Annotated in this window: 52 protein-coding genes (2 of these 52 only partly in view); 16 read left to right on the forward strand and 36 right to left on the reverse strand. The window is 72.7% G+C overall.

Annotation, left to right across the window (positions count from 1 at the left end; all coding sequences use genetic code 11):
• Nucleotides 1-461, forward strand: partial view of a carbohydrate ABC transporter permease gene (locus AB0K28_RS38870; protein ID WP_345404372.1) — the 3' portion only. The gene continues 358 nt to the left of window position 1, outside the view; only the last 461 of its 819 coding nucleotides appear in the window; its start codon lies beyond the left edge, outside the window; the stop codon is at nucleotides 459-461.
• 3 nt (nucleotides 462-464) lie between these two features.
• Here the strand turns inward: AB0K28_RS38870 and AB0K28_RS38875 are convergent, their stop codons facing one another.
• From AB0K28_RS38875 to AB0K28_RS38915, 9 genes are all read right to left on the reverse strand, one after another.
• Nucleotides 465-1,664, reverse strand: coding sequence for a cytochrome P450 (locus AB0K28_RS38875; protein ID WP_345404369.1), 1,200 nt, complete (start codon nucleotides 1,662-1,664; stop codon nucleotides 465-467).
• A gap of 146 nt (nucleotides 1,665-1,810) precedes the next feature.
• Nucleotides 1,811-2,899, reverse strand: a complete 1,089-nt coding sequence (locus tag AB0K28_RS38880) for a Gfo/Idh/MocA family oxidoreductase (protein WP_345404367.1) — start codon at nucleotides 2,897-2,899, stop codon at nucleotides 1,811-1,813.
• Complete coding sequence (locus AB0K28_RS38885) at nucleotides 2,884-3,606, reverse strand: ThuA domain-containing protein (RefSeq protein ID WP_364380096.1); 723 nt, start codon at nucleotides 3,604-3,606, stop codon at nucleotides 2,884-2,886. Before AB0K28_RS38885 ends, AB0K28_RS38880 begins: the two co-directional genes overlap by 16 nt.
• A gap of 162 nt (nucleotides 3,607-3,768) precedes the next feature.
• Nucleotides 3,769-4,098, reverse strand: coding sequence for a metalloregulator ArsR/SmtB family transcription factor (locus AB0K28_RS38890; protein WP_364380099.1), 330 nt, complete (start codon nucleotides 4,096-4,098; stop codon nucleotides 3,769-3,771).
• Nucleotides 4,095-5,009: a 2-dehydropantoate 2-reductase N-terminal domain-containing protein gene (locus tag AB0K28_RS38895; RefSeq protein ID WP_364380102.1), complete on the reverse strand. Its 915-nt coding sequence runs from the start codon at nucleotides 5,007-5,009 to the stop codon at nucleotides 4,095-4,097. The genes AB0K28_RS38890 and AB0K28_RS38895 overlap by 4 nt, the downstream gene beginning before the upstream one ends.
• A 38-nt stretch (nucleotides 5,010-5,047) precedes the next feature.
• Nucleotides 5,048-5,458: a hypothetical protein gene (locus tag AB0K28_RS38900; protein ID WP_364380105.1), complete on the reverse strand. Its 411-nt coding sequence runs from the start codon at nucleotides 5,456-5,458 to the stop codon at nucleotides 5,048-5,050.
• 4 nt (nucleotides 5,459-5,462) lie between these two features.
• Nucleotides 5,463-5,726 carry a hypothetical protein gene (locus AB0K28_RS38905; protein ID WP_364380108.1) on the reverse strand — a complete coding sequence of 88 codons (264 nt, stop codon included), beginning with the start codon at nucleotides 5,724-5,726 and terminating at the stop codon, nucleotides 5,463-5,465.
• A 13-nt stretch (nucleotides 5,727-5,739) separates the two neighbouring features.
• Nucleotides 5,740-6,246, reverse strand: coding sequence for a flavin reductase family protein (locus tag AB0K28_RS38910; RefSeq protein WP_364380111.1), 507 nt, complete (start codon nucleotides 6,244-6,246; stop codon nucleotides 5,740-5,742).
• Between the two features lie 358 nt (nucleotides 6,247-6,604).
• Entirely contained in the window at nucleotides 6,605-7,480 is an 876-nt protein-coding gene (locus AB0K28_RS38915) for an amidohydrolase family protein (protein WP_364380114.1), read from the reverse strand.
• 108 nt (nucleotides 7,481-7,588) lie between these two features.
• Between AB0K28_RS38915 and AB0K28_RS38920 the strand changes: the two genes are divergently transcribed.
• Nucleotides 7,589-8,458, forward strand: coding sequence for a PaaX family transcriptional regulator C-terminal domain-containing protein (locus tag AB0K28_RS38920; protein ID WP_364380117.1), 870 nt, complete (start codon nucleotides 7,589-7,591; stop codon nucleotides 8,456-8,458).
• A gap of 355 nt (nucleotides 8,459-8,813) precedes the next feature.
• On the opposite strand, the gene AB0K28_RS38925 is transcribed toward AB0K28_RS38920, so the two are convergent.
• Complete coding sequence (locus AB0K28_RS38925) at nucleotides 8,814-9,164, reverse strand: helix-turn-helix domain-containing protein (protein ID WP_364380120.1); 351 nt, start codon at nucleotides 9,162-9,164, stop codon at nucleotides 8,814-8,816.
• A gap of 42 nt (nucleotides 9,165-9,206) precedes the next feature.
• Here AB0K28_RS38925 and AB0K28_RS38930 point away from each other — a divergent pair, with 42 nt between their 5' ends.
• Nucleotides 9,207-10,094 (forward strand): NAD(P)-binding domain-containing protein, encoded by an 888-nt coding sequence (locus AB0K28_RS38930; RefSeq protein ID WP_364380123.1) that lies wholly within the window; start codon nucleotides 9,207-9,209, stop codon nucleotides 10,092-10,094.
• Nucleotides 10,095-10,215: 121 nt separating this feature from the next.
• Here the strand turns inward: AB0K28_RS38930 and AB0K28_RS38935 are convergent, their stop codons facing one another.
• The 22 genes from AB0K28_RS38935 to AB0K28_RS39040 form a co-directional block, all read right to left on the reverse strand.
• Nucleotides 10,216-11,550 (reverse strand): lanthionine synthetase LanC family protein, encoded by a 1,335-nt coding sequence (locus tag AB0K28_RS38935; RefSeq protein WP_364380126.1) that lies wholly within the window; start codon nucleotides 11,548-11,550, stop codon nucleotides 10,216-10,218.
• Nucleotides 11,551-11,664: 114 nt separating this feature from the next.
• Nucleotides 11,665-12,357 carry an ABC transporter ATP-binding protein gene (locus AB0K28_RS38940; RefSeq protein WP_345404334.1) on the reverse strand — a complete coding sequence of 231 codons (693 nt, stop codon included), beginning with the start codon at nucleotides 12,355-12,357 and terminating at the stop codon, nucleotides 11,665-11,667.
• On the reverse strand, nucleotides 12,333-13,157 hold the full coding sequence (locus AB0K28_RS38945) for an ABC transporter permease (RefSeq protein WP_364380129.1): 825 nt from the start codon (nucleotides 13,155-13,157) through the stop codon (nucleotides 12,333-12,335). The genes AB0K28_RS38940 and AB0K28_RS38945 overlap by 25 nt, the downstream gene beginning before the upstream one ends.
• Complete coding sequence (locus AB0K28_RS38950; RefSeq protein ID WP_364380132.1) at nucleotides 13,154-13,276, reverse strand: hypothetical protein; 123 nt, start codon at nucleotides 13,274-13,276, stop codon at nucleotides 13,154-13,156. Before AB0K28_RS38950 ends, AB0K28_RS38945 begins: the two co-directional genes overlap by 4 nt.
• Nucleotides 13,276-14,337: an ABC transporter substrate-binding protein gene (locus tag AB0K28_RS38955; protein ID WP_364380135.1), complete on the reverse strand. Its 1,062-nt coding sequence runs from the start codon at nucleotides 14,335-14,337 to the stop codon at nucleotides 13,276-13,278. Before AB0K28_RS38955 ends, AB0K28_RS38950 begins: the two co-directional genes overlap by 1 nt.
• 99 nt (nucleotides 14,338-14,436) lie before the next feature.
• The gene (locus AB0K28_RS38960; RefSeq protein ID WP_364380138.1) at nucleotides 14,437-14,985 is read right to left on the reverse strand and encodes a hypothetical protein; all 549 of its coding nucleotides are present in this window, start codon (nucleotides 14,983-14,985) and stop codon (nucleotides 14,437-14,439) included.
• Nucleotides 14,978-15,502 (reverse strand): hypothetical protein, encoded by a 525-nt coding sequence (locus AB0K28_RS38965; protein ID WP_364380141.1) that lies wholly within the window; start codon nucleotides 15,500-15,502, stop codon nucleotides 14,978-14,980. The genes AB0K28_RS38960 and AB0K28_RS38965 overlap by 8 nt, the downstream gene beginning before the upstream one ends.
• A gap of 73 nt (nucleotides 15,503-15,575) precedes the next feature.
• Nucleotides 15,576-26,153: a hypothetical protein gene (locus AB0K28_RS38970; protein WP_364380144.1), complete on the reverse strand. Its 10,578-nt coding sequence runs from the start codon at nucleotides 26,151-26,153 to the stop codon at nucleotides 15,576-15,578.
• Between the two features lie 10 nt (nucleotides 26,154-26,163).
• Nucleotides 26,164-26,508 carry a hypothetical protein gene (locus AB0K28_RS38975; RefSeq protein WP_345404301.1) on the reverse strand — a complete coding sequence of 115 codons (345 nt, stop codon included), beginning with the start codon at nucleotides 26,506-26,508 and terminating at the stop codon, nucleotides 26,164-26,166.
• Entirely contained in the window at nucleotides 26,505-26,909 is a 405-nt protein-coding gene (locus tag AB0K28_RS38980; RefSeq protein WP_364380147.1) for a YbaB/EbfC family nucleoid-associated protein, read from the reverse strand. The genes AB0K28_RS38975 and AB0K28_RS38980 overlap by 4 nt, the downstream gene beginning before the upstream one ends.
• 89 nt (nucleotides 26,910-26,998) lie before the next feature.
• Entirely contained in the window at nucleotides 26,999-27,406 is a 408-nt protein-coding gene (locus AB0K28_RS38985) for a hypothetical protein (protein WP_345404295.1), read from the reverse strand.
• Nucleotides 27,403-28,290 carry an SseB family protein gene (locus AB0K28_RS38990; protein ID WP_364380151.1) on the reverse strand — a complete coding sequence of 296 codons (888 nt, stop codon included), beginning with the start codon at nucleotides 28,288-28,290 and terminating at the stop codon, nucleotides 27,403-27,405. Before AB0K28_RS38990 ends, AB0K28_RS38985 begins: the two co-directional genes overlap by 4 nt.
• Nucleotides 28,291-28,355: 65 nt before the next feature.
• The gene (locus AB0K28_RS38995; protein WP_364380154.1) at nucleotides 28,356-29,354 is read right to left on the reverse strand and encodes a hypothetical protein; all 999 of its coding nucleotides are present in this window, start codon (nucleotides 29,352-29,354) and stop codon (nucleotides 28,356-28,358) included.
• A complete protein-coding gene (locus AB0K28_RS39000; RefSeq protein WP_364380157.1) occupies nucleotides 29,351-31,954 on the reverse strand; it encodes an SMC family ATPase in 2,604 nt (867 codons plus the stop codon). Before AB0K28_RS39000 ends, AB0K28_RS38995 begins: the two co-directional genes overlap by 4 nt.
• Nucleotides 31,954-33,105, reverse strand: coding sequence for an exonuclease SbcCD subunit D (locus AB0K28_RS39005; protein ID WP_364380160.1), 1,152 nt, complete (start codon nucleotides 33,103-33,105; stop codon nucleotides 31,954-31,956). The genes AB0K28_RS39000 and AB0K28_RS39005 overlap by 1 nt, the downstream gene beginning before the upstream one ends.
• Nucleotides 33,106-33,118: 13 nt before the next feature.
• Nucleotides 33,119-34,918, reverse strand: a complete 1,800-nt coding sequence (locus AB0K28_RS39010) for an ATP-binding protein (protein ID WP_364380282.1) — start codon at nucleotides 34,916-34,918, stop codon at nucleotides 33,119-33,121.
• Nucleotides 34,919-35,082: 164 nt separating this feature from the next.
• Complete coding sequence (locus tag AB0K28_RS39015) at nucleotides 35,083-35,772, reverse strand: PHP-associated domain-containing protein (protein WP_364380163.1); 690 nt, start codon at nucleotides 35,770-35,772, stop codon at nucleotides 35,083-35,085.
• Nucleotides 35,769-37,394, reverse strand: coding sequence for an MFS transporter (locus tag AB0K28_RS39020; protein WP_364380166.1), 1,626 nt, complete (start codon nucleotides 37,392-37,394; stop codon nucleotides 35,769-35,771). The genes AB0K28_RS39015 and AB0K28_RS39020 overlap by 4 nt, the downstream gene beginning before the upstream one ends.
• Entirely contained in the window at nucleotides 37,391-38,464 is a 1,074-nt protein-coding gene (locus tag AB0K28_RS39025; RefSeq protein WP_345404264.1) for a Zn-dependent alcohol dehydrogenase, read from the reverse strand. Before AB0K28_RS39025 ends, AB0K28_RS39020 begins: the two co-directional genes overlap by 4 nt.
• A 23-nt stretch (nucleotides 38,465-38,487) precedes the next feature.
• Nucleotides 38,488-39,909 carry an aldehyde dehydrogenase family protein gene (locus AB0K28_RS39030; protein WP_364380169.1) on the reverse strand — a complete coding sequence of 474 codons (1,422 nt, stop codon included), beginning with the start codon at nucleotides 39,907-39,909 and terminating at the stop codon, nucleotides 38,488-38,490.
• A gap of 83 nt (nucleotides 39,910-39,992) precedes the next feature.
• Complete coding sequence (locus AB0K28_RS39035; protein ID WP_364380172.1) at nucleotides 39,993-41,264, reverse strand: cytochrome P450; 1,272 nt, start codon at nucleotides 41,262-41,264, stop codon at nucleotides 39,993-39,995.
• A gap of 559 nt (nucleotides 41,265-41,823) precedes the next feature.
• Nucleotides 41,824-42,831 carry a hypothetical protein gene (locus AB0K28_RS39040; protein WP_364380175.1) on the reverse strand — a complete coding sequence of 336 codons (1,008 nt, stop codon included), beginning with the start codon at nucleotides 42,829-42,831 and terminating at the stop codon, nucleotides 41,824-41,826.
• 78 nt (nucleotides 42,832-42,909) lie between these two features.
• On the opposite strand from AB0K28_RS39040, the gene AB0K28_RS39045 reads away from it, so the two are divergent.
• Nucleotides 42,910-43,500 carry a TetR/AcrR family transcriptional regulator gene (locus AB0K28_RS39045; RefSeq protein WP_364380178.1) on the forward strand — a complete coding sequence of 197 codons (591 nt, stop codon included), beginning with the start codon at nucleotides 42,910-42,912 and terminating at the stop codon, nucleotides 43,498-43,500.
• Between the two features lie 275 nt (nucleotides 43,501-43,775).
• On the opposite strand, the gene AB0K28_RS39050 is transcribed toward AB0K28_RS39045, so the two are convergent.
• Nucleotides 43,776-44,750 carry an aldo/keto reductase gene (locus AB0K28_RS39050; protein WP_364380181.1) on the reverse strand — a complete coding sequence of 325 codons (975 nt, stop codon included), beginning with the start codon at nucleotides 44,748-44,750 and terminating at the stop codon, nucleotides 43,776-43,778.
• Between the two features lie 87 nt (nucleotides 44,751-44,837).
• On the opposite strand from AB0K28_RS39050, the gene AB0K28_RS39055 reads away from it, so the two are divergent.
• The gene (locus AB0K28_RS39055) at nucleotides 44,838-45,467 is read left to right on the forward strand and encodes a TetR/AcrR family transcriptional regulator (RefSeq protein WP_345404243.1); all 630 of its coding nucleotides are present in this window, start codon (nucleotides 44,838-44,840) and stop codon (nucleotides 45,465-45,467) included.
• Between the two features lie 72 nt (nucleotides 45,468-45,539).
• Nucleotides 45,540-45,914, forward strand: a complete 375-nt coding sequence (locus AB0K28_RS39060) for a hypothetical protein (RefSeq protein WP_345404240.1) — start codon at nucleotides 45,540-45,542, stop codon at nucleotides 45,912-45,914.
• Nucleotides 45,915-45,969: 55 nt separating this feature from the next.
• On the opposite strand, the gene AB0K28_RS39065 is transcribed toward AB0K28_RS39060, so the two are convergent.
• Entirely contained in the window at nucleotides 45,970-46,830 is an 861-nt protein-coding gene (locus AB0K28_RS39065; RefSeq protein WP_364380185.1) for an alpha/beta hydrolase, read from the reverse strand.
• Nucleotides 46,831-46,889: 59 nt separating this feature from the next.
• Complete coding sequence (locus AB0K28_RS39070; protein WP_364380188.1) at nucleotides 46,890-47,492, reverse strand: ABATE domain-containing protein; 603 nt, start codon at nucleotides 47,490-47,492, stop codon at nucleotides 46,890-46,892.
• Between the two features lie 65 nt (nucleotides 47,493-47,557).
• On the opposite strand from AB0K28_RS39070, the gene AB0K28_RS39075 reads away from it, so the two are divergent.
• The 9 genes from AB0K28_RS39075 to AB0K28_RS39115 all read left to right on the forward strand — a co-directional run bounded on the left by AB0K28_RS39075 (nucleotide 47,558) and on the right by AB0K28_RS39115 (nucleotide 54,416).
• Nucleotides 47,558-48,037, forward strand: a complete 480-nt coding sequence (locus tag AB0K28_RS39075; RefSeq protein ID WP_364380191.1) for a DinB family protein — start codon at nucleotides 47,558-47,560, stop codon at nucleotides 48,035-48,037.
• Nucleotides 48,034-49,206 (forward strand): aminotransferase class I/II-fold pyridoxal phosphate-dependent enzyme, encoded by a 1,173-nt coding sequence (locus tag AB0K28_RS39080; protein WP_364380194.1) that lies wholly within the window; start codon nucleotides 48,034-48,036, stop codon nucleotides 49,204-49,206. Before AB0K28_RS39075 ends, AB0K28_RS39080 begins: the two co-directional genes overlap by 4 nt.
• A gap of 124 nt (nucleotides 49,207-49,330) precedes the next feature.
• Nucleotides 49,331-49,702 carry a group 1 truncated hemoglobin gene (locus AB0K28_RS39085; protein ID WP_345404216.1) on the forward strand — a complete coding sequence of 124 codons (372 nt, stop codon included), beginning with the start codon at nucleotides 49,331-49,333 and terminating at the stop codon, nucleotides 49,700-49,702.
• A 213-nt stretch (nucleotides 49,703-49,915) separates the two neighbouring features.
• The gene (locus tag AB0K28_RS39090) at nucleotides 49,916-50,308 is read left to right on the forward strand and encodes a GntR family transcriptional regulator (protein ID WP_345404214.1); all 393 of its coding nucleotides are present in this window, start codon (nucleotides 49,916-49,918) and stop codon (nucleotides 50,306-50,308) included.
• Nucleotides 50,309-50,342: 34 nt separating this feature from the next.
• Entirely contained in the window at nucleotides 50,343-51,260 is a 918-nt protein-coding gene (locus AB0K28_RS39095; RefSeq protein WP_364380198.1) for an ABC transporter ATP-binding protein, read from the forward strand.
• Nucleotides 51,257-52,300 carry an ABC transporter permease gene (locus AB0K28_RS39100; RefSeq protein ID WP_364380201.1) on the forward strand — a complete coding sequence of 348 codons (1,044 nt, stop codon included), beginning with the start codon at nucleotides 51,257-51,259 and terminating at the stop codon, nucleotides 52,298-52,300. The genes AB0K28_RS39095 and AB0K28_RS39100 overlap by 4 nt, the downstream gene beginning before the upstream one ends.
• Before the next feature lie 67 nt (nucleotides 52,301-52,367).
• Nucleotides 52,368-53,549 carry an alpha/beta hydrolase gene (locus AB0K28_RS39105; protein ID WP_364380204.1) on the forward strand — a complete coding sequence of 394 codons (1,182 nt, stop codon included), beginning with the start codon at nucleotides 52,368-52,370 and terminating at the stop codon, nucleotides 53,547-53,549.
• A gap of 76 nt (nucleotides 53,550-53,625) precedes the next feature.
• The gene (locus tag AB0K28_RS39110; protein WP_364380207.1) at nucleotides 53,626-54,195 is read left to right on the forward strand and encodes a helix-turn-helix domain-containing protein; all 570 of its coding nucleotides are present in this window, start codon (nucleotides 53,626-53,628) and stop codon (nucleotides 54,193-54,195) included.
• Entirely contained in the window at nucleotides 54,192-54,416 is a 225-nt protein-coding gene (locus tag AB0K28_RS39115; protein WP_364380210.1) for a hypothetical protein, read from the forward strand. Before AB0K28_RS39110 ends, AB0K28_RS39115 begins: the two co-directional genes overlap by 4 nt.
• Here AB0K28_RS39115 and AB0K28_RS39120 read toward each other — a convergent pair.
• Nucleotides 54,395-55,255, reverse strand: a complete 861-nt coding sequence (locus tag AB0K28_RS39120; RefSeq protein WP_364380213.1) for a hypothetical protein — start codon at nucleotides 55,253-55,255, stop codon at nucleotides 54,395-54,397. The genes AB0K28_RS39115 and AB0K28_RS39120 overlap by 22 nt on opposite strands.
• A gap of 247 nt (nucleotides 55,256-55,502) precedes the next feature.
• Between AB0K28_RS39120 and AB0K28_RS39125 the strand changes: the two genes are divergently transcribed.
• On the forward strand, nucleotides 55,503-56,423 hold the 5' portion of the coding sequence (locus tag AB0K28_RS39125; RefSeq protein WP_364380216.1) for an MFS transporter. The gene runs 549 nt beyond the window's last position; the window shows 921 of its 1,470 coding nt (coding positions 1-921); the start codon lies at nucleotides 55,503-55,505; its stop codon lies off the right edge, out of view.

Here is a 56,423-nt window from a genome sequence, read left to right on the forward strand (position 1 = left end):
TGATCCCGACGTACGTGATGTTCAGCCGGCTCGGCCTGATCGACACGCTGGCGGCGGCGTTCGTGCCGTGGCTGGCGTCGGCGTTCGGGATCTTCCTGATGCGGCAGTTCTTCCTGTCGCTGCCCGCCGAGCTGGAGGACGCCGCCCGCATCGACGGGTGCACGACCTTCGGCGTGTTCTGGCGGGTGGTGCTGCCGCTGGCCAAGCCCGCGCTGGCCACGCTGACCGTCTTCACCCTGCTCGGCTCGTGGAACGACCTCATCTGGCCGCTCATCGCCATCAGCGACGAGAGCAACTACACGATCCAGCTCGGCCTGGCCAACTTCCAGGGCACCAGGCACACCCAGTGGTCGCTGCTCATGGCCGGGAACGTGGTGGCGACGCTGCCGCTGATCGTCGGGTTCGTCGCGGCGCAGCGGCAGTTCGTCGCCACCATGACGTTCACCGGGCTCAAGGGCTGAGCGCTACCAGGCGACGGGGAGCGAGGTGAGGCCGTACACGATGTTGAACGAGCGGAACTCCGCGGGCGGGCCCTCCTCGCGCAGCCCGGGGAACCGCTCGAACAGCGCCGGGAAGGCCATGCCCATCTCCATCCTGGCCAGCGGCGCGCCGAGGCAGTGGTGCACGCCGTGGCCGAAGGCGACGTGGCCCATCTCGCCGCGCGAGACGTCGAGCCGGTCGGGGTCGGGCACGAGCGCGGGGTCGCGGTTGGCGGCCGGCAGCACGCAGACCACCAGCTCGCCCTCCGGGATGCGCACGCCCGCCACCTCCACGTCCGTGGTGGTCACCTTGAACGTGCCCGAGTGCACGATGCTGAGCCAGCGCAGCAGCTCCTCGACCGCCGCGCCCCACCGCTCGGGCTCTTCGCGCAGCAGGTCGAGCTGCTCGGGGTGGCGCAGCAGCGCCAGCGTGCCGAGACCGATCATGTTGGACGTGGTCTCGTGGCCGGCCAGCAGGAGCAGGCCGCCGATGCCGATCAGCTCGTCGGCGGACAGGTCGTCGCCGTGCTCGCGGACGAGCATGCCGAGCAGGTCGTCGCCGGGGTCCTTGAGTGCGCGGCCGACCAGCTCGGTCATGTAGGCGCGCGACTCCAGCTGGGCCGCGACCCGCTGGTCCACCGGCAGCGACAGGTCGAGCGTGGTGCCGCTGCGGCGCTGGAAGTCGTCGCGGTCCTCGTACGGGACGCCGAGCAGCTCGCAGATCACCAGCGACGGGATCGGCAGCGCGAACGCCGACACCAGGTCGGCCGGCGGGCCCGCCGCCTCCATGGCGTCGAGGTGGGCGGTGACGATGTCCTTGACGCGCGGCTCCAGGCGGCGCATGCGGCGCATCGTGAACTCGGGGGTGAGCATGCGGCGCAGCCGCGTGTGCTCGGGCGGGTCGAACATCAGCAGGTTGCCCGCCCGCATGCGCCGCACCTCGTCGTCGCTGAACTCCGGCGCGCCCGGCGGCCGGTGGCCGGGCTGGCGGGCGTTGCTGAACCGCGCGGGGTCGCCCAGCACCTCCCTGACGTCGGCGAACCTGGTCACCATCCAGACGTCGATGCCGAACGAGGTGCTGACCCTGCGCACGCCCTGCTCCTCGCGGATCCGCGCGAGGTCGGGATCCGGGGTGAAGGTCGAGCGGCGCATGTAGACGGGCATCTCCGCCGCGGTTTCAGTCATCAGCTAGGTCTCCTCCCTGACCTCATTAAACGTCCGGGAGGCGGCGGGCGCGGCGGCGGGTCCCCGGCAGGTCCCCGGCGGGTAGGCCCGCGACGGCCCACGATCCCGGCCGTGACCGGGCCCGGCCGGGATCGCTCGAAGGTTTGCTACTCGCGCGTGGCGGGGTCGCGGAACGCCACGGCGGCGGGCCGCTCGCAGGTGCTCTCGACGTCCACCGAACGGCCGGAGTGCGCCGCGGCGAGCAGCGACTCCATGACGTCCAGGACGTGGAACGCCATCGCGCCGCCCGCCCTGGGCTCCCCCTCGGACAGGAAGTCGATGAGACCCACGCCGCGTCCCGCCTCGGCGTACCCGGCCGAGACCGGCAGCTCCCGCGCGGCCTGGTCGCCGAGCCTGGTCAGCAGCACCGGCCCGTCGAAGCGGTTGGGGTCGGGGACGACGAGCGAGCCCCGCTCCCCGTGCACCTCGATGTTGGGCGCGCGGGTCGCGACCGCGTCGAAGCTCATGACCAGCGTGGACAGCACCCCCGACTCGTGCACGAGCACGCCGGTGACGTGCGTGTCCACGGTGACCGGGATCGCCTCGCCCTGGCGCGGCCCCGAGCCGATCGTGCGCTTGGCCCGCGTCCTGCTGGCCGCGCCGATGACCGTGGCCACCGGGCCGAGCATGGTGATCAGGCTGCTGATGTAGTACGGGCCCATGTCCAGGAGCGGCCCGCCACCCGGCACGTAGTAGAAGTCGGGGTTGGGGTGCCAGCGCTCGTGGCCGGGCGTCATCATCGTCGCCGTGGCCGCGACGGGACGGCCGATGAGCCCCTCGTCGATGGCGACCCTGGCCGTCTGGATGCCGGTGCCGAGGACGGTGTCGGGCGCGCAGCCCACCCGCACCCCGGCCTGGCCGGCGGCCTCCAGCACGCGCTTGGCGTCCTCGCCCGTCGCGGCCAGCGGCTTCTCGCAGTAGACGTCCTTGCCCGCCGCGATGGCCCGCAGCGCGATCTCCGCGTGCGCGGCCGGGACGGTGAGGTTGATCACCACCTGGATGCGCGGGTCCGTGAGCAGCTCGGCCACGTCGAGCACCTCGACGCCCTCGTACGGCTCCGCCGCCGCCCGCGCCCGCTCCGGGTCGAGGTCGGCCACGGCCACCAGCCGGACCTGGGGCAGGCGGGCGATGGTGGTCAGGTATTGGGCCGAGATGGCGCCGCAGCCCACGATGCCGACGGTCAGCGGCTGGCCCACAGCATGCCCCTCTCGACGATCGTCCGCACGCTGTCCTGCTCCAGCACGTCCAGGCTGTGCCCGGGAGTCGCCACGAAGATCCTCCCCTTGCCCCAGCGGCGGGTCCAGATGGCCGGCGAGGTCACCTCGCGGTGCCACGGATCCCACGGCCGCACCTTCTGCGTCGTGGTGGCCAGCACGTCGATGTAGTCGTCGGTCAGCACCCAGTACTGCTCGGTGACCAGGTCGAAGTCCTCGATGCCCTGCGTGATCGGGTGCGCGGCCGCCTCGGGCAGCATGTTCACGGTGTACGGGACGAAGTTGTGCCGCTCGGTGCCGGCGTCGGGGTCGTCGGGGTGCTTGCCCGGGTGGCAGGCGAACTGGCCGCCGATGAGGTGCAGGTAGTCGGAGGAGTTGCGGAAGGAGTCGGCGATGCCGCCGTGCCAGCCCGCCATCCCCGTGCCCGCCTTGATGGCCGCCCGCAGGCCCTTGAGCTGGTCCGCCTCGATCGTGCCCATCGTGTAGCACTGCACGACGAGGTCGATCTCGGCCATGAGTGCGCTGTCGGCGTACGGGGCAGGGCTGTCCGCCAGCTGCACCTCGAAGCCGTTCTTCTCCAGGAAGGGCACGAAGAGGTCGGTGGCCGCCACCGGAGCGTGGCCCTCCCAGCCGCCTCGTACCACGAGGACCTTGCGCGTGTGCTCGCCCGCCATGCAATCGCCAATCACTCGATGAACCATAAATCGGCCGTGCACCGCCCAATCCTCAAATAGCGGCACACTTCGCCAATTCTGTCTGACTTCCCCCAAAACCCCCAGCCCCCATTTTGGCGAGCCTCGCGCCTGGGCCGTCCGCCGGGGGGCACGAGCGATCCCCCGCCACGCGCCCCGTCAGGAGGAGCAGGTGATGATCTTCGTGATGAGGTCGCGCATCGGCGTCAGGAGGCCGGGGCAGGCGGCGGCGTCGAGCTCGTACAGGCGCAGGGCGCCGCTGCGCCGCACCCTCAGCAGGCCCGCCTGCCGCAGGATCTTCAGGTGGTGGCTGGTGGCGGGCTGCGACAGCTCCAGGTGCGCGGCGATGTCGCCGACGCTGCGCGGGGCCGCGGCCTCCAGGAGGAAGACCACGATCTCCTGGCGGCGCTCGTCGCCCAGGGCGGTGAACAGCGGCCGGGTCGTGGCGAACAGCGCCGCCACGTCCCCCGCCTCGATCGGGCCGCTCATGCCGGCAGCGCGCGGCGCAGGGCGGACAGGGCGCCCACCGGCAGCGTCCTGGCCTCGCCCTCGGCGATCCAGCCGGCCAGCATGAGCCGCGTCTGGGCGCGGACCTTCGTGAAGTGCGCCTCCAGATAGCGGCGCAGGTCGAAGGGGAGCAACCAGGGCAGGACGCGCAGCGCCGGCCCCACGGCCCACGACGGGACCGAGGCGAGCGCGCGCCGCCCGTGCTGGGCGGACACCACGGCGACGGCCTCCCTCGCGGCGGCGCCGGCGGCGCGCAGCCGCGCCCCCTTCAGGGGCAGCCGCCAGCCGGAGATCTCCAGCGCGGCGATGTACGGGATCATGCGGGCGGCGGTCAGCTCGGCCGCACCGGCCCGCGTCACCGGCCTGGCCCGCAGGCCACCGGCGCGCAGCGCGGCGACGACCTGCGGGGCGCGCTCCCCCGCGACGCCCATCGCCGAGCCCGGCGGCACCCAGTACGCCACCCCCGGCCCCGGCACCTCCCCTCCCAGGGGCGCCTGGTAGGCGAGCAGTGCGGGGATCACCTGCACGATCTGCTCCCGCGGCCAGACCTCGGCGAGGGTGCTCAGGTCGCCCGGGTCCTGACCGATGGTGACCACCGTCGCCGCGCCGGTCGCCGCGCGCAGCGCCGCCGTCCACGTGCCGCGCAGCGCGGTCGAGTCGACGCACAACCACACCATGTCCCAGTGCTCGTCGCGCGCCTCGCTCATCACCTCGTACGGTTCGAGCCGCTCATGCACCGGCGCCCTGCCCCGCCTGAGCCGGTACAGCGAACCTCCTCCCCAGCTCTCCCGCCCCGGCCGCACGAGATACCCGACCTTGGCGCCACCGGCCGCAAGCCGCACCCCGAACACCTGCCCCAACGCTCCGGCCCCGATGACCAGCACCTTCACCATGGTCTCCTTATCTATCCAAATATTCGGATAGATGAAGACTAGCCGGAGGTGAGGGCGTGGCGGGCGTGGGCGCGGACATCGGCGTCCGCGTCCTTCAGGGCTCCTTCCAGGGCGGTGGCCACCGCCTCGACGTCGTGGTAGAGCCAGGCGTTCAGCTTGTCGATCTCGGGGCGCAGCGCCTCCGGGTAGAGATCGGTCTCGCGGTCGGCCCACTCCTCGAACTGGGTGGCCAGGTCGAACGTGAGGTCGGGGAAGTTGCTGCTGACGATCCTGCCGCACCGCCGGTCCCAGAGCACGGGCACCGAGATGTGGCCGGGGTAGCCCTTCTCGGTGGCGTCGTACGCCTGCTCCAGCAGGGTGAACCCGTTGACCGGGTCGGGGCCCCTGTGTTCCCTGAACGCCCAGCCGCGCCCGTCGCGCTCGTCGTCCACGTACGACAGCGACACCACGTCCTCAGGGCCCTTGAGCTTGCGGACGATGGCCGCGGTGGGCGTACGGGCAGACCCAGGCGACGTAGAGGTGGTAGCGGCCGGGCTCGGCGCGGTAGCCGCTCGACCCGCCGGCGGTGATGCGGCCCTGGAAGGGGTAGATGGGGCGGTTCCAGCCGGCCGGCAGGTACAGGCGGCCAGGGCCGTAGGAGCCGTAGGCGGTGTGGTCGACGGGACTGGCGTAGGCGGGGGTTCCCGTCCTGGTGGAAGGCCCGGGGTAAACGGTCACACTGGGCTCCGGCTCAGTCTTGGGGATGGAACTGGCCGAAGCGGCCCTGATGGTAGAGGAGCGGCCGGCCGTCGCCGTGCGTGCGCACGTCGGCGACCAGGCCGACGACGAGCACGTGGTCGCCCACGTCGGCGGTCTCGTACGGCAGGCACACCAGGTGCGCGGAGACGTCCTGGAGCAGCGGCGCGCCCAGCGGTCCAGGACGCCAGCGGGTGGGCGGCGCGAACCTGTCGATGCCCTTGCGGGCGAACCTCGCGGCCAGGTCCGCCTGGTCGCCGGACAGGATGTTGACGGCGAAGTGGTCGGCGGTGCGCAGCCAGGGCCAGGTGGCGGAGGACTGGTCGACGTAGAAGGAGACGAGCGGCGGTTCGAGGCTGACCGAGGAGAACGAGGTGGCGGTCATGCCGACCGGGACGCCGTCGTTCTGGGCGGTGATCACCACGACGCCGCTGGCGTGCACGGCGAGTGCCCGGCGGAACGATTCGGCGCCGACGGCGCGTCCGGGCATCGTGTCGGTCATGCCCGGACCCTCCCTTCTCGTTCGCGGGTCGTGGTGGTCGGTGCTGGGCTGGTCGGTGCTGGGATCACGGGATCGTTCCTCACAGGGAAGGCGTGCGCGCGCGGCGCCCTGGCGGTGTGGTGCGCGAGCGCGGTGTACGGGTTCGTCAGCGGGAGCGTGGACGGCGTCGGCCACGCCGGAGCACGAGGGGGACGAGGGAGAACGCGGCGGTACGCCGCGGGCGGTGGTCCGTGATCAGCGACACTGCGCGCTGGCGACGTGGCAGAAGTCCACGTGGGGGCGCGCGGTCAGGAGGAAGCCCTGGCTCATGTCTTCGACGCTAAGCCGCGTGTCCGGATAAGTCAATATTTCCTACTTGTTATGCGGGAAATATGTCGGGGAGGCCCGCGTAGACCCGCCGCGCGTTCCCTCCGAGCACCGCGGCGACCAGATCGGGCGCCTCGGCGGGGAGCAGGGCGGCGACGTTGCGGGCGTTGGCGGCGGTGCCGGGGACGCCGGGCCAGTCGGTGCCGAAGATCCACCTGCGGGCCAGGCGGGCCAGGTCGTAGCGGGCGTAGTACTCGGGCAGCCGCTTGGGCGGCAGGCCGGACAGCTCCAGCCAGACCGTGTCGTGCGCGAGCGCGAGGAACGCGGCGGCGTCGTACCACCAGCCGCGCCCGCCGTGCGCGAGCACCACGTGAAGGCCGGGGAAGTCGCGCAGGACCGGGATGAGGAAGGCAGGGTCGGCGTTCTCGTTGGCCGAGCCGGGGAACGTGCTGGTGCCGCAGTGCACGACCAGCGGCACGCCGCTCTCCTCCAGCACGTGGTAGGCGGGGTAGAGCGCGGCGTCGTCGCAGCGGAACCCGCCGTGCACCGGGTGCAGCTTGAGCGCGGCGGCCCCGAGCGCGAGCTGGCGGCGTACCTCGGCGGCGATCGGGTGGTGCAGGTGCGGGTTGACGTTCGCGATCGGGCGGAACCTGCGCGGGTTGTGCTCGACGATCGGCAGCAGGTCCTCGAACTCCTGCATGCCGGTCACCTTGGGGCTGTACTCGCACATCAGCAGCGCCACGTCCACGCCCTCGGCGGCGAACAACGCGTCGAGCCTGCCCGGGCGGGGCCGGCCTTCGGCGTCCCAGACGGCCTCCAGCACGCCGTCGGCGCCGAACCGCCGGGCCCAGTTCAGCCAGGCGGGCTTGAGCGTGCCGAGCACGGGCACGTGAACGTGGGCGTCGATGAGCGGGCGGCCGTCGAGCATGTCCCGTACATTACGCTCGGCGGCGCCGGAAGATCAGCCATGACATTCGACGCCAGAGGCGGGTATCGTCAGATCTTTGTAGCAAATTGTTCCGGCTGAGGAGCACACGTGGTCGAGCTTGCGAAGGCCCTGGAGATCGCGACGCCAGCGGGGCGGGCGCGCGAGGCGGCGGGGGCGCCCGCGTTGCTGCTGACGATCCTCGGCGAATTCGTGCTGCCGCGCGGCGGCGAGGTGTGGACGGGCACGCTGGTGGCCGCGCTCGGGGCGCTCGGCGTGGAGGAGAAGTCGGCTCGCCAGGCGCTGTCGCGGACCGCCGCGCAGGGGCTGCTCTCCCCCGCCCGCCACGGGCGCAGGGTGCGCTGGAGCCTGACGCCGGCGGGCGACCGGCTGCTGCGCGAGGGCGCCGAGCGCATCTACGGCTTCATGCGCGGGCCGCACGACTGGGACGGCCGCTGGCTGGTGCTGACCGCCGGGGTGCCGGAGGCCCAGCGGCGGCTGCGCCACCGGCTGCGCACCCGGCTCACCTGGCTCGGCCTCGGCTCCCCCTCCCCTGGCCTGTGGGTGGTGCCGGACGCCTCGAAGGAGACCGCCGTGCGCGAGGTCATCACCGAGCTCGGGCTCGGCGACCGGGCCTTCGCCTGGACGGGACCCGCCACCGGCATCGGCGACCCCGCGGCGCTGATCGCCGCCGCCTGGGACCTCGACGACGTGGAGCAGCGCTACCTGGCCTTCATCGACCGCTTCACCACCCTCCGGACGGCCGACTCCGAGCAGGCGGTGTTCACCGCGCAGGTGCAGCTCATCCAGGAGTGGCGGCGCTTCCCGTTCCTCGACCCCGACCTGCCGGCCGAGCTGCTGCGCCCCGACTGGCCGGGGCCGCGCGCCGCGGCGGTCTTCCACGACCTGCGCAACCGCTGGCACCGGCGGGCGCAGGCGGCCTGGGAGTCGATGGACGACGAGGCCGCCACCCGCACCTAGCACTACGCCCGCGCGACGTCCGACCATCGCCGTGTATCAGTTCTTGATGCCGGTGAGCGTCACCCCTTCGACGAAGCAGCGCTGCAGGAAGAAGAAGAGCCCGATGATCGGCGGGATGAGGCAGCACGATCGTCCAGAACACCCGCCAGGGCGACGCGCCGTCGCTGTCGGCGGCTGCACGGTGAGCGGCGCGCCGGAAGCCGCACGGCGTGGCGGAGGTCAGGGCGTGCGCCTGGTACCCACTTTTTTGTGGGTACTTGCCGCCCCGGCCGTCCCCGGACGAAGCTGAGGTCATGGCGGCCGGGGGGCCGCCGGGATCAGCCGGACGTTCGAGGGGAGGCCGGGACGGTGCGCGTCACGAGACCTGCCGGGTCGCGGCCAGCCTCTCGAGGCGGCGGTGGCCCCAGTCAGCGAGGGGTGCCAGCGCGTCCGCCAGGTCCTGTCCGAACGGGGTCAGCGAGTATTCGGTCTTCAGCGGCCGGACGTCGTAGACCTCCCGGTGGACGAGACCGTCGGCCTCCATCTCGCGCAGCGTCTGCGTCAGCACCTTCTCACTGAGCCCCGGCGCCCGCCGCAGCAGCTCACCCGGCCGCCACGGGCCTGACTCCAGCAGCCAGAGCAGGAGCGTCTTCCACTTGCCGTCGATCACGGCGATCGCGGCGGTCACCCCGCACACGTCCGTGTCCTGTGCCCTGCTGCGCGTCATCGCCATCCCACCTTCAGCACTTTCGTCGAGGAGTCTTCACGCATGTCCGCATCCACCCCACAGTCTGCCGTCACCGTGCTCGGTCTGGGCCCGATGGGCCGGGCACTGGCCGGCGCCCTCCTGGACGCGGGCCTGGCCGTCACCGTCTGGAACCGTACGCCCGGCAGGGACCGCGAGCTGGTCGCCCGCGGCGCGGCGGGCGCCTCTTCCCCCGAGTCCGCGGTCGCCGCGAGCCCGCTCACCGTGCTCTGCGTGGTCGACTACGACGCCGCCGACGCGATCGTACGCGGGGAAGCGGTCGCCTCCGCGCTCAAGGGCCGCACGCTGGTCAACCTGACCGCCGACACGCCCGCCCGCGCCCGGGAGACCGGCGCGTGGGCGGCCGCGCACGGCATCGGCTACCTCGACGGCGCCATCATGACGCCGGCCCCCACCATCGGCACCCCTGACGCGGTGTTCCTGCACAGCGGGCCCGAGGAGCTCTACCGCGAGCACCAGCCGGTGCTGGACGCGCTCGGCGGCACCCACACCCACCTGGGCGCCGACATCGGCCGGGCGGCCTCCTACGACCTGGCGCTGCTCGACATCTTCTGGACCGCCATGGCCGGGTACGCCCACGCGCTGGCCCTGGCCAAGGCGGAGGGCGTCACAGCCCGGGAACTGGCGCCCTTCGCGCAGGGCATCGCCGCCATCCTGCCCCCGCTCATCGAGGCAGGCGCGCAGGAGGCGGACGCCGGCTCCTTCTCAGGCGACGTCAACCCGATCACCTCAGCGGCCTCCTCCATGAAGCACATCATCCAGGCCTCGGAGGAACGCGGCATCGACGCGAGCGTGATGCGCGCGGCGGAGGGCCTGGCCCGCAGAGTGATCGGCCTCGGCCACGGCAAAGACGACTTCCTCCGCATCACGGACCTGCTGACTCCCCGCTGACCCGCGCGGGACGCGGCGACTGCGCGAGAGGCGAACCTCCCCCACCGTCCGCGCGGGTAGCCGCCGTTGACCGCGTGGGAGGCGACCACACTCCCCCACCCTCCGCGCGGGAAGACGGTGCTCAGCCGTCGTTGACTGCTGAGGCGGGGAGGGGGATCGACGGGAAGGGGTTGTCGGGGAGGAGAACGATGCGGCGGGGGCGGTCGGGGAGGCCGGCGGCGTCGAGGTGGAGGAGGGCCGAGCCGATGCCGGCGGCGCCGACCATGTAGCCGGTGTCGGCGGTGACCTCGCCGGGGCGGAGCCTGCGGTAGGCCTGGTACCAGCGGTAGCCCTGGCCGTTGTGGTCGGTGGCGCGGCCGATCAGGTCGGCGGCGAGCGCGTAGGCGTAGTCGAGGTGGTCCCGGTGGCCGGTGGCCGCCCACAGGCCGACGAACAGCTCGATCACGCCGGCCGTGCCGCAGCACTGGCAGGCGACGTTCCAGTAGCCCTCGGTGCGGCGGCGCGGCGCCCCGCTGCTGATGATGCCGCGCGCCAGCCGCTCGGCCCACTCCAGGTCGGCGGGGTCGCCGTCCACCCGGTAGAGCTCGTAGAACATCCGCGCCACCCCGGCGGAGCCGGAGCAGAAGCCGAGGTAGTGCAGGCCGCGCGCGTGCGGCACGTGGTGCGGCACGACCGCGCAGCGCCCGCTCACGACGCTGACCTCGCGGACGAAGGCGGCGCCGCTGCGCGCGGCGTGGAGGAAGCGCCGCTCGCCGGTGACGCCGTACAGGCGGGCCAGCAGGTACGCGGTGCCGGACGTGCCGGCGAGGAAGCCCGGCGTGACGGCGTCCACCGGCAGGTCGGCGCAGTCGCCGAACCGGTGGCCGGGGACGGGCAGGCGGGCGACGCGCAGCCCGGCCTCCACAGCGGCCTCCTCGTACGCGGGCACCCCGAGGTGCGTGGCGGCCCGCAGCAGCCCGAGGATGATGCCGCCCTCACCCCGCTGCGCCGGGTCGCGCGACCACTGGACGCCGTCGCCCCGCTCGGTGCCCTTGCGCACGATGTGGTCGGCGATGGCCGCGGCCTCGGACTCGAAGGCGGGCTCGCCGAGCGTCCACCCGGCCTCCATGAGCGCGATCATCACGCCGGTGAGCCCGTGGTAGAGGGTCAGGTCGTCCTGTTCGCGCCAGGTGGCGGCGAGCCTGCGGGCGCCGGCCCTGGCGTCCTCCAGGTACGCCTCGTGCCCGGTGGCGGCGGCCAGCTCAAGGAAGAACAGCACGACCCCGGCGGCCCCCGAGTAGAGAGACCAGGGCTCGGCGGTGACGGCGGACGCGCCGCGCGTGTCGGGGTTGGCCTGCCACCACCGGCCGTGCTCGTCGTCGACGGCGGCCGAACGTACCCATCGGCCGGCCAGGATGGCGGCGGTCAGCGGCGTGTCAGCGCGGGCACTCGACGCGCGCATCTCGTCCAGGCTCATGAACTCATTTTCCCATAGATTTAGTAGGAAGACTCGGAAAGCGGGTGAAGCAGATGTGGACACGATGCTCCACCCGGCCGGGCCGCCGCTCAAGTAGCCGCGCGAGTGCGGCCATCACTCCTCCCCGGTGACGCCGAGCGCCCGCAGCAGCACGCCCCTGGTCTCGGCGGGGCCGGCGGCGGCGCCGGGCCGCAGCTCGGTGGCGATGCGGCCGGAGTCGAGCACCAGGATCCGGTCGGCCAGCGCGATGGCCTCGTCCACGTCGTGGGTGACCAGCAGCACGGCCGGGCGGTGCTGCTCGAACAGGCGGCGCAGCAGCCGATGCATCTTCAGCCTGGTCAGCGCGTCCAGCGCGCCGAACGGCTCGTCGGCGAGCAGCAGGCGGGGCTCGCGTACGAGGGACCGGGCCAGCGCGACGCGCTGCTGCTCGCCGCCCGACAGCTCGTTCGGCCAGGCCCGCTCGCGCCCGGCCAGCCCGACCTCGGCCAGGCTCCGCCGGCCGCGCTCCTCGGCTCCGGTCAGGCCGAGCACGACGTTGGGCAGCACCCGCTGCCACGGCAGCAGCCTGGCGTCCTGGAACACCACCGACACCTCGCCGGGCACCCGCACCGCGCCGCCGCCCGCCACGTCGCCGTCCAGGCCGGCCAGTGCGCGCAGCAGTGTGCTCTTGCCCGAGCCGCTGTGGCCGAGCAGCGCGGTGAACTCGCCTGGCGCCAGCTCCAGGTCGAGGCCGTCCAGCACCTTGCGGGCCCCGTAGACACGGGTCAGCCGCTCGACGCGGATCAGCTCGCCAACGTCCGTCGCCACGACAGCGCCCTCCTTTCGACCAGGCGGACCGCGGCGTCGGAGAACAGGCCGAGCAGGCCGTACAGGACGATGCCGACGAGGATGACGTCGGTCTGCCCGTACGTGCGGGCCAGGTCCATCATGTAGCCGATGCCGCTGGTGGAGTTGATCAGCTCGGCCACCACCAGGAACAACCAGGCCGTCGTGACCGCGAACCGCAGCCCCAGCAGGAACCCGGGCAGCGCCCCCGGCAGCACCACTTTCCTGATGAACGTGCCGCGCCGCAGATCGACGGTCTCGGCCAGCTCGACGTAGCGGCTGTCGATGCCGCGCAGGCCGTTGTGGGTGTGGATGTAGATGGGTACGAGCACGCCGACCGCGATGACCGTGATCTTCATGCCCTCGCCGATGCCCAGCCACAGGATGAGCAGCGGCATCAGCGCCAGCGACGGGACGGCCCGCTTGATCTGCACCGGGCCGTCGATGATCGCCTCACCCCAGCGGCTGAGCCCGGACACCAGCGCCAGCACCGTACCCAGCGGCACGCCGATGGCGAGTCCCGAGGCGACCCGGCCGACCGAGGTCAGCAGGTTGTCCTGGAGGCGGCCGTTCGCGATCAGGTCGCCGGCCGTGGCGACCACGGTCCACGGCGCCGACAGGAACCGGGGGTCGAGCCGGCCGGTCGCCGAGGCGAGCGCCCAGAGGGCGAGCAGCAGCAGTGGGCCCAGCAGGAAGCCCAGCCTGATCGGGCGGCCCGGTCTGAGACGGCGGCGGGCGCGTACGCGGGCGGGGGCGGCGGGCCGGGAGGCGAGCAGCGTCATCTCACACCCTCCTTCCTGCGGGTGTCCGGCAGGGGGTCCGGCAGGGGGTCCAGCGGGGGCCGGCCGTGAAACGTCAGCACCGTGCGGGTGTCCGGCAGCGGCGTTCTGTGGGACGTCATCACGCACCTTCCTTCAGCGCGGCGGCGACGGGCTCGAAGCGGCGGTCGTAGAGGTCCTCGGCCTTGAGCGGCTCGTTGCCGGTCTCGGCGGCCAGGATGTCGATGGTCTCCTGGTGCCGGGTGATGGCCTCCGACCAGTCGGCGGGGATGTCGGGCTCGCCCGCCTGGTCCACCAGGTACTGGCCGTCGGCCGCGTTGAGGCCCTGGTCCTTGACGTAGTAGCCGTCGATCCACTCCTTGGGATGTTCGTGGATCCAGCGGGAGGCGCGGGCCCAGGCGGCGACGTACTCGCGCAGGGCGGCCGCCTTGGCCGGGTCCTTGAGCGTCTCGGTGCGGACGTAGAGGTGGGCGGGGTCGTCGCGCAGGCCGTGCTGGACGGTCGTGGCGCCGTCCTTGCCGAACTTGGCGGTGTAGCGCTTGATGTTGACGCCGCCGATGGGCGCGACGTCCACCTGGCGGGAGGCCAGCGCGTTGGGGTAGACGTCGCCGGTGCTCGGCAGCTCGATCAGCTCGACGTCGTTCTTGGTGAGGCCGGCCTTCTTCAGCACCCTGAGCACGAGCGCGCCCTGCGCCTGCCCCGGGCTGTAGGCGATCTTCTTGCCGCGCAGGTCGGCGAGGGTCCTGACGTGTACGCCTGGGGCGATGCCGAGCTCGTACGTGGGGTGGGCGAGCGGGTCCTTGCGGAACTTCGAGGCCACGATCTTCACCGGCAGCCCGGTCCAGGTGGCGTGGATGGGCGGGATGTCGGCCACCGCGCCGACGTCGAGCGCGCCGGCCCTGAACGCCTCGCTCGTCTGCGGGCCGCCGCTGATGTTGGCCCACTCGATGGCGAACGAGAACGTCTCGATCTCGCCGGAGAGCTGCAGCGCCACCTTGGTGGCGGGGTCTCCGACGATCAGCCTGGCGCCTTGCGGGACCACGGTCGGCAGCGGCGCCTGCGCGGCCAGCTCTGGCCCGCCGGACTCCTGGGCGGCGCTCGGGGCGCAGGCCGTCAGGAGCAGCAGGACGAGTGCGGCGAGCGTGGGTCGTAACGAGGACGTGTGGTGGGGGCCCTGGCTCATGGTCTCGAAGGTACGAGCGCCAGGGGCCTAAGTCAACATTTCCTACCAAGTTTGCATGATTTTGGCAGTGGGTTCCGGTGCAGCCTGACACCGGAGGGGTCAGCTGGGCCGGGCGGAGCCGGCGAGACGGCGGAAGTCGGCGAGGCTCTGGCGGTAGAAGGCGAGGTCGCTCTCCAGCTTGGCCCTGGTGAAGCGACCGGGCTCGGCCTCGCGGGCGGACCTGCCCATCTCCGTCCAGAACGCCTCGGACGGCAGCGCGGCGGCCCCCTCCGGCAGGAACTTCAGCGCCTCGGCCACCGCGTCGGCGGCGTAGGTCCAGTCGGTCTCGACGGCGCGGACCCGCTGGGGGTCGGCCGGGCAGGCGGCATGGAAGAGGCCGCCCTCCAGGGCCCGGCTCGCGTACGTGCCGCCGATCAGCACCCACTGGCCGGCGTCCAGCAGCTCGGACCTGCCCGTGCCGAACGTGGTGCGGGCCTCCCTGGCCGCGTGCTCGCCGGCGTACGAGACCGGCACCTCCACGCCGCCCGCCCGCACCAGCCACCCGTCGGGCACCTCGATGACTTCGGCGCCCGCCGACCCGCCCGAGACCGTCAGGTCGAGGTAGACGTGCGCCTCCACCAGCGAGCGCGCCATGACGGCGTCAGGCATGCCGGGCCGCCAGATCGCGGAAGGAGTCGCGGACGATCAGCAGCCGGTCGAGCTGGAACCTGCCAGGCTCGGCCGCCCGCATCTCCCTGCCCCGCTGCGACCAGAACCCGTCGTCGGGCACCTCGTCGGCGCCCGGCGGGATGAACTTGACGACCTCCTCGACGGCCGCCGTGGCGATCGACAGCGTGCGGTGGGCCTCCGCCTCGTCGTCCACCGGCACGTTGCCCGCCGTCAGGTCGGCCACCCACAGCCACTCCCCCGCGTCGAGCAGCTCCGACGGCTCCGGGCCGCCGAACGTGGGGTAGCCCGCCGGCATCGTCGGCCGCTCGGGCACCCCGAACAGATATTCGCGCTGCCTGCCACAGTCGTCGCAGGCCCCCCAGTAACGCGTGGCGAGCCCGTCGTCGACGGCGACCAGGCCGCTGTCCCACGCCGTCTCGACCGAGCCGCACGCGCACGGGTGCAGGTCGAGGTAGAGATGCGCCTCATCCCTCGTCCGTGCTATCGCGAACGCCATAACCGTCCTCTCCTCGCCGTTCTCCTATCATGCCCACACCCCCGAGGCTCCTGCCCCCGTCATCTCCCCGTCGTCACTGGGCCACGAGGTGGTCGGGCACTTCCTCCTTGCGACGGCCGCAGAAGCAGGGGCCGTCCTGCGGGCACTCGCACTCGGCCTCCCAGCCGCTGCCGTCGGCGAGCTCGCGGCCGCGTTGCAGGAACGTCTGCCGGTCGTCCGGCCGGGGGTCGGCGAGCATCGTTCTGAGGTCGGCGGCCAGCGGGGCGGGCACCAGGTGCAGCGGCGCGGCGGCGGCCAGGTCGTGCAGGACGCCGAGCCGGGCCGGGCGCTGCGCCGGGGTCGCGGCCCGCACCTGGCGGACGGCCTCGAACAGCGCCGCCACCTCCTGGTGCGGGCCGGCCGGCAGCCCGAGCGCCGCCGCCAGCGCTCCCGCGGCGGTCGCGGCGGCGGCCCGCTCGTTCGCGCCGACCGTCTTCCGCCCATCCACCTGGTACGTCACCACACCACCGTCACCCTGCACCCCCGAGCCGTTCGCGACACCGGAGCCGTTCGTGGCACCGGAGCCGTTCGCCGTGCTCAGGCCGTTCGCCTGCTGCGGGATGTTCACCTGGCCCGCGCCGTTCATGGGGCCGGCCAGGTCGGCGGGGCGGATCTCCATGACCAGGGGCGGGCGGCCGGGGACCCGGATGTCGAGCAGGCCGGGGCCCAGGACCCGGGCCCTGGCGCCCATGAGCGCGGCGGCCCTGCTGACCGCGTGGGCGGCGGCCAGCTCGGGCAGCTCGGGCTCGCCGCGCAGCGCCGCCACATGCTCGGGGGTCAGCTCGCCCGCCCTGGCCAGGGCCGCGATCTTGGCCGCCGCCCCCGGCTGCCCGGGTGCCAGGCCGGCCTTCCTCGCCTCGGCCTGGAGCACGGCGGCCATCCCGGTGGGCGCGGACCGCCCGCCGCCGAGCGCCGCCGCGATGGACCCGCGAACGGAGGCCCGCCCGTTGAGCACGTTGGCGAGGGACCCCTTGGTCCCGCCGTCGCGCCCTTCAGCGGTGGCGCCCGGTGTCCTGGGTGCGCCACCGTTCAGGGGTGCGCCGCCGTTCAGGGCGGCTGCGATCGAGCCCTGCGTGGCGGTGCCGTTGAGGGCGTCGGCGATCGACGGGGCGGCGGGTTGACGGCCGTTGAGCGTGTCGATGAGGCCGCGCAGCTTGGCGGCGGTCGCCGCGTCCGCCGCGCTGACCGCGAGAGGCGTGCCGTTCGCGTCGGCGAGGGCCGACGGGACCGACAAGGCCGACGGGGCTGACGGGGCCGACGGGGCCGACGGGGCCGACGGGGGCCAGGGCGGGAGCGGTGGGGTGTGGCCGCGTTTGCGGAGGTCGAGCGCCAGGGCGTCGATGGCGGCCGCGATCCGGTCCCTGGTCTGCGGGTCGGTGGTCGCGTGCCACTTGCGCGACAGGTGGGCGTGCTCGTCGAGCCGGGGCGTGACGCAGTGGTCGGTGCCCTCCTCCTGGGCCGACAGCGCCCCCCTGACGATCCCGTGCCGCGTACCGGCCTGTTGCGCGGCGCGTTCCTGGGCGACGTGCGAGATCTCGTGGACCAGCACCGACGAGACCAGGTCCGGGTGCACGCGGGGCCCGATGCGCATCACGTGCGGTTCCTCGGCGGTGCCCGCGTACAGGTCCGTACGTCCGACGAGCCCGGCGCCCGGGTCCTCGGCCAGCACGTGCACGTGCTGGTCGGCGGCCCCGGGGACCTGCACCACGAGGTGGTCGCCCGCGCTCCAGCCCAGGTGGGCGACGGCGCCGCCGAAGTCGGTGACGGACACGTCCTGCCCGCGGATCTCGTCGACGGTGAGGTCGGGGACGCCCTCGGGACGCGCGGTGGCGGACAGCGGGCTGCCGGGCAGCTCCTGGGAGTGCACCGACGGCGAGGTGGACCCCAGGAAGGTGCCGCCGCCGACGGCCGGCGTGGCCTCCTCCTCCTCGGCGATCTTCCAGACCGGTTCCGGCGGCGGCGGGAGCACGCCGCGCTCGTCCAGCGCGGCGGCGACCTGGTCGGTGAAGGTGCCGTGCACCGGCGAGGTGAGGAAGACGTGGCGCAGGTCGAGATCGTTCCGGTCCGCCGCGTCGAGCAGGTAGGGCGGCAGCGTGGAGAAAGCCTCGGCGAAACCGGCGTCACGCTGGCTGCTGCGCGCGCTGTCGTTGCGCACGGTGCCGTCGGGGGCGGCCAGGTAGCGGTGGATGCCGTCGGACTCCCGCACGTAGACGCTGGCCACCTGCCCGCGCTCGCGGGCGGTGACCCTGGCGTCCTGGAGGATCTGGATCAGCCCTTCGCGGCCGGGATCCGGCTGGAACGTGAACTGCGGCAGATCGTCCATCGGCGCCGCGACGCGGATGCCGCGCTGCATCTGGGCGTCCAGCCTCGCGAGCACCTCACCGGGCAACGTGAACATGGCGGTGGCGCTGGACAGGGCGGGCAGGAACTCACTGTCCCCGAGGGGCTTGACGTTGCCGTCGCGCTGCCGCTTGACCCGGGTGAAGGTCGCGTCGTAGTCCACCCGGAGGCGGACGGTGTAGAGCTTGCCGCTTTCGAACTTGCTGCGCTCGCTGCGCGCGCCCTGGTGCTGGCTGACGCTCTCCGAGGCCTGGGCGCCGGCGTTGGCGCCGTAGGACAGGCCGAGGACGCTCCAGCCGTTGCCCGTGCTCATGCCCGCGGGCTTGAGCCGGCCGCGGCCGATGGAGACGTTCTGCGCCTCGGCCCTTCTGTCGACCTCGCCCACCTCGCCGTCGAACGGCCCGGCCACGACGGTGAGGTCCGACTTGCGGGCCCTGACCGAGATGTCCACGCCCTGGGCATGGAACCTCGGCTCGGCGACCTGCGCCACCACCTGGCCGTCGGGCCCTCCGACGCGTTCCAGGCCGGTGATCATGCCGGAGTGCGACAGCCACGCGGACAGCGCTCCCGAGCGCTCCACGGCCGCCGCGTGGCCGATCATCTCCTTCAGCTTGCGCATGATGCCGGCGTGCAGTGTGGGCTTGTCATCGTGCTCGGCCAGCACCTCGGGGAAGACGCCCGGCGGCAGCTCCACCGAGCGCGGGTCGATCACCTCGGGCGCCGGGCCCGGGTCCTGGGCGACGGGGCGCACCATGTCGCTGGGGATGCGGCGTCGCAGCGTCATGTCGTACTCGCGCCGCACCACCAGGCGCTCGACGCGCGTCGCGTCCCTCTTGGCGCGGATCTTGGCGGCCAGGCCCGGCACGTGCCGCTCGAACGGGACCGGCCGTACCCGGGCGGGGCGGGTCGAGACCTCCAGGACGAGCACCTGGTCCTGCTCGATCGTGGTGTCGCCGACGAACCTCGCGACGCGCAGCAGCCGCATGACGTTGCGGATCGCGGTGCTGGCGAAGGAGCGGTTGCGCTTGGTGGACAGGCCGAACCTGCCGTCAGCGCCGTCCTGGCTGTCGCTGTAGTCGAGACCGGCGGACCACGCGGCGCTGTACGACTCCGTGCGGGTGGCCTCCTCGCCCCTGTAGCGCTGGATGATGGTGCCCTGTTCGTCGGTCTGGCTCACCATGCGCGCAAGGCGCGGGTCGCCCGCGCTGACCGTCCGCAGGCGGATGGTGACGACCTGGGAAGCCTGGCTCTCCGAGGCGTTCTGCACGTCGTACTCGCGCTCGAATCCGCGCCGCGACCACATCTCCTCGAGGTGGACCTTCGGGCGGGCTCCGTTGAGGTCCACCCGGAGCTGCCGGTACAGGTTGGGCGTGTGCTCGGTGACGCCGGGCAGCGCCTCCTCGACGGCGTTCATCACCTCGTCGAGGATGTCGATCTGCTCCCCGCTCGGACGGTTGCGCACGACGAACGACTCGGGGACGCTGACGCCCATGCCGTGCTCGTACTGGGGTGCGACGACGACCTCTCTGAGCTGGTCGTTGACGGTCTGGGCGGCGGTCAGGGCCTCGTCCAGCCGGACCCAGCCCTTGCCGGGGTCGTGCCGCGCGGCGTCGGCGGCCGGGGTGACCGCCGGGCCGATGTCGGCGACCTTCTTGAGCGCTTCGAGCAGCCGGGTCGGATAGTGCTTCTTTCCCAGGCCGATGTCCTCGCCGCGGTGGTTCGCCTCGGCGCTGACCTGGACGTACCGGTGGATCAGCGGCACCGCGACCGTGCGGTGCAGGTTCATGTGGCCGTTGAGCCAGCGCTCGACCGCGTCGGCCACGACGGGCACCGGCAGGTTCAGTTCGCCTTCGGCGAACAGCCGCAGCGCGTCGTTCTCGGGGACGACGAACACGCCTTGGCCGCGGCTGCGCAGCGCGGCGCCCCGCCGCTCGCCGGCCAGGTCCAGCCCGATCTGGGACGCCTGGCGGGTGGTCACCTTCGCGATGACGTCCACCGGCACCCGGATCCGGTACTTGCGGCCCACCGCGATGCCGAGGAACTCGGTGCCGAAGATGGCGACGAGCGCGGCCGCCACGGCCTTGACCCGGTTGCGCCCCGGCAGCGACACGGAGCCGGTGTCGCTGGTCGTGCCGCCGTCGTCGGCGTCGCCGACGCTGTTCGTCAGGCCGCCCAGGAGGTTGCGCGCCGCGCTCCAGCTGATGCCGGCGCTGCGCAGGGCGAGCATGATGTCGCCTGACACCGGGTCGGCGATGTCGACGAACTCCGCCTCGCCGAGCACCCCTCGCACGTCCATCCGCACGCGCGTGGGCGAGGCCCCGTTGATGTCGAGCACGACGTCGTTCACGACCGGGCCCTCGAAGATGTGGCCGGCGAGATGGTGGCGGCTCAGCATCGGCCAGAGCTGGATCAGCGGCGCGACGCTCTTCCGCAGCGCCTTGGGCAGCAGGTTCCTGACCTTGGTGATGTCGCCCAGCTCGCGGCCGGCGTCGAAGTGCTCCAGCCTGGCGATCTCCATGAGCCGCTTCGACGGCTTGCCGATCTTGCCGCTGAAGCGCGGGCCGCCCTCGTGGGAGAGCAGGCCGGCGGGGATCATCAGCAGCGGCTTGACGGCACGCGGCTCGACCAGCGTCGTGACCTCGTCGCCGTGCAGGTGGTCGACCTGGACCGTCGCGTCGGTCAGGACGCTGGCGGTCGGCTCCTTGTTGTCGTCCTCCGTCATGCCGACGTTGTTGACCATGCTGGAGGTGCTGGTGCCGGCCGAGAACGTGCGGTCGCCGCCGACGTTCACGCCCGCGCTGTGGGAGACCCCGTCCTCCCCCTGCCCAGGGCCGTCGGTCTTGCCCAGGGAGCCGCCGAGGGCCTTCGTGACCGACCGGTTGATGCCCCGTCCTGAGGTGTCGCTGGCGATGTCGAGGTGGGTCCGCACCTTGTGGGTCTGGCCGACGCCGGTGCCGGTGTCGCCCTCGTCCTGCCGGATCACGATGTGCAGGGCGTGCAGGTCGAGGGCTCGACCGACGCCGTGCGACTGCAGCGGGACGATGACGCCGCCCTGGGTGAGCTGGTCGAACCCGCTGCGGAGCGCGCTCTCCTGCAGGTGGGCCTTGATGTCGTCCTCGTTCAGCTGCTGGGCGGCGCGGACGAGCAGGTTGTCGCTGTAGACGCGCCTGCCGTTCTCGCCTCTGGTGGACACCAGGCCGGTGTGCTCGAGCTTGTCGATCACCTCCTGCACGAGGTTCCCCAGCCCGCGGATCTCCCGCACGTCGGTGGGGCCGGCGCCGCGCAGCCGCCCCTCTCCGGCGCCGAGCCAATCGGGCAGCCCGATCCTGCGGCCCGTGATGGGCTCCTGGACGGGGGCGTCCGCGGGCACGGGCAGGCCGTCGGCGTCGAGCCTGATCTCGCCGTTGTCCCTGACGAACGCCTGGACCGGTACGGGGTCGCCGGCGTACCAGGCGTCCACCGCCTGCTGGCGTACCAGCAGCTCGGTCAGGAACGGGTCCAGCTCCTTCGCCGGCCGGCCCGCCCGCTCGACGGTGAACGTGAGCTTGACCTGCTTGCGGTGCGTCACCGACATGCCGCTGCTCTTGTCCACCTGCGGGTGCACGGCGACCTCGTTGGCCGTCGAGGCGGACGACTGGGAGATCGGCACGCCGGCCTTGACCTCGGGCTTGATCGAGTCGGCGGAGTAGTCGCCGAGGGGGCCGAGCACGTCCACGTTGTTGAGGCCGTCGGAGGTGATCTTCGCGGCCACCTTGCCCTCGATCGAGCCGCCGTGCTCGATCCTGGTGGTGGAGGTGGCGGTCTCGGTGAGCACCCTCTCCTGCAGCACGTCCCGCGTCCAGCCGCCGAGCAGCTCGGTCTCCTCCTCGACGACCTCGGCGGTGGCGGTGATCCGGGTGTCGGGCATGCCCTGCACGGCGAGGTTCACCGGCAGGCCGGACTCCAGCACCTGCGCGAAGCGCAGCTGCATCTCGCGGACGACGAACCTGCGCAGGTTGTCGCGGGCGCCGGTGCCGATCTTGGTGTAGTCGCCGCCGAGCTCGGCGGCGAGCGCCTCCAGCGCCTCCTCCAGGCCGGTCATGCCGAGGACCGCCTGGTTCGGCACTCCGGGGCGGCGCTGGTCGGCGGGGATCGTGAGGGTGCGGGTGACGTTGGGGTCGATGGCGGAGTGCCACACCCAGATGCGCTGGGTGTGGGAGTCGCCCGGCTTGCCGGTCGTGACCTCGACGGGGTCGCTCCACGTGGTGTTCCGCCCGGTGCGCACCTGCACCGTCCACTTGGCGTCACCGTCGAAGAGCGCCGCCTCCGTACGGTTGTCCGCGACCGTGCCGCCCTGCTCGAACATGCTGCCGCCGCTGGAGATCGACCAGTTACGGCTCGCGCCGCCGCTGATGGCGACGCCGGCCACCCCCATCACGTCGGCGATCGAGCCCTTGGGCAGCCACTGCGCCAGTTTCCGCGTGTCGAACTCCGCCGACGTGCCGAGGCTGCCCGACTCTGTGGCGGTGTAGGACTGTCCCGTCTGGTAGAAGTTGCCCTGCGTGAGCTGGGACGCCCGCATGCCCGGGTCGGCCACCTCCACCAGGTCCGACACCGTGAGCGCGAGCCGCACCTCGACCGCCTTGCGGCCGTGGCCCGCGACCAGCACCAGGCCGTCGCCCGCCACCACCTTGTGCCAGTCGGCGCGGATGAGGGTTTCCAGCTCGCCCGCTTTGTACTGCTTGACGGACTTCTGGGCTCTCAGCTCCTGGTTGACCTTTTCGGTGAGCTCGTCCAGGTGGGCCAGCCGGCCGGTGGGCATCGACTCGGTCAGCGACCAAGGGTCGGGGCGGGTGTGGCCGACCGCCGCGTCGTACCCCATGTGGGACGCCGCGACCTCGCGCAGAGCGGCCTGCGCGAGCATGGGCAGCGTGACCTCGTCGGGCCGGCTCAGCCGGGGCGGGCCGGACATCGCCTCGAGCAGCCGCGCGTACCGCTCGTGCGCCTTCCTGGCGCGGATCGCGGCGTTCAGTGCGGTCCCGTACACGGCCGCGCGCCGCTCGTGCCGCTCCTGCTGGTCCCGAGCGGCGCGGGCCTCCTCGACGGCCGCCGCGCGCCGGCGCTCGACGCCGCTGTCCTTCTCCTTGGTGGTCTTCCTGGCGGCCGCTTCGGCCTGCCTGGCGTTGTCGCGGGCCTCCCTGGCGCTCGCCTTGTACTGCTCGCGCAGCCGCCGCAGGGTCTTCTCGGACTCCTTGAGCCGCTCGGCGGTCTGCCGCGCCTCCGCGACGCTCGGGTGGTCGCCCAGGCGGGGGATGTCGAGGGTGGTCCGCTCGTGGTCGGGCCCCGCCTCCCAGGGAGCGGGCGGCACCTCGACGCCGCGGGCGCGCAGCGTGGCCAGCAGACCGTCGATGTCGACGGCCGTCGCGCGCTGCTCCGGCACCGTGTCGGCGGTGTTCCAGCGCTCGATCAGGTACGCCAGCTCGTTCTGCTGGGCGGTCACGCACTCGTCCCTGGAGTTGGCGGCGACGCCGCTCGGCAGCATCCGGCGCAGGATCCTGCGCAGCGGGCCCCTCGACATGGCCTCCTGCCGCTGGAACGTGTGCGTGATCTCGTGCAGCCAGACCCTGGTGAGCTGGTCGGTGGCGATGCGGGGGGCGAAGGTCACCAGGTGCGGGGCGGTGTCGCTGCCCGTCCGCACCTGGGTCGTCGCCATCTCCCGCTGGTCGGGCCTGCCGATGGTGAAGCGGAAGTGCTGGGGGCCGTTCGCGGTGTCCACGACCAGGACGTCGCCGTCCCAGGAGAAGCCCCGCACGTTCCCCGCGCCGTGCACGAAGTGCTGCGGGTCCAGGTTCGCGGCGGCCTGTTTGATCTCGTCCGTGGTGACGTCGGCGCCGCGGCCGCTGTCGGTGACGTAGCGGGTGCCGGGGATCGGGTGCGAGGTGACGGTTCCCGGCCTGCTGGTGTGCGCCTGCGGGCGGGCGGCGCCGGCGGGGGCGTCCGACGACAGGTTGGGGTCGGAGGCGACGAGCACCAGTAACGCGGCGGCGTCCACCACCAGGTCGGCCTGGGCGGCCACCTCGGCGGCGCGGGCGTCCAGCGCCCTGCGGACGCGCCGCATCGTGGCGTTCGGCAGGACGCGGTGGCCGCCGTCCTGCTTCGGGACGAGCACCTCGCCGCTGGGGCCGATCACGGCGCCGGGGAACGTGGTGGTGAGCGCTTCCAGCAACGCCGCCCGCGCCCTGATCGGCCCGCCCGCCCTGTTGGACGCCTGCCCGTCCGTGTCGCCCTGGTCGGCGGTGGTCAGGCTGGTCACCGGCGTGCCGGTGTCCGCCTGGCCGTTCGCCGCCTGGCCGTTCGAGGCGGCGTGGGCGGGTGTCGTCTGGGGGGTCGCGTCGCTCTGGCCGGACGTGTCGGGCTGCCGGCCGGTGTCCGTCTGGTCGGACGCGTCGGGCTGCTGGGTCGTGTCCCCTGCCGTCGTGTCGGCCGTCGTGTCGGCCGTCGTGTCGGCCGTCGTGTCGGCCGTCGTTTCCCCGCTCGTGGCGCCCGTGGTGGTGTCGCCGGTCGCCGGGTCGCCGGCCGGCGTGCTCGGCTCCTGGGTGGTGGCGGGCTGCTGGGAGGACGTGTCGGGCTGCGGCGTGGTGGCCGGCTGCGGCTCGGGCGCGGTGGCCGCCCGCGTGTCCGCCTGCTGCTCGCCGGTGGTGTCCGTCTCCGGCTCCGGAGCGGTGTCCTGGCGCGGCTCGGGGGTGGTGTTCGGGTGGCTCTGGTTGTTCGAGGTCTGCCGGGACGAGGTGTCGGCCGAGGAGGGGGCGTCGGCGGTGGCCGGGGTGGCGCGGCGCTCCTGAGTCGTCTCGGGGGTCTCGTCCGCGTTGTCGTCGGGGGCCGGGGTGACGGCTTGCTGCTGGTCCGGGGTGCGGCGACGGGTCGAGGAGTCGGCGTCGGGCAGGCCGTGACCGGGCCGGTTCGCCGAGGACGAACCGGCAGGCGTCGTCGTGCTCGCCGTACGCTGAGCGGGAACGTTGACCGGATCGGCGATGCGCACCCCGCCGGAGCCCACGGGCGACATGCCGTCGGGGCCGGTCGGCGCGTTGGCGGGACCGGTGGGACCACCGGACGGGCCGCCCGCCGGACTGCCGGCGGCGGCGCGGGCCGCGTCGGCACGGGCGGCGGCGTCGTAGGCGGAGGCGAGCGAGGTCGCCGGGTGCGCCAGCGCCGAGACCACGTCGGGATTGAACGGGCTGATCGTCCCGGTACGCCCCACACCACCGAGGAAGGCCCCGGTCATGGACTCGGCGGTGAACGGATTCTGCCACTCGCCGTACATCACGCCCATGCTGAGGCCGCTGCCGACCGGCGAGGCGAACGTGTTCGCCGCGCCGGTGGTCGCCGCCCGCCCGGCGAAGCCCGGCAGCACCCCGGTGACCCGCGAGATCGGCCCGGACAGCACGGTCCCGGCGACGGCGCCCGTGCCGGCGCCGAGGCCGGTGGCCGCCAGCTCCTTCCAGTCCAGGTCCTTACGGGTGCCCATCTCGATCTGCTGAGACTGGGCCTTCCAGGCGATGAAGACCTCCTCGCCGATCTCCTCGACCAGCTCTCTGCCGATGGGCGAGGCCAGGAAGCGGAGCAGCAGCCCCCGGCCGGTGGGGCCCGCGAGCGCGGCCACCTGGGCCAGCCTGACCGCGCCGACCTGCTTGCCGGCCATGGCGGCGAGCCTGCTCAGGATGCGGCTGATCGCCGCCCGCGCCATGGCCGCGTACTTCCCGATCAGCGGGGTGGCGGAGGCGGCGGTGAAGAAGTTGACCAGCAACACGATGGCGATGGCGACGACCGTCACCCAGAAGGTCACGTTGATCGACAACTTGGAGTACTGGGTCTGCACCGCGAAGTTCTGGGCCTGCAGGGCGTAGGCGTGGGCGTTGTTGCTCACGCCCGCCATGCCACCCTCCTTGCCGTACAGCTCACGGGCCCTGCCGACGAACTTGGCGGTCGCGGGCGCCTGCCAGCCCGTCACGATGGTCCGCGCGGCGGAACCGGCGGGCTCGGCGGAGGAGATCGCGCCGTCCGACAGCGCAGCGTAGCGGCGGGCCAGCTCCGACAGGCCGGCCTCGCTGGCCGAGGGCCACGCCTGCCCGGCCGACAGCATGGGGATCAGCCAGTAGACCACCCAGTCGGGCAGCGCCTCGGTCTCCCATACGGGCCGAACGTCGCTGTCGATGCGGACGATCTGCTTCTCGACGGATTGTCCTCCGAAGCCGGGATCGGGCCCCTGGACGTTCGTACCGCCCGTGTGCGACATGGACCCCGTCTCAGACTTCCCGCGTCATGCGGGTGAGGCCGTCCCTGATGTCCGCGTCCGTCTCCAGGGTGTTGTCGATGGCGGCGCGCAGGCGGTCGCCGGCGTCCACGACCTGCTCGGCCAGCCGCTTGCACTGGTTGATCATCTCGTAGGGCCCGCCCTCGGCGAGGTGTGCCCGGTAGAAGGCCATGCCTTCGGTGCCGTCGCCCCACGGGGCGGTGGACAGGTGCGCCTCGACGTCGGCGGCCAGCTTGGGCAGGCTCTTGCCGACGTCCTCGGCGGTGGTGGACCAGGCGGACATGCCGCGGTCCACGACGGTCTTGGAGATGAAAGCGCCGCTCCAGTCCTCGTTCACCGGTCGCCTCCCATGTCGTCGATGAGCCGGGCCATCACGGCCTCCACGTCGCCTTCGAGGTGCGCCTTGAACTGGTCGGGCGGGATCACCGGCTCGAAGATCTCCATGACGCGCTCCTGGGCGGCCGCGGCGGCCCTGTGCGCGGTCTCGGCGATCGTGTCGGCGAGCGCGCGGGCGTCGGGACGCCGGTAGATGCGGGGATCGAGGTCGAGCCTGATCAGGTCGCCGCGCGGGCCGACGGTGACGGAGACCAGGCCGTCGCGCGAGGTCTCGGTGACCTGCACGGCCCTGGCCTTGGCGTGCAACTCCAGCCCTTCGTCCTGCAGCCGGGTGAACGTCTCGCGCAGCTCGTCGGCGTACGCCCGCATCGCGGCGACGTCCGGACCTTCCGAAGCCCCCATAGCCCCCTCGCCACTTTCGCCCATGTGACGCCACATGTACCTGAGGAGTAAGTTTCCGTCACATTAACACCAGGAAACAAGGGGCTGACCTAAACATGTGGATTTCCGGAAGTGAGCGACACGGCCTCCTCCCGTAGCTCGGTCACCTCCGAGCGGGGCGCCCAGGCCCGCCACACGCCGCGTTCCACCCGCTCCAGCCCCAGGTCACGGGCCCGTGGCGCGGACCCGCCGAGGTATTCGAGCAGCAGCAGCCCGTCGCGTTCTTCGTGCACCTGGAACGGCTCGTCACGCCACCGGCACACGACCGTGACGAAGTGCAGCGACTCGCACTCGGTCACCGGCACCGTACGCACGTGGCAGCCGGGCTCCACCTCCTCGAAGCCGTCCAGCGGTACCTCGCTGCGCAGGCGTACCCACAGCTCCAGGGCGTGCGGCTCGGGGCTGGCCGGGAAGACCGAGCCCTGCCAGCGGGCCCGGTAGGAGTGCCACGACGTCATGGCGTCCTGCCCACGAGGTACCAGCGGCGCAGGTCGCCGTGGTAGACGGCACGGCGGTGCTCGGTGCCGGCGTTGGTCAGCTCCCAGATCTGCGCGCCGTGCGGCAGGCCCACGCCGTACACCTTGTACTCGCGGACGATGGAGCCCACGTTCGGCACCAGCCCCATCCCCACGAACGGCGGCTCCTCCACCACCCAGCCGGCCACGGCCTGCCGGCCCTCCTCGTCGGTCCCCCCGTACGGCGTCCGGTAGAGCTCCAGGCCGACGGGCCGCCAGCGCAGCATGTTCAGCGAGCCCGACTCCGTGATCAGCTCCTCCTGCCCGAGTGCAGCGGCCAGCACGGCGGGGGTGGCGATGTGCGAGACGTCGAGCGCGTGATGGCAGTAGCCCGACACCCGGGGCTCCGGCGTGGACAGCAACTCGGGGATGTCGGCGGCGGCGAGCAGCTTCTGCATCACCGGCACGCCGGAGCCGGGGGCCAGCAGCAGATCCTGGATCAGGGTGGGCACGGCCAGGCGGGCGACCGTGCCGGATTCGAGCATGAACGACGCCGGCAGCCCCGGGTTGATTGCCAGCCCCCAGCGCAGGTCGGGCCAGACGGCGGCGAGCTCCGTCATCGAGACGACCCGGTAGTGCGTGGCGGCGCCGCCCGTGGCCCGCGTCATCCCCTCGACCGAGGTGAAGGCGATCACCCAGGTCCGCTCGGCGTCGGCGGCGGTCGCCCACGCGGGGGGCTCCGCACCGGCCGCCGCGGCGGCGGTGATCGGCAGCGCCAGGTCGGCCTCACGCAGCAGGCTCAGGCACAGCGCCTGCTGCCCGTCCTGGTGAGCGGCCCACAGCTGTTCTTCGAACGGGCCGGCCGGAAGATGATCTGCGACGGTCACGCGGACAATTCTGTCCTGTTTTGCGAGGGATTCACCCCGCTGCCCCGGTACTGGTGAAGCCCGGCTCAGCGCGTGGGGACCGGGGTGCGCGGCGGCGTGGCGCGGCTCTGGTGGTGGGCGGCCGCGCGGAGTGCGCGGTAGAGGAGCCGGGCGTCGCCCAGGCGGTGGCGCAGCAGCCGTTCGAGGCCGCCGATGGGCACGAGGTTCTGCGGGGCGCGCGGGTCCTTGTAGTCGACTCCCGCCAGCGGCGGCAGGGCACGGGTGAGGGAGTCGGCCAGGCGTACGAGGTCGTCGAGGGGCAGGTCGGCGCTCGCCTCGCAGCGGACGACGCCCGCCCACGGCATGTCGGAGGTGGTGGGCAGCCGGAGGTACCAGGTGTGGCGGCGCCAGCTCGTCCCCATGAGGAAGACCGGGGTGCGCTGGCCGGGCAGCAGCTCCGACACGGTGGCGGCCTGCGGGGCGGGCAGGTAGGCGGTGTGGTGGGTCTTGACGTAGCCGACCGTGCGCGGCAGGTGCGTGCGGCCCCGCAGCGGCCCGTCCACCAGCAAGAGGTCCTCCTCCCCCGCCTCGGCCCTGTGCCGGACGGCCAGCTCGACCTCCAGCTGGGTGAGGTGGCGCTGCAGGGCCAGGGTCAGCTCGTCGGCCCCCGGGCCTGGGGCGCGGCGGGCGCGGTAGGCGGCGGCGGTGGTGACGACGTCGCCGGCGTACGGGGAGGCGCTGAACAGCGACCTGCTCACCTCGACGGCGACCGGCGCGGCCCCGGCCCCCGAAGCGCAGCGGACGATCCCGGCCGCGCACGACGCCGCGATGCCGGGCAGCGCGGTGGGGTCGCCGTCGGCGTACGTCCACAGGCGCGCGTCGATGCGGCGCACCCCGTCGGCGATCAGCAGCACCTCGGGCGGCGCGACGCCGGGGCCGGGCGTGATCGGGCGCCAGCGGGCGGCGGTGAGCTCGACGTCGAGGTCCAGCTCGGCGCTGGTGGCGTCGAGCTCGGCCAGCGCCTCGGCGTCGAGCGCGGCGGAGTAGGACGGGTCCCACGCGTCGACGGTGAACCCTGCCGTCATGCGGTCGTCCTGGACAGATGTGACCCCTTGGCGTCGCGGCCGACCTCGAAGCGTACCGGGATGCGGTCGGCCAGCGCGGGCACGTGCGTGACGACGCCGACCATGCGGTCGCGGCCGGCCGCCAGGCGTTCGAGCGTGGTGGCCACCGTGTCGAGGGTGGCCGGGTCGAGGCTGCCGAAGCCCTCGTCGAGGAAGAGCGAGTCGAGACTGCGGGCGGCGGTCGCCGACAGGCCGGCGACCTGGTCGGACAGCGCCAGCGCCAGCGCGAGCGCGGCCTGGAACGTCTCGCCGCCCGACAGGGTGCGCGCGTTGCGCCGCATCCCGGCCTCGGCGTGGTCGATGACCTCGATCTCGTTCCTGGCGCCGAGCGCGAGTTCGTACTGACCGTCGGACAGCTCGCGCAGCGTCTCGGATGCGGCGGTGACGAGCAGGTCGAGCGCCTCGGTGCACAGCCACCGCTCGAACGCGTCGGCCCGCAGGCACTGCGCCAGCTCCTTGGCGACCCTGGCCCGCTCCTCCTCCTTCTCGGCGCGCTCGCGCAGCTCACGAGCGGCCGCCCGATTCTCCTTGACCCTGTCCAGCCACGCCTGCGCCTGCGCGACGGCCGCACTGACCGCCTCACCCAGCGCGGCCGGCCGCTCGGGTACGGCCACCTCGTGCTCGGTGAGCTGGGCGACCACCGACGTCCACAGGGCGCGGGCCTGTCGTCCGGTCTCGGCGATGCGGGCCTCCTGGCTCTCCAGCGCGGCGCGCTCGCGGCCTTCCGCCTCGTCGCGCCAGGCCAGCAGGGCCGTCCATGCGTGGTGCAGGTCGGCGCGGTCGAGCGGCGGCGCGCCGAGCGGGACCACGGTGTCGCGCGCGGCCTCGATGTCCCGCCAGAGCCGCTCGGTCCGGCCGGCCAGCTCGTCGGCCCGCTTCCTGGCCTTGGAGAGCTCGGCACGGGCCTCCCGCGCGGCCCGCCGCGCCCCGGCCGCCCGCCGCTCCGCCTCCCGCCCCGCAGCCACGCGCCCTTCCAGCTCACCTCGCCACGTGGCGATCCACTCCCGCTCGACCCGCCCGTCAAAAGGCTCCACCACAGAAGCGGGCCGCGCCTCGTGCTGCCCGTCGCCGGCCCTCTCCCCGGGCGCCTCGGCGGCCGTCCCCGGGCGGGCCCCCGCGTCGTTGCCGGGTCTCCCCGCCTCGTCTTCCTGCAGGACGCGGGACAGCTCCTTGCGCAGGGTGGTGGCGCGGGCGGTGAGGTCGTCGACCGTGCGGTCCAGGTGGCGGAGTTCGGTGAGCGCTTCCGTGTGTGCGCGGCCGGCCTGGTCGGCCTCGCGGCGGGCCGTTCTGAGGTGCTTCTCGGCGGCGTGCAGATCCGCCGTGGCTGGGTGGTGGGGCAGGCTGGTGACGGGTTGCAGGCAGGTGGGGCAGGGGTCGCCGACGACGAGGCGGCGGGCCAGGCCGGCGCCCGCGTGGGCGTCGCGGAGCCGGTCGCGGGCCTGCTCGGCTTCGGTCGCCGCGGCGTCGAGCGTGCGGGAGCGGGCGGCGAGCGGCTCCAGGGCGGCGCGGGTCTTCACGGCCTGCGACTGGGCGGCGTCCAGGTCGGCGAGCAGGCGTTCGTACGTGTCCAGCGCCTGGAGGCGCTCCAGGAGCACGGCGGGGTCGTCGTGGGCGGCGAGCTCGTCCTCGGCGCGCTGCTCGGCGGCCTCGGCGGCGGTCACGGCCCCAGTGAGCACGGCGACCTCGCCGGCGGCGGCGCGGGCACCGGAGGCGAGGGTGGGGACGTCGGCGGGCAGGGCCAGCGCGGTCAGCGCGGCGAGCCGGTCGCGCAGCGCGTCGCGTTCGCCGGCGAGGCGGCGCAGCTCCTCGTCGTGGCCGCGCAGCCCCTCCAGGTCCGTCCTGATCCGCGCGTCGAGGGCGTGCAGGGCGGCGAGCCGGCCGGCGGCGGCGCGTTCGGCCGGCTCGTCGGCGTCGGCGAGCCTGGCCAGCCGCTCGCGGGCGAACCCGGCGGCCTGCGCGGCGGCCTGCTCCTCCTGGACGGCGCGCTGGCGGACGCGTTCGTAGACGTCGGCGTCGAGGAGCTGGACGAGCAGGTCCTGGCGTTCGCGCGGCTGGGCGTGCAGGAACTCGGCGAACCTGCCCTGCGGCAGCACCACGCACTGGGTGAAGAACCGGTACTCCAGCCCCGTGACGCGCTGCACCTCGCCGGTGACCGCGGCCCCCTCGGCGACGGGACGGACGACGGCGGCCAGCAGGTCCTCCAGCTCGGCCGACGCGGGCACGGACGGGTCGAGCTCGTCCAGCCGGGCCTCGGCGGTGTGCACCTTGCCCTTGGCGTCGCGCCTGAGCGCCCGCACCACGGCGAGCCTGCGTCCCGCGCTCTCGAAGACCAGGGCGACCTTGGCGGAGACGGCGGACGGCGCGAGGGCGTGGGCGATGACGTTCTCCTTGCCCCAGCGCGGCACGGTGCCGTAGAGGGCGAAGCAGATGGCGTCGATGAGCGTGCTCTTGCCCGCACCGGTGGGACCGACCAGGACGAAGTAGTCGACGCCGGAGAAGTCGACGGTGGCGGGCTCGCGGAAGCTGCCGAAGTCGTCGAGGTGCAGCCGCAGCGGGCGCATCAGCCGGTCACCTCCTCGTGCAGGCGGTCGAACAGGGCGGCGACGCGGTCGTCGTGGCGGCCGGAGGCGGCGAGGTAGTCGCGGAAGAGATCACGGGGGCTGCGGGCGGGGCCGTCCGCGGCGGTGCGGCGGGCGTCGCGTACGGGACGGAAGCGCTCGTGGACGGTGACCTCCAGCGCGGTGGGCAGGATCTCGCGCACGGTCTCGGCCAGCCCTGGCCTGGGCGGCTCGGTGACGACGACCCGCAGCCACGTCTCCGCCAGGCCGGGCGCCATGGCGGCCAGCTCCTCCAGCGTGCCCGTCCTGGTGGCCAGCGCGCGGGCCGAGGCGATGGGCGCCTCGCGCACCTGGGCGGGACGCCCCGGCTCGACGGTGACCAGCAGCGCGCCGGGCGTGTTGTCCTCCTCGCCGAAGTCGACGGCGAGGGGCGAGCCGCTGTACCAGATGGGGCAGGGGCCGGGGATCTGCTGGCGGCGGTGCAGGTGGCCGAGCGCGGCGTACTGGGTGGCGGGCGGGAACGCGGTGGGCTCGAAGTAGTAGGAGAAGATCGACTGGGCGCGCCGCTCGCCGCCGCCGAACCGGCCGCTCGGCAATGTGCCGTGAGTGGTGACGAGGTTGACGGTGTCGGCGGAGAAGCCGTCGGTGAGCGCGCCGACCAGCTCGGCGATGCGGGCGGCGTAGTCGCGGTTGTGCTCGGCGGGCGTGCCGGCGAGCACTTCGGCGGCGCGTACGACGTACCGATGCGACAGGAACGGCAGCACGGCCAGCCGCACGGGCTCACCGGATCGTGCGGTGAAGGCGAGGGTGCCGCCCTGGTCGGGACGCCGGAACGCGCCGACGACGTGGATGCCGAGCTTGCCGAGCACCGGCCGGTAGACCTCCAGCAGGTGCGGGTTGTCGTGGTTGCCGGCCAGGACCACCACGTCGCGCCCGCCCTCGTGCAGCGCCATCAGGGCGTTGAGCACCAGGGCCTGCGCCTCGGGGGTGGGGGCGCTGGTGTCGAAGAGGTCGCCTGCCACGAGCACCGCGTCGACGTCCTCGCCGCGGGCCAGCCGGACGAGGTCGCCCAGGACGGCGCGGTGCTCGTCCATTCGGTGGCGGCCCTTGAGTACCTTGCCGACGTGCCAGTCGGCGGTGTGCAGGATCTTCATGCGCTCGCCTGACCTAGAAGGGCGGGATGTCGTCGTCGGCGCCCGGCAGCCCGGCGAACGGATCGGCTTCCCGGCGCGGCGCGGGCCGCTGGGCCGCCTCGGCGGGACGGGTGGCCCAGGCGGGGAAGGGGAAGGTGACGGCGAGCGGCACGGGGATCTCGGGCTGGGTGACGAACATGGTGCCCGGCCTCGCGATCGTGGCGCGGTCGCGGGTGGCGGCGGGCAGCCAGCCGTACTCGGGGCGGGTGGCCTCGGCCGGGTCGAGGCGGCCCGCGACGCGGACCGAGCAGTTGGCCACGATGCGCCGCTCGACCTCGGAGGCGGTCTGCTGGGCGCCGATGAGGATCACGCCCAGGGACCGGCCGCGCTCGGCGACGTCGAGCAGGATCTCCTTGATGGGCGACTCGCCCTCGCGGGGGGCGTACTTGTTGAGCTCGTCCAGCACCACGAACAGCAGCGGCTTCGCGGTGCCCGCGCTCTCCTTGCGGGCGAACTCGCCGCGCAGCGTCACGCCGACCACGAACCGCTGCGCCCGCTCTGGCAGGTTGTGCAGGTCGACGATGGAGACCTGGGCGTCGGATGTGCCGATCGCGTGCGGCCGGCCGCCGGGCAGGTCGCCGCGGACGATCGGCGACAGCGCCCTGACCGCGCCGCGCAGCCTGCGCAGGAACGCGTTGACGGTGCCCAGCGGGGTGGGCGCGCCGGTCCAGGTGGCGCGGGTGCCCTCGTCGGCGAGCTGCGCGCCGACGACGTCCACCAGGTCGCCGAACGTGCGGCAGATCGGGCCGCTCTCCTCGCCTGGGCGGCGGATCCGTACGGCGCCGCCCTCGCCCACCGGCTCGGCCCACGCCTGCAGCCTGGCCGCGACCTGGCCGACGAGCAGCGAGTATTGGGCCCGCTCGTCGTCGGCGTCGCTGAAGACGAAGCGCAGCAGCTCATCGGCGCAGAACTCGGCCAGCGTCCAGTAGTAGGCGCTGACGTCGCGGGTCCTCGCCGAGACGTCGGGCACGCCGTTGGGGTCGCGGGGGCGCGGCGGCGCGAACACGTGAACGCTGCCGAACGGCCCGGCGGGCAGGCCGAGCCGGGCGTACTGGGCCGTGGCGGCGGCGTCGAGGCGGGTGTTGGCGTGGTCGAGGAAGAGCAGGTCCTCGCCTTTCACCGAAAAGATCAGGGCTTTGGTGTTGGCGGCCTCCGCGCCCAGCACGCCGGAATTGAATATCGAATAGATGAGGAATGTGGCGAATGACGTCTTCGTCGCCACGCCGGAAACGCCGGAGATCGACACGTGGGCGCCGCGGGTGCCGTCGAGGAAATCGAAATTGACGTACATCGGCTGCCCGTCGCGGCCCAGCCCCATGGGGACGCGCCGGTCCATGACGTCGAAGTAGAGCGCCTGGTCGCGGTCATCGCTCTCGGCGCGGTAGACGGGCGCGCCGGGCAGCGGCGGGACGAAGATCTCCGGCTCGACCCGGGTGACGCGCACCTCGGCGCACTCGACCACGGCCGCCGGGAGCGCGCCGTCGGCGATCAGGAAGACGTCGGAGTCGAAGCCGGCGCCCTCGTGACGCGCCTCGACGGCCGACACCACACCCGCCACCAGCACCGGGCCGTAGTCGGGGGTGTCGCGCCTGGTCACCACCACGTCGTCGAGCTGCACGACGCGGCCGGGCTCCAGCCCGACCCAGAACGACAGCGGGGAGGCGGCATGCGTGCCGAGCACCCTGCCGACCGCGTCACCCGACGCGGCGGTCCCGCCCGTGGGGCGGCCGGCGGGGCCGTTGGTGAGGCCGTTGGTGGCGCTCGCCTCCGTCATCTCACTCACCGATGCTCTCCCGCCCCGGACGTTCACGTTCTCCCCGCAGAATCCTAACGACCGCTCTGCCATCTTTTGGCACTGTCGAGGGGGAAATGCGGCACGTATCAGCCCGGCGACCTGCCCTTGCTCTATTTCGTCAAATGACGGTAAAGGAAATGCGATCAGCCGGCGTAGCGGCGGGCGTGCGGGCGGTGCTCGCCGTAGCGGCGGGCGTGGTGCAGCGCCTCCAGGAAGGCGCGGGGGCCGTCGAAGTCCGGCATCTCCAGGTACGCGGCCCCGATCCCGTCCGGGTCATGGGCGTCCGAGCCCACGGTGCCGGGCAGCCCGTACGCCCGCGCCGCCCGCAGCGCGGCCCCGTTGTGGTGTCGGTCCTCGATCTTGGCGTTGAACACCTCGACGGCGTCGATCAGCCCGTCCCGGCACAGCTCGTCCAGGTGCCCGCCGAGCCCTGAGCGCTCGGGGTCGTACGGGTGGGGCGCGCACACCAGCCCGCCCTGGGCGCGGATCCGCCGGATCGCCTCACGGGTGGGCAGCACGTACGGCACCCGTTCGGTCAGGAAGAGCCCGAGCACCTCGCCGGACCCCGTACGGATCTCCTCGCCCGGCACGACCCGGCACCCGACGGCCCGCGACAGGTCGTCCGCCGTGCCGGCGAGGTGGTTGTGGTCGGTGAGGAACACGACGTCGATGCGGTGCGCCGCGACCCGCTCGGCGAGCTGGCCGAGCGTGGTGACGGCGTCACCGGACGCCACGGTGTGCACGTGACAGTCCACCCGCACCCATCCACCGGGCACGGCCCGCTCAGTGCAGGGCGGCAGCGCCGGCTCGAGCGCGCGTGCACCGGACGTCACGGGTTCCGCTCCCCCGGCGAGCCCGGCGAGCCGGCCGAACCAGGCGAACCGCACGAGCCCGCCGAACCCGCCGAACCCGCCGAACCGGTCGGCCCCGGCGCGGGCGGGGCGGGTGCGGGGGTGGCGGGCGCGGGGGTGGCGGGCGCGGCGGCCGGGCGGGCGCGACGGCGGCGCAGGCCGCCCAGCGAGGCCAGCACCGACAGCACGGACACCACGGTCAGCACCCCGAAGGTGATCCGGTACCCGGTGACCAGCGCCCCGATGCCCTCTGGAGCCACCCGCGACAGCGTCCCCGCGAACACGGCGGGCCGCAGTGCGGCCGGCAGCGGCCCCGTGACGAGGGACAGGGCGAGCGCGGTGCTCACCACCACGCCGGCGTTCTGGATCATGAGTCGCATGGCGTTGACGATGCCGATCCGGTGGGAGGGGAGCTGGTCGAGGATGGCGGTGGCGGTGGCCGGCAGGAACATCCCGGCACCGGCCCCGAGCAGCACCATGCCCACGCACATGGGCGCGTACCCGATATCTGCGGAAACGTACGCCAGCAACACCGCCAGCCCGGCGGTGTCGACGACGTTGCCGAGCAGCCCGACGAGCCGCGCCCCGAGCCAGGCGTGCAGCGGGCCCGCGCTCATCGACGCGATCATCATGGCGACCGAGAGCGGCAGCACCTTCAGCCCGGCCGTCACCGGGTTCTCACCGTGCACGGCCTGGTAGAACAGCGCGACGAGCAGCACGACCGCCGTCCGCCCGACCGTGCTGAGGAACGTGGCCAGCAGGTCGAGCGTGAACACCCGGTCGGCGAAGAGCCGTACGTCCACCACGGGGTGCGCGCTGCGCCGCTCGACCACCACGAACACCGGCATGAGCAGGACGAACAGCACCACCCCGCCGAGCACGACCGGATCGGTCCAGCCGAGGTCGGCGGCCTGCGACAGCCCGAACAGCAGCCCGCCCAGCGACACCAGCACCAGCAGGTTGCCCGGCACGTCGATGCCCCGCTCCTCCGGCCGGGCGAGCGTGCGGCGCAGCGTGACCGCGCCCCAGATCAGGCAGAGCACGCCGAGCGGCACGTTGTACCAGAACACCCACTGCCAGCCGAACCGGTGCGTCAGGAACCCGCCGAGCGTCGGGCCGACGAGCTGGGCGACGGAGAAGGAGGCGATGTAGATGCCCATGCCGCGGCCGAGGTGGCGGCGCGGGAAGGCGTCGGTGAGCAGGGCGGCGCTGTTGGTCAGCAGCATCGCGCCGCCGGCGGCCTGCACGACGCGCAGGCCGACGACGTACCACTCGCCGGGGGCGAAGCCGAGCAGCAGGCTGGCGCCGGTGTAGGTGGCCAGGCCCCACAGGTACATCGAGCGGCGGCCGAACATGTCGGCCAGGCGCCCGAACACCACCATGAGCACGGTGTTGGCCAGCATGAACGACAGCAGCATCCAGCTCGCGGCGGCGGCCGAGGCGTCGAAGTTGCGGACGACCTCGGGCAGCGCCACGTTCAGCGAGCTACTGCCGAGCGCGGTCAGGATGCTGGCCAGGCCGACGACCGACAGGACCCGCCAGGCGTAGCGGAGCTGAGCCCGCTCGCCGGGGTCGTGCGGCGCCGGTTGTCCCGGCTCGCTCATGGGAACGTGACGAGCGACCGGATCACGTCCCCCGAGCCCATGGCGGCGAACGCCTCGGCCACGCCGTCGAGCGTGATGCGCCTGCTGATCAGCCCGTCCAGGTCGAGCCGCCCGGCCCGCCACAGCCGCAGCAGGCGGGCGAAGTCGGTGCGCACGTCGCCGGAGCCGTACAGGCAGCCGAGCAGGCGGCGCTCGGTGGCGAACAGCTCGGCGGCGCTGAAGGTGACGGGGTCGTCGGCGCTGCCGGCGCCGACCACGACCGTGGTGCCGCCGCGCCGGGTCGACTTGTACGCCTGCCTGATGGTCTGGGAACGGCCGACGACCTCGAAGGCGTAGTCGAAGCCGAGCCCGCCGGTCAGCTCGTCGGCGCCGGCCCGCAGCTCGTCGGGAGTGAAGGTGTGGGTGGCGCCGAAGGCGCGGGCGGCGGCCAGCTTCTCCGGCACGCGGTCCACCGCCACGATGGGCGCCGCGGCGGCCAGCACGGCCCCTTGGACGACGTTGACACCGACGCCGCCGCAGCCGATCACCAGCACCGACGAGCCGGGCCGCACCTGGGCGGTGTTGACCACGGCGCCGACGCCGGTGAGCACCGCGCAGCCGACCACGGCGGCCACGTCGAACGGCACGTCCGAGGGGATGGGGATGGCGGCGCGGGCGTCCACGACCGTCTCCTCGGCGAAGCAGCCGACGCCGAGCCCGGCGTGCGCGGGCTCGCCTGCGATGCTCAGCGTGGGCTCGGCGGGCGGGCGGACCGACGTGCACAGGTTGGGCTGCCCGCCCAGGCAGTACGCGCACCCGCCGCACGGCGGGATCCACGACAGGATGACGTGGCTGCCGACGGGCGGCCCCGACACGCCGGGGCCGAGCTCGACCACCTCGCCCGCGCCCTCGTGTCCGGGCACCAGCGGCAGCCGGGCGGGCAGCCGCCCCTCGCACATCGACAGGTCGGAGTGGCAGACGCCGGCGGCCCGCAGGCGTACGCGGACCTCTCCGGGGCCGGGCCGGCGGATCGTCAGCTCGTCGCTGACCTCGACCGGCTTGCCGGTTTCGCGCAGGATGATGCCTCGCATCGTTTTCGTTCTCCCCCGGGGCTTCAGAGCTGGATGGACGTGGTGGTGAGGAACTCCTCCAGGCCGAAGCGGCCGTACTCGCGGCCGTACCCGGACTGCTTGTAACCGCCGAAGGGGGCCAGGCCGTTGTGGGCGCCGTCGTTGACGCGGATCTGCCCGGCGCGCAGCCGCCGGGCGACGCGGTAGGCGCGCTCGGGGTCGGCGCCGCGCACGCCGGCGGCCAGCCCGTACGCGGTGCCGTTGGCGATCTCGACCGCCTGGTCCTCCCCGTCGTAGGGCAGGACGACCAGGACCGGACCGAAGATCTCCTCCTGGGCGACGCGCGACTCGGGTGCGACGCCGGTGAGCACGGTCGGCCGCACGTAGAAGCCGCGTTCCAGGCCCTCGGGCGCGTCCGGGCCGCCGGTGAGCACGGTCGCGCCGTCCTCGATGGCGGAGCGCAGGTGGTCGCGTACGCGCTCACGCTGCAGCCCCGACACCAGCGGGCCGAGCCTGGTGGCGGGGTCGCGCGGGTCGCCCACGGTGTACGTGACCGCCTCGTCGGCGGCGATCCGCTCGGCCTCGGCGAGCCGGTCGCGCGGGACGAGCAGGCGGGTCAGCGCCGAGCAAGTCTGCCCTGAGTTGAGGTAGCAGGCGGCGACGCCCTTGCGTACGGCGTCCTCGAAGGCGGCGTCGTCGAGGTCGTCGAGCAGCACGTTGGCGGACTTGCCGCCGAGCTCCAGCGCGGTGCGCTTGACGCCGGCGGCGGCGAGCTCGGCGACCCGCCGCCCCGCCCTGGTGGAGCCGGTGAAGGAGACCATGTCGATCTGCGGATGCCCGGCCAGCGCCTCCCCCGCCTCCGGCCCGGTGCCGGAGACCAGGTTGAACACGCCCGCCGGGAGCCCGGCCTCGTGCAGCACGTCCGCCAGCACGAACGCGTTGAGCGGCGTGACCTCGCTGGGCTTGAGCACCACCGTGCAGCCGGCCGTCAGGGCGGGGGCGACCTTCGCGGCGATCTGGTGCAGCGGGTAGTTCCACGGGGTGATGGCGCCGACGACCCCGATGGGGTCGCGGTGCACGACCGAGCCGCCGAGCCGTTCCTCGACCGCGACCTCGCCGGCGACCTGCGGCATCGAGGCGAACGTGCGGATCGGCGAACCCACCTGGATGGCCTTGGTGAGCTTCAGCGGCATGCCCAGCTCGTCCACGATCATCTCGGTCAGCTCGCCGGCGCGTTCCTGCAGGGCGGCGGCCACGCTCGCGCACAGGGCGGCCCGCTCCTCCATGGGCCTGGCCGACCAGGCGGGCAGGGCGGCGGCAGCGGCCTCCACCGCGCGGGCCACGTCCTTGACGCCGCCGCGCGGCACCTCGTCGAAGACCTCCTCGGTCGCGGGGTTCACCACCGGTATCGCGGTGCCGCCGCTCGCCTGTACCCACTCGCCGTCGACATAGATCCGATGCGGCATGACCCCACCTCAAAAGAACGGACGCTTAATTCTAGATTCGGATTCTAGATTCGCTCTCCGTCCCCGTCCAGGGCACCCGGCGGTCAGCCGACGCGCACCGGCACCGTGCGCGGGCCGCGTACCTGGCTGGCCGCCCACGTCACCGCCGCGGGATCGGCTAGCTCGAACACCGGGATCCGCTCCAGCCACACCTCCAGCGCCACCCGCAGCTCCATCCGCGCGAGATGCGAACCCACGCACCGGTGGATGCCCAGCCCGAACGCCGCGTGCCGGTTCTCCTCGCGGTCGATCACCACCTCACCGGCCCGCTCGAACTGCGCCGGATCCCGGTTGGCCGCGGGGAACGACAGCAGCACCCAGTCGTCGGCCCTCATCTCCACGCCGTTCCAGGTCATGTCCTCCCTGACCAGGCGGGCCATCGTCACCGGCGCGTACGCCCGCAGGAACTCCTCCATCGCCGTCGGCAGCAGCTCCGGCTCGGCCACCAGCCGCTCCCGGTCGGCCGGCGTCCTGGCCAGATGCCACAGCGACGCCCCGATCGCGCTCCACGTCGTGTCGATGCCCGCGATGAGCAGCAACGTCATCGTGCCCACCACGTGGATCGGGTCGAGCTTCTTGCCGTACAGCTCCGCGTTCATCAGGTACGTGGTCAGGTCGTCGCGCGGATGCTCGATGTGGTCGTGGATCTGCGCCACCAGGTAGTCCGTCAGCCTGGTGAAGCCCTGGATGCGCTCGTCCTGCGGCCGGTTGATGCTCTCCAGCGCGTCCTCCACGAACGCGGCGAACTTGGGCCCGTCCTCCGGCGGGAAGCCCAGCATGTCGGCGATCACCCGCATCGGGATGTGCTGGGCGTAGTCGCGGGCCGCGTCCACCACCTCCTTGCCCTCCATCGCGTCGATGAGCGCGTGGCAGTACGCCCTGGTCGCCGCCTCCCGCTTGGCCACCGCCGACTTGGTGAACGCGGGCAGCAGCAGCTTGCGGGCGTCGTGGTGGAACGGCGGATCGGAGGAGATCGGCGGCACCGCCCCCACCGGCGCCAGCTCCTTCGGCGGGCGGACGTTGCTGACGATGATGGCCCGGGAGGAGAAGCGATCGGTGTCGTACGCGATCGACGCGACGTCCTCGTACCGGGTGGGCAGCCAGACCCCGCCGAACCGCTCGGTGTGCGCGATCGGGCAGCGCCCGCGCAGGTCGTCCTGGATGGGGTAGGGGTCGGCGGCCCACACGGGATCGACGTGGGAGAAGTCGGTCGCCCAGTCACCGACCGGGTCGGTGACCGGGTCGGTGACCGTGCCGATGGGCCGGTTCTTGCGCGCCTGCTCAAGCTCCTCGCCGAAGCGATCGTCGACGGTCATCGTCCGGCTCCGCTCTGTACCTGCATGGCCTGGTTCCCGTCTGTGCTGGGGGTCTCGGTTCCGGGTACGTCCTTGAGCGAATTAAAAAATCGTTCATTTGCCCCGTCAAGCCCCTGGCCCGCTGAAGAGGCCGCTGTCTAACGGCCTTGCAGATGGAAGTACGTCACGCCAGATGGAAGCGGACATGGCAGTGGGCCATCGGAGTTCGCAGTAGGGGCGCGTACGGCAGGAGGTTCGGCCCAGGAGATGGTGGCGGTCTGGCCCCGGCGGCTGGCGTTGGTGGTGGCACCGGCGTGCGGCGAGTCGTTCGCGTCGTGGGTTGATCGGATGGCCCTGCGGAACGGATGTCCGCCGTGGGCGATGGCCGAGGCGCTAGGGCCTGGATGTACGCGCGTCTAGTGAGGTCCGTACCCGCGATCTCGGCGGGGCGGTCGGGCCGCGGTCGCCCCTCAGTGTCGAGACGACCGGGCGAGCCCGGCGGGGCGGCCCGCGCCTGACAGAGCCATCATGAACGCGGTCATCTCACGGGTGCGCCGCCCGCGATTCTCGATCGGCGGAGTCAGTGATCGCCGTGCGCGCCGGTAAAGGTGGCACCGATCTCCGCCATCCGCTCGGCCGCGTAGCCGGGGTCGATCAACGCTTCGGGGGTGTGGAGGCCGGGCGGCACGGGGTCGCCGCGCAGGCCGAGCAGTCGCTCGACGCCGAGGGCGACGCCGAGCGCCGTCAGGGGGCGCTGCCCCTCCGGGTGGAGGAGGTAGCGGCTCGTCCTGAGTGGTGCGCCCGCGCGGTCCACGCCTTCAAGGTCGATCTTGACCTCCGTGGACGCGGGCCCGCCGCGCCGCCTGCCCGCCGATTCACCGATCGCGAACGCGAAGCGGACGTTGGGCGCGCCCGTCGCGGCGGCCAGGCTCGGCACGTCGAGGATGGGGACGATCTGGCCGGGCAGCACGGCGCCGTCGACGCTGGTGACCTCCACCTGCGCGTCGGGGCCGCTGACCCAGTCGAAGACGCCGTCGCGGCGCACGTGCCCCGCCGAGGTGGCGGCCAGCAGGCGTGCCATGTCCGCCGTGGCCGCGGGCCCGCCGCTGTCCTGTTCGTCCAGTACGCCGCTGACCTCGATGGTGTCGAGCCGGTCGAACTCCCTGGCGAGGCCGAGCACCGCGAGGACGACGAGCCCCGCATACCAGTGGCTGGCCAGCAGGATCGGCGCCGCGCCGGCTCGCAGGCCGGCGGCGACAACCTCGGGGCCGATGTCGACCAGGCCGCTGGAGATGCTGACGTACGGCAGGCCGCGGTCCTGTGCGTAACGCAGTCCGTTCAGGTGGCTGTCCCACACCGTTGCCACGACCGCCGAGTAACCGTCGGTCCCCTGGAGGCCGAGGTCGCCTCGCCGCAGATCGAGGGTCACGGCTGTCGCGCCGCCGAGCTCGTCGGCGACCCGCCGGGCGCGGCCGAGATCGCGGCCCGCGATCGTCAGCGGCAGCTCCGGGTACCACTGGCGCAGGAGGGCTGCGGTCCCCGCGCCCGCCTGGCCGGATCCGCCCATGATCAGTACGGAGTGCTCCACGGTGATGTCCTCTCGCTAACCTACATTCTGTAAGTTACATTTTGTAGCTTATGCTGGGAGGCAACGCAAGGGAGGACGATGACCACGGGATCGACTCGCCTGTCCAAGCCGGCCAGGCGGGAGCAACTGCTCGACACCGCCATGGCGATCGTGCGCGCCCACGGCACCGACAGCCTCACGCTGCTCAGCCTGGCGGAGGCCGCCGGAGTAAGCAGGCCGATCGTCTACGACCACTTCGGCACCCGCCCCGGCTTGCTGATCGCGCTCTACCGGCGGCTCGACGAGCGGCACCGGGCCGCCTCGGAGGAAGCCCTGCGTGACGCGGCGGCCCAGCCCCGCGAGATCGCCCGTGTCCTGAGCGCCGCCTACTTCGCCTGCGCCACCGACATGCCGGAGTGGACCGCCATCTCCGCCGCGCTCAAGGGGAACCAGGAGATGGAGGCGATCGAACGCGAGCTGCTCGACGGCTACACGGACCTGATGGCCACCGCCCTGCGGCCGTACTCCGGGCTCACGCAGGAAGCCCTCCGGCTGCGCTGCGTCGGAGCGCTGGGCGCGGCCGAGGCGATCGCCGCGGAGCTGAACCGGGGGCGGGCCACCGTCACCGAGGCCATCGCGGCGCTGACCGACCTGACCGTCGGCAGCATCGACGCCGGAGCCCAGGACTGACGCTGTCGCGGCCCGTTGTGTGGTGGTGCTGTCGAGGTATCGGGCGGGCCCCGTACAAAGGGTCGCCCTGGGCGGGGCGGCGTCCCTAACCCTTGGCACCGCGGCCTTCTGCCCCCAGTCCCTGGCCGCGTCTGATCCGAGCTGATGAACAGTCCCGCTCCGATCCTGTCACTCCCTAGTCCAGAATGCGCTTAGCACGCGCAAGGTGACCGAGGTTCTCTTCACGCTGCTGGGTGAGGTCCTCGCCGCCCAGGCAGGGTGCGTCCGTTGCGGGGTCAGTCCCAGGTGGGCAGCAGGGGGTCGGGGTAGCGGGCGCCGAAGCCGCCGGTCGGGAGGATCTCGGCGATGCGCTTCAGGTCCGCGTCGTCGAGGGTGAGGGTGGCGGCGGCCACGTTCTCCTCCAGCCGCCGGGGGCTGCGGGTGCCGGGAATGGGGACGATGTCGTCGCCCTGGGCCAGGAGCCAGGCCAGGGCGAGCTGGGCGACGGTGGCGTCCTTGGCCGCGGCCAGGTCGGCGAGCCGCTGGGTGGCCTCCAGGTTCTTCTCGTAGTTGCCTGGCTGGAAGCGGGCGTCCCAGCTGCGCATGTCGGTGGGGTCGTACTCGGCGCCGGGCTTGGCCTGGCCGGTGAGGAAGCCCCGGCCGAGCGGCGAGTAGGCGACGAACCCGATACCGAGCTCGCGCAGGACGGGGAAGAGGCTCTCGACGTCCCGCTCGAACAGGGAGTATTCGGTCTGCAGGACCGAGACGGGCTGTACGGCGTGCGCGCGGCGGATGGTGTTGGCCCCCGCCTCGCTCAGCCCGAAGTAGCGGACCTTGCCGGCGTCGACGAACTCCTTGACCGTCCCCGCCACGTCCTCGATGGGCACGTTGGGGTCGACGCGGTGCTGGTAGAGCACGTCGATGACGTCGACGCCGAGGCGGCGCAGGCCGGCGTCGACGACCTCGCGGATGTGCTCGGGACGGCTGTCGACACCGCCTTCTCTGGTGCCGGTGAAGTCGAAGCCGAACTTGGTCGCGATGACGACCTCGTCGCGTATGGGGGCGAGCGCGGCGCCGACGATCCGCTCGTTCTCGCCCTGCCCGTACAGCTCGGCCGTGTCGAAGAACGTCACGCCCAGTTCGTGGGCCCGGCGGATCGTCGCGATCCCCTCGTTCTCGTCCGACGGGCCATAGGCCAGGGAGATGCCCATCGCGCCGTATCCCAGCGCCGACACCGTCAGCCCCTGCCGTCCGAGTGTCCGTTGCTTCATGATGCGTTCTCATCTCCAGCGATGTAAGAGGTCTCTAACATTAAGTAAGAGTACTCTAACATTGGAAAGGGAGGAGAATCGTTCGCCGTGAGCAGCCCCACGCCGAAGAAACGCGGCTACCACCACGGCGACCTGCGTCAAGAGCTGATCCGCGAGAGTCTCGCGCTCCTGGCCGAATCGGGCGTCAGCGGTTTCTCCGTGGCGAAGGTCGCCGCCCGCGTCGGCGTGTCATCGGCCGCGCCGTACCGTCACTTCCCCGACCGGGAGGCGCTGCTCGCCGCCTGCGCGGCCGCCATCATCGGCGACATCACCGACGTTCTCGCCGAGGCGGCCGGGCGGGCGGGGCCCGACCCCGTGGACCGGCTCGCCGCCACCGCGGGCGCCTACACCCGCTTCGTCCTGGAACACCGCACCGGCCTCGACCTCATCTACTCCTACGACTTCGCCGAGCCCCACCGTCCGACCGTCCAGGAGCAGAGCCGCCGGCTCACGGCCGCCCTCATGCGCCTGGCCGCGGACGTGCTGCCCGCCGACACCTCCTGGGCCGACACCGCCGAGTTCGTGTACGTGCACCTGTCCACCACGCACGGCTACGCCACGCTGCTGTTCAAGGGCACCCGCCCGCCGCAGGGCATCGACGATCACGCGGCTCGCGCCGTCGCCGCCGCCCGTGACCACATCACCGGGCATCTCCTGCGCCTGCGTGACGCCCGCTGACGAACTGCTCGTTGCCGGGGCGCGGAGCCGCCGTTATCGTGATCAACCTGCTCTCACCCCCGCGGAGGCCACGTGAACGTGCGGCAGGTCCACCTCATGCCCGGCACGGTGCGAGCGGCCCGGGTGCTCATGTGCGTACAGGTGCTCATGGAGGTCATGCTGAGCGCCCTCGTCCTGCTTCCGCTCGCGCTGAACGGGCTCCTGGTGCTCAACTTCGTGCTCGGCGTGGCCATGGCGGTGCTCGCCGGGGCGATTGTCTTCCTCATGCGGACCCGCCGCAAGTGGGTGCAGTGGGTGGGCCTGGCGATCCAGGGGCTGCTGGCGGCCAACGCGCTCGTAGGGCTGATGAGCACGGTCAGCGTCGGCGCGGCCGCCGGGCTCGCGCTGGCCGTGGGCGTCATCGCGCTGCTGCTGACCCCGTCGAGCAACGGCTGGTTCACCGCCTGAACTCCGCCGCGGAGGTCGTCACCGTGGCCGCCACGTTAGGCCCGGCTCATGACGCTCAGGTGGGTGCGGCGGCCGAGGCGGCGTCGTCCCAGAATCGCGCCAGTTCCGCGCAGATGAAGTCGGTCCGTTCCCGGAACACCCAGTGACCGCACTGCTCGATGACACCGCCGCGGGCGTCGTGCGCGATGGCCTTCGCGCTCTCGACACAGTGGGAACCGAACGACGCCCGCCCGCCCCACGCCATCATCGGCACGCCGAGCTTCGCCGCGGTCAGCTCCTTCGTCTGCTCGGCCATCTGCGGGATGTAACCGTAGAGGTTCAGGCTCGCCCGCAGGTTGCCGGGCTGGCGCATCTGCAGGACGTATGCCTGGATTTCCGATTCCGGCACCGCGGTCGGGTCGTAGGCGAAGTCCCGGAAAAAGTGCCGCAGATACCGTTCCTCGCGGCCTTCGATGAGGAAACGGGCGATGTCCATGTTCATGTGCAGCCCGAGATGCCAGTACGTCACCCGGGGGTCCACGTAGCCCGGGTAGTCGAGCCCGAAGAACGGCGTCTCGATCGTCGAGAGCGACAGCGCGCGGTCTGCCGCCAGGTAGGCGAGGGCGACCGAGGCGGGTCCGCCGAGGTCGTGACTCAGAATGTGAAAACGATCAGCCCGCTCCGCCGCCAGCAGACCCAGCATGTCGGCGGCGATCGTCTTGGGCTCGTACCCGGCGAACGGCTTGTCGCTGTCGGCGAACCCCCTCAGGTCGGGCGCGATGAAGCGGTACCGGCCCGCCAGCCGTTCCATGACGACTTGGTACTCGCGGTGCGTCTCGGGCCAGCCGTGCAGGCAGATGACCGTCGGCCCCGAACCCGCGACGACGTAGTGCAGCCGTATGCCGTTGGTGTCGGCGCGCTTGTGTTCCAGTTCCATGCGCATCACCCAACAACGACCTTCCCTGCCCCGTTAACGCCCGGGTCAAAGCCCTCCCATCACGGAGACGCCGTCCACCCCGCGCTCCGGAGATCTCCGGTTCGGCGCGGCACAAGTGTTCGGGGGCCGGCGTTCTTGCGGGAGCGGTAGTTCGCCACCTTGACGCGGTTGCCGCATTCTTCCATGCCGCACCACTGCCGGTTGCCGCCTCGGGAGCGGTCGATGAACAGGCGGGTGCAGTCGTCGAAAGCGCACTCTTTGACGCGCAGCCGACCCTGTTCGGCGAGCAGTTCGGCGGCTGAGCGGGATACGGCGGCGGCCAGTGCGGTGGGGTCGCCTGTGCGGACGAGGCCCGCAGGCGTCAGGCGCAGCCCCGGGGGTGCGCCGGCGGCCTCCTTGTTGACGACGTGCAGGTCGTCCTCCGGCCAGGGGCGGTCGTTCATGCCCTCGATGACGAGGCGGTAGATGGCCTCGCGCAGTGTGCGCAGCCGCCGTAGGTCCGCGTCGCCGACCGGCGGCGGCTCGGTCGTCACGCCGGCTTCGACCGCCCATCGGGACAGGTCGGCGGGGGTGGCGAGGAGCTCGTCCTGGTCGCTGCGGCGCCACTTGAGCGTGCCGGCGAAGTCGAGGGCGAGGTTGCCGCTGACGAAGACGAAACCCACGACACCATCTTGACCGGTTACAGGTCCATGTCGCAAGGTGTACACCAGCTAAGACGGTTACAAGCATGGAAGGGCATCTCGTGATCACCGAGGACGAGTACCTCTACTACGTCGATCGCGCCCTCGACGGGATGGCCGCGATCGTCGCCGAGCTGGGCGACGAGGGGGCCAACATCAGGCCGCTGCCCGGCGCCAACTCCCCGTACGCGCTGCTCACCCACTGCCTGGGCGTGACCTCGTACTGGGCGGGGGCGCTCGTGTCGGGACGCGAGGTGGCCCGCGACCGCGACGCCGAGTTCGTCAGCTCGGGACCCGTCGGGCCGCTGCTGGAGAAGGTGAAGGAGGTACGGGCGAGGCTGGCCGAGGACGTACGGGCGGCCGTCCCCGCCGACCCGCTGCGCGGCACGCCGCCGGACGGCTTCCTCGGCCCCGACGACGTCCAGACGCAGGGATCGGCGCTGCTGCACGTGTACGAGGAGCTCGCCCAGCACCACGGACAGATGGAGATCCTGCGCGACGCGATCCACGCCGGGGCGGCGGCGTGAGCGGCCCGTTCGAGACCATCGACGTCGAACGCCTGCGCTCCGGCCACGGCGTCAAGTGGGGCTCCCTGCCGCCGGACACCATCGGCGCGTGGGTGGCCGACATGGACTTCGGCGTCCCGCCCGCCGTCCGCGAGAGCCTCCTGGAGGTCACCGACCGCGCGGACTTCGGCTACCCGTACTGGCCGGGCGAGGACCCGGTGGTCGCGGCGTTCGAGGAGCGCATGGCCGCCCGCCACGGCTGGCGTCCCCGCCCCGGACGGGCGCGCGTCTTCACCGACCTGCTGCAGATACTGCAGGTCATGATCGAGTACGCCACCGCGCCAGGCGACGGCGTCGCGATCCACGTGCCCGCCTACCCGCCGTTCCTGGCCAGCATCGCCAGGGCGGGACGGCGGATCGTCCCGCTGCCCATGACCAGCGACGCGACCGGCTGGCATCCCCCAACGGGCGACCTGACGGCCCGGCTGCGGGAGCAGGGCTGCCGGCTGCTCGTGCTCGTCAACCCGCACAACCCGACCGGCCGCGTCCTGACCTCCGGCGAGCTGCGCGCCTACGCCGGCGCCGCCGAGGAGCTGGACCTGGTGGTGCTGGCCGACGAGATCCACGCCGACCTGGTGTTCGCGCCGCACCGGCACGTGCCGTTCGCCTCCGTCGGCAGTGCCGCCGCCCGCACGGTCACGGCCACGTCGGCGACCAAGGCGTTCAACATCGCGGGCCTGCGCTGCGCCGTCGCGCACATTGGCCCCGACCGGCTGCACGACGCGCTGGCCGCCGCGCCGCTCGACTTCTTCGGCACGCCGAGCACGCTCAGCCGGGTCGCCACCCTGGCCGCGTGGCGGCGTTCGGACGACTGGCTGGCGGAGCTGATGCGCACCCTGGAACGCAACCGGCGGCTGATCGAGGAGTGGGCGGCGGGCCTGCCGTGGGACGCGCGCTACCACTCGCCGCAGGGCACGTACCTGAGTTGGCTCGACTTCACCGACAGCCCGATCGGGGGCCGCGCGCCCGCTGCCCGGCTGGAACGGCTGGCGCGGGTCAAGCTCAGCGAGGGGGCCGAGTTCGCCCAGCACACGGCGGTGGACACCGCCGCGTTCGCCCGGCTCAACTTCGCCACGAGCACCGCCACGCTCACCGAGATCCTCGACCGCCTCGCCGCCGCCCGCGAGTGAACGGGCACGTTACGTACGCGTCACTGCGGTGAGCACTATGGTGCAGGCGTATTGCCGCCACGTCACGGTGATGGAACGGCCCGCTGTGACCCTCCTGACAACCGCACCCGGAGGGAAGGTCACCATGGCGTCCATCTTCGACCAGATCGGCGGCGCGAGCGCGGTTTCGGCGGTGGTCGACGAGTTCTACGAGCGGGTCGTGGCCGATCCGCGGCTCGGCGGCCACTTCACCGGCACCGACATGGGCAAACTCAAGGCGCACCAGCGCAGCTTCGTGGCGGCCGCGCTGGGCGGGCCGCAGGAGTACAGGGGCAAGACGATGGACGAGGCCCACGCCGGCCTGGGCATCACCGGCGAGGACTTCGACGCGGTGGTCGGCCACCTGGCCGGCGCGCTGACACACTGCGGGGTCCCGCAGGACACCATCGCGACGATCGCCGGCGCCCTCGCCCCACTGCGCGACCAGGTGGTGGACGGGCAGGTGTCCGTGGCCTGATCAGCGGACGGCGCGGTGCACCGCCTCGATGACGGGTGCCGCGCCGTCCTCGGCCGCGAGTTCCTGCGACCGCGGCGCCGCTCGACCACCATCCGGCACGGCTCAACCGGCGAGCAGCCGCTGCAACGAGCGCTGCCACGAGCGCTGAACGCCGGGCACAGATCGACACGACTTCCTCCATAGTGCTATGAATATAGCTAAATGGAGGAAGTCGTGATCGAGTTCTATTTGGACGGCCGCTCGGGGCTGTCGCCGTACCTGCAGCTCGTCCAGCAGGTACGCCATGCGCTGCGCCTCGGCCTGCTCCGCGAGGGCGACCAGTTGCCCACGGTCAAGGACGTGGTGGCGCGGCTGGCGATCAATCCCAACACCGTGCTCAAGGCCTACCGCGAGCTCGAACACGACGGGCTGGTCACCGCCCGTCCCGGTGTGGGGACGTTCGTGACCAGGACGCTGGCCGACACCACGCTGGCCGCGCACGGCCCCCTGCGGCAGGAGTTGCGGCGCTGGCTGGCCCGCGCCAGGAAGGCCGGGCTGGACGACGAGAGCATCGAGGCGCTGTTCATGACCACCTTTCGCAGCGTCGCTCAGGAGGACATAGCGTGAGCGCGCCCCCCGTGACGGCCCCGAGGCGGCCCACATGAGCGTGCGGGCGCGGGCGCTGACCAAGAGGTTCGGACGCCGTACGGCGCTGACCGGCTGCACCCTCGACATCCCGGCCGGGCACGTCACCGGCCTCGTCGGCCCCAACGGCGCGGGCAAGTCGACCCTGCTGAGCCTGGCCGCCGGGATGCTGACCCCCACCTCGGGCACGATCGAGGTGTGCGGCGGCCGTCCTGGCAGCGGCCCCGAGCAGCTCACCAAGGTCGGGTACGTCGCGCAGGACGCCCCCGTCTACGCCGCGCTCACCGTCGCCGACCACCTCGAGCTGGGCGCCCGGCTCAACACCGGCTGGGACGACGCCCTCGCCCGCGCCAGGGTCGAGCGGCTCGGGCTCGACCCCCGGCAACGGGCCGGGAAGCTGTCGGGCGGCCAGCGTGCCCAGCTCGCCCTGACGATGGGCCTGGCCAAGCGGCCCGAGCTGCTGCTGCTCGACGAGCCGGTGGCGACGCTCGATCCGCTCGCGCGCCGCGAGTTCCTCCAGGACCTCATGGAGGCGGTCGTCGAGCACGGGCTCGGCGTCGTGCTCTCCTCCCACCTGGTCGCCGACCTGGAACGCGTCTGCGACCGGGTGATCGTCCTGGCGGGCGGCGAGGTCAGGCTCGACGGGGACGTCGATGAGCTGCTGGCGGTGCACCACCGGCTCAGCGGGCCCCGCCGCGACGGTCTTCCCGCCGGCCAGCACGTGGTCACCGCGGCGCACACCGAGCGGCAGAGCACGCTGATCGTCCGTACGGAGGCGCCGATCCTCGACCCCGCCTGGGCCGTCGGCGCCCTCACCCTGGAGGACCTCGTCCTCGCCTACATGAGCCCGCCCGCCGAACCCGCCGGACCCCGCGTGCATGGGCCCGAAGCGGAAGGGCCAGGGAGGCGGCCGGCGCTGGAGATCGTCCGATGATCTGGTTGACCTGGCGCCAGTTCCGTCCCCATGTCCTGATCGCGGTCGCCCTCCTGGCCGCCGTCGCCGTCACCCTGGCGGTCACCGGCCCGCCGCTGCGGCACCTCTCCCGGGTGGCCCCCGCCGACGAGACCCTGTTCTACGCCGGCGCGACGCTCGTCCACCTCCTGCCCGCCCTCATCGGCGCCTTCTGGGGCGCCCCGCTGATCGCCCGCGAGCTGGAGACGGGCACCCACCGCCTGGCGTGGAACCAGGGCGTCACCCGCACCCGCTGGCTGGCCGTCAAGCTGGCGGTCGTCGGATCGGCGGCCGTGGCCGCGTCCGGGCTGCTCAGCCTGGCGGTCACCTGGTGGGCGGGCCCGCTCGACGCGGTCGCCGGCACGACCGTGCCCACCACCTGGTGGGCCGACGCCACCGTGCTCCCCGTCGGCATGGAGGGCCCTGGCCTCCTCTCACGGGTCGATCCCCGGCTGTTCGGCGCTCGCGGCATGGCGCCGATCGGGTACGCCGCGTTCGCGTTCACGCTCGGCGTCGCCGCGGGAGCCGTCATCCGCAGGACCGTGCCGGCGATGGCGGTCACGCTCGCCGTCTTCGCGCTGGTCCAGCTCGCCGTGCCCCTGGCGGTCCGTCCGCACCTGCTGCCGGCCGAGCAGCGCACGGTGCCGATCACGGCGACGAACGTCCGCTCGTTCGACCCCACCGTCCCCCGCCTGACCGTCGCGGGACCGCCGGGAGCGTGGCTGCTGGCCAACGACACCCTGGACGCCCGCGGCCGCACGGTCACCGCCCTGCCCGCGTGGACCCGTGAGTGCTCGCCACCGCCGCCCACGTCGGGACGGCCCGCGCCCTCACGGATCGGCCTGCCGGCCGTACAGGCGTGCTTCGCCAGGCTCACTGATCTCGGCTACCGGCAGCGGTTCGCGTACCACCCGCTCGGCGCCTTCTGGCCGCTCCAAGGGGTGGAGACCGCGCTGTTCCTGGCCCTGTCGGCGCTGCTCGCCGGCTTCTGCCTCTGGTGGACCCGCCACCGCCTGCCCTGAGTCAAGAACGCTCACCCCCCGCCACGGGGTCGCTCAACCCTGCCGGAAAACAAGAAGGGACACTGTCATGAGTCATGCCCGCACACGGTTCAGGCGCGGAATCGCGATCGCCGCGAGCCTGCTCGCCCTGGCGACGCCCGCCGTGACCGCGACGCCCGCATCAGCGGCGGCGCCCCCCGTGCCCGCCCTGCCCAAGCCGACCGGCTCCAGCCCGGTCGGAGTCACATCCCTGCACCTGAAGGACACCTCACGCGCCGACCCGTGGGTGCCGTCGGTGAAGTACAGGGAGCTCATGGTGTCGGTGTGGTATCCGGCGAAGTCGCCGGGCCGCAAGCGGGCGCAGTACATGACGCCCAAGGAGTCCGAGCTGCTCCTGAAGGACGGGAAGATCACCACCGTCCCCGGCGACATCCTCAGCAGGACCAGGACCAACGCCTTCACCGACGCCGAGCCGGCCGGCCGCAAGCGCGGCCTGCCGCTCGTCGTGCTCTCCCCGGGCCACGGCAAGCCCCGCTCCGAGCTCACCGGGCTGGCGGAGGAGCTGGCGAGCAGGGGGTACGTGGTGGCCGCGATCGACCACACGTACGAGAGCGTCGCGACGACCTTCCCCGACGGGCGCGTCACCGAGTGCGTCACCTGCGAGATCGACAAGAACCCCGACTGGTGGGTGGGCCTGGTCAAGAGCCGGGCGCGCGACGTGTCCTTCGTCCTCGACCGGCTGACCGGGCCGCGACCGGCGTGGCAGGGCTCCCGCCTCATCGACCCGTCCAAGATCGCGATGGCCGGGCACTCCGTCGGAGGCGCCGCCACCATCCCGACCCTGCTGAGCGACTCCCGCGTCCGCGCCGGCATCGACATCGACGGCACCACCGACATGGCGATCCCGGACAGCGGACTGTCGCGGCCGTTCCTGTTCCTGGGCAAGCCGGCCACCTACACGCCCGGCCAGGGTGCGGCCGCCGCCACCTGGGAGCGCGACTGGAAGCACCTCACCGGGTGGAAGCGCTGGCTGCTGCTGACCGGGGCCGAGCACCTGTCGTTCACCGACCTCGGCCTGCTGGTCGACCAGCTCGGCATCGACGCCGGCGCCGACATCGCCGGGGCCCGCGCCATGACGATCACCCGTAGCTACGTGACGGCCTTCCTCGACCAGCACCTGCGCAAGGAGCACCGCCCGCAGCTCGACAAGCCGTCCCCCCGCTTCCCCGAAATCAAGCACTGCGCCCCCGAGAGCAAGACCTGCAGGTAGGAGCACGGCGGCGCGCATTTCCAAGATCCAGTAGAGGTCTTGAGCATTTCCGCGCGCCGCCCCTAGCGTCGTTGGCATGCGACAGATCGACAACCTGGACGTTCTCAGGATGCTGACGAACCGGTTCAGGATGAAGCTCTACAGCCTGCTCTTCCGGATCGGCCCGGTCACGGTGAGCGAGCTGGCCAGGCGCATGGACGCCGACCCCGGCCAGGTGAGCTACCACCTGCGGCAGCTGCAGCGCTACGACATGGTCGAAGACGTGCCGGAGCTGGCCAGGGACAGCCGGGAGCGGTGGGTGCGCGCGGCCATGCCCGGGTGGCGGGTGGAGACGGATCTCGAAGGCCCGTACGCGGCGGCCGTGATGCAGGCGTGGACCGCGCAGTGGGTGATCGACCAGTTCGAGCGGCTGCGCGACTTCGACCGCAACCTCACGGCGTTGCCCGAGGAGTGGCGGGACGCGGGCTTCGGCAGCAGCCGGCACCTGCGGCTCACCAGGGACGAGATGGCCCAGCTCAACGAACAGCTCAACGCGGTGATGGAGCCGTGGCGCGAGCTGACCGCCGAACGCATCGCGGCCGACGAGACGCCGCCGGACAGCCTCCCGATCTTCCTCTTCTACCACGCGTTCCCCGAGCTGCCGTGAGGCGGCCCTCGCCGCACGGCATCCACGAGGAGTTCGCCCGTGCCTACCTCGCCGAACGCCGTGCCGAGGCCGACCGGTCCCGCATGATCCCGCCCCGCTCGCACCGGCGGGTGCGCGCCCGGCTCGCGGACGCCTTACGCCGCCTGGCCGACCGCCTCGAACCTGCCCTGCCGCCCGTCCTGCCGCCCGTAGGCGCCGATCAGGACTGGCGCGGGTCGTAGCCTCTGAAGTCGCTCAACTCCACGGCGCTGTCCGGCAACAGAGGCACCCCGCTGCTGGAGTCGAGCACCACCCGGCGGCCCAGCGGCTCACGCAACGTCACGCTGATGTGGTCGGTCTTCCCCATCAGGTTGCAGAACGTCACGCCCTCGTCCCACCGGACGTCGACGTCCACGACGACCGCCCCGGGCGTCTCGTGGGCACGCGCGCCGTAGGTGGTGTCGCAGGTGCCGTGCAGGTAACGCAGCCGCAGCTCGGCCGGGCCCTTCTGGTCGTACGTCCTGACCTCCTGGACACTGTCGGCGACCGGCCGGGGCGGCCCGCCCATGGCGGCCGGGTCCACCGCGACCCGCCGGAACCGCCCGGGGACGCCGTGCACGGTGAAGTCCCACGTGGGCACCCGGACGTCGCCTCTGCTGGTGGGGAACGCGGCCGTGCCGCGGGACACCGCGGTCACCCGGAGCGGCCGGCAGCCCTTGGCCGGGCACTCCTCGTCGACGAAGGACCTGGGCCTGGTCAGGCCGGCGTAGGCGGCCTTCGCCGTCACAAGCGGCACGTTCAGCGTGCTCCCGTCGGCCCAGTGCAGCTCGGCCGGGGCAGGGGTCTCGTCCGGGAGGTCCGTCTCCAGCTTCCATACGCTGTTGAGCTCGCTGCGCGACGCCCATCGCGGCGTGGTCCGGCTCTTGGGCGGCATGGTCAGGTTCTTCAGCGGGACGAATCCCTCCAGCCAGGGCCGCCGCTCCGGTGACCGCTGCCAGCGGTCGGCCACCTCGCGGGCGAGCGTGGTGAACGCCTCATCGGCGACCGGGCGGCGGGCGTCGGCCCCGCAGGTCATCCCCACCAGGAGCAACGCTAAAGCTGGAAAAATCCGCATGTGGTGGTAGACGCACCCAAGCCCACCCCGGTTTCCCAGAATCGGGAAAGGCCCGCTCCCTGAAGCGACACCTCCGGCGATGAGCGACATCCCCAGAGATCTCGCGCTCCTCGCCATCGGTGCGACCGGCCGAGCCGGAATGCACGTCCCGACCCACCATCCGGACACTCCCCCTAAGCGGCGACATCGTTAGTTATGCGAATATAATCGTTGTATGCCTATAACCGATCGGTCCACCTCCGCCGCTGCGGCGCCCCCCGCGCTCGGCCGGCGGCGGCGGATGCTCGTCCTGGCCATCTGCTGCATGAGCCTGTTCATCGTCGGTCTGGACAACACGATCGTGAACATCGCGCTGCCCTCCATCCGGCGCGACCTGAACGCCTCCGTCTCCGGCCTGCAGTGGATCATCGACGCCTACACGGTGGTGCTGGCCAGCCTGCTCATGCTGTCCGGCTCCACCGGCGACAGGATCGGCCGGCGCCGCACGTTCCAGACCGGGCTGACGCTGTTCACGCTGGGCTCGCTCATGTGCTCGCTGGCACCGAGCCTGGGCTGGCTGATCGGGGCGCGGGCGCTGCAGGCGGTGGGCGGGTCGATGCTCAACCCGGTCGCCATGTCGATCATCACGAACACCTTCACCGAGCCGCGCGAGCGGGCCAGGGCGATCGGCGTGTGGGGCGGGGTGAGCGGCGTCAGCATGGCGCTGGGCCCGCTGGTGGGCGGCGCGCTGGTGGGCGCGGTCGGCTGGCAGTCGATCTTCTGGATCAACATCCCGGTGGGCGTGGCCGCGTTCGTGCTGTGCGCGCTGTTCGTGCCCGAGTCGCGCGCGCCGCGCCCGCGCCGGGTGGACCCGGTGGGCCAGGTGCTGGTCATCGTGGCGCTGGCGACGCTGACGTTCGGGCTGATCGAGGCGCCGGCCGCCGGGTGGGGGTCGCCGCGTACGCTGGCCTGCTTCGCGGTGGCGGCGCTGGCGCTGGCCGGACTGATCCGCTACGAGCTGCGCACCGAGGAGCCGCTGATCGAGCTGCGCTTCTTCCGCAGCGTCCCGTTCGCGGGCGCGACCGTGACGGCGGTGTGCGGGTTCGCCGCGCTCGGCGGCTTCCTGTTCGTCAACACCCTCTACCTGCAGGACGTG

The sequence above is a fragment of the Nonomuraea sp. NPDC049504 genome (assembly GCF_040676845.1).
Classification (GTDB): Bacteria; Actinomycetota; Actinomycetes; order Streptosporangiales; family Streptosporangiaceae; genus Nonomuraea; species Nonomuraea salmonea.

Excerpts from the sequence above, each read along its gene's own strand:
- AB0K28_RS38875 (WP_345404369.1), bottom strand. The coding sequence starts at position 1,664 with ATGACTGAAACCGCGGCGGAGATGCCCGTCTACATGCGCCGCTCGACC.
- AB0K28_RS38890 (WP_364380099.1), bottom strand. The coding sequence starts at position 4,098 with ATGAGCGGCCCGATCGAGGCGGGGGACGTGGCGGCGCTGTTCGCCACG.
- AB0K28_RS38895 (WP_364380102.1), bottom strand. The coding sequence starts at position 5,009 with ATGGTGAAGGTGCTGGTCATCGGGGCCGGAGCGTTGGGGCAGGTGTTC.
- AB0K28_RS38910 (WP_364380111.1), bottom strand. The coding sequence starts at position 6,246 with ATGACCGACACGATGCCCGGACGCGCCGTCGGCGCCGAATCGTTCCGC.
- AB0K28_RS38915 (WP_364380114.1), bottom strand. The coding sequence starts at position 7,480 with ATGCTCGACGGCCGCCCGCTCATCGACGCCCACGTTCACGTGCCCGTG.
- AB0K28_RS38925 (WP_364380120.1), bottom strand. The coding sequence starts at position 9,164 with ATGACGCGCAGCAGGGCACAGGACACGGACGTGTGCGGGGTGACCGCC.
- AB0K28_RS38930 (WP_364380123.1), top strand. The coding sequence starts at position 9,207 with ATGTCCGCATCCACCCCACAGTCTGCCGTCACCGTGCTCGGTCTGGGC.
- AB0K28_RS38935 (WP_364380126.1), bottom strand. The coding sequence starts at position 11,550 with ATGAGCCTGGACGAGATGCGCGCGTCGAGTGCCCGCGCTGACACGCCG.
- AB0K28_RS38945 (WP_364380129.1), bottom strand. The coding sequence starts at position 13,157 with ATGACGCTGCTCGCCTCCCGGCCCGCCGCCCCCGCCCGCGTACGCGCC.
- AB0K28_RS38950 (WP_364380132.1), bottom strand. The coding sequence starts at position 13,276 with ATGACGTCCCACAGAACGCCGCTGCCGGACACCCGCACGGTGCTGACG.
- AB0K28_RS38955 (WP_364380135.1), bottom strand. The coding sequence starts at position 14,337 with ATGAGCCAGGGCCCCCACCACACGTCCTCGTTACGACCCACGCTCGCC.
- AB0K28_RS38960 (WP_364380138.1), bottom strand. The coding sequence starts at position 14,985 with ATGCCTGACGCCGTCATGGCGCGCTCGCTGGTGGAGGCGCACGTCTAC.
- AB0K28_RS38965 (WP_364380141.1), bottom strand. The coding sequence starts at position 15,502 with ATGGCGTTCGCGATAGCACGGACGAGGGATGAGGCGCATCTCTACCTC.
- AB0K28_RS38970 (WP_364380144.1), bottom strand. The coding sequence starts at position 26,153 with ATGTCGCACACGGGCGGTACGAACGTCCAGGGGCCCGATCCCGGCTTC.
- AB0K28_RS38980 (WP_364380147.1), bottom strand. The coding sequence starts at position 26,909 with ATGGGGGCTTCGGAAGGTCCGGACGTCGCCGCGATGCGGGCGTACGCC.
- AB0K28_RS38985 (WP_345404295.1), bottom strand. The coding sequence starts at position 27,406 with ATGACGTCGTGGCACTCCTACCGGGCCCGCTGGCAGGGCTCGGTCTTC.
- AB0K28_RS38995 (WP_364380154.1), bottom strand. The coding sequence starts at position 29,354 with ATGACGGCAGGGTTCACCGTCGACGCGTGGGACCCGTCCTACTCCGCC.
- AB0K28_RS39000 (WP_364380157.1), bottom strand. The coding sequence starts at position 31,954 with ATGCGCCCGCTGCGGCTGCACCTCGACGACTTCGGCAGCTTCCGCGAG.
- AB0K28_RS39005 (WP_364380160.1), bottom strand. The coding sequence starts at position 33,105 with ATGAAGATCCTGCACACCGCCGACTGGCACGTCGGCAAGGTACTCAAG.
- AB0K28_RS39010 (WP_364380282.1), bottom strand. The coding sequence starts at position 34,918 with ATGACGGAGGCGAGCGCCACCAACGGCCTCACCAACGGCCCCGCCGGC.
- AB0K28_RS39020 (WP_364380166.1), bottom strand. The coding sequence starts at position 37,394 with ATGAGCGAGCCGGGACAACCGGCGCCGCACGACCCCGGCGAGCGGGCT.
- AB0K28_RS39025 (WP_345404264.1), bottom strand. The coding sequence starts at position 38,464 with ATGCGAGGCATCATCCTGCGCGAAACCGGCAAGCCGGTCGAGGTCAGC.
- AB0K28_RS39030 (WP_364380169.1), bottom strand. The coding sequence starts at position 39,909 with ATGCCGCATCGGATCTATGTCGACGGCGAGTGGGTACAGGCGAGCGGC.
- AB0K28_RS39035 (WP_364380172.1), bottom strand. The coding sequence starts at position 41,264 with ATGACCGTCGACGATCGCTTCGGCGAGGAGCTTGAGCAGGCGCGCAAG.
- AB0K28_RS39045 (WP_364380178.1), top strand. The coding sequence starts at position 42,910 with ATGACCACGGGATCGACTCGCCTGTCCAAGCCGGCCAGGCGGGAGCAA.
- AB0K28_RS39050 (WP_364380181.1), bottom strand. The coding sequence starts at position 44,750 with ATGAAGCAACGGACACTCGGACGGCAGGGGCTGACGGTGTCGGCGCTG.
- AB0K28_RS39065 (WP_364380185.1), bottom strand. The coding sequence starts at position 46,830 with ATGGAACTGGAACACAAGCGCGCCGACACCAACGGCATACGGCTGCAC.
- AB0K28_RS39075 (WP_364380191.1), top strand. The coding sequence starts at position 47,558 with ATGGAAGGGCATCTCGTGATCACCGAGGACGAGTACCTCTACTACGTC.
- AB0K28_RS39085 (WP_345404216.1), top strand. The coding sequence starts at position 49,331 with ATGGCGTCCATCTTCGACCAGATCGGCGGCGCGAGCGCGGTTTCGGCG.
- AB0K28_RS39095 (WP_364380198.1), top strand. The coding sequence starts at position 50,343 with ATGAGCGTGCGGGCGCGGGCGCTGACCAAGAGGTTCGGACGCCGTACG.
- AB0K28_RS39100 (WP_364380201.1), top strand. The coding sequence starts at position 51,257 with ATGATCTGGTTGACCTGGCGCCAGTTCCGTCCCCATGTCCTGATCGCG.
- AB0K28_RS39105 (WP_364380204.1), top strand. The coding sequence starts at position 52,368 with ATGAGTCATGCCCGCACACGGTTCAGGCGCGGAATCGCGATCGCCGCG.
- AB0K28_RS39110 (WP_364380207.1), top strand. The coding sequence starts at position 53,626 with ATGCGACAGATCGACAACCTGGACGTTCTCAGGATGCTGACGAACCGG.